At 62.2% G+C, this 57671-nt stretch carries 45 protein-coding genes (2 of these 45 cut by a window edge); 22 read left to right on the top strand and 23 right to left on the bottom strand.

Features of this window, described 5'->3' with window-relative positions; genetic code table 11:
- From pstA to J2Y83_RS28490, 4 genes are all read right to left on the bottom strand, one after another.
- On the bottom strand, positions 1-1424 hold the 5' portion of the coding sequence (pstA, locus tag J2Y83_RS28475) for a phosphate ABC transporter permease PstA (protein ID WP_253400165.1). Its footprint begins 247 nt before the window's first position; 1424 of the gene's 1671 nt are visible here — the first part of the coding sequence; its start codon is at positions 1422-1424; its stop codon lies off the left edge, out of view.
- A gap of 15 nt (positions 1425-1439) precedes the next feature.
- Positions 1440-3473: an ABC transporter permease subunit gene (locus tag J2Y83_RS28480; RefSeq protein ID WP_253400459.1), complete on the bottom strand. Its 2034-nt coding sequence runs from the start codon at positions 3471-3473 to the stop codon at positions 1440-1442.
- A 485-nt stretch (positions 3474-3958) separates the two neighbouring features.
- Positions 3959-4945 carry a phosphate ABC transporter substrate-binding protein PstS gene (locus J2Y83_RS28485; protein ID WP_247404674.1) on the bottom strand — a complete coding sequence of 329 codons (987 nt, stop codon included), beginning with the start codon at positions 4943-4945 and terminating at the stop codon, positions 3959-3961.
- 241 nt (positions 4946-5186) lie between these two features.
- Positions 5187-6476, bottom strand: a complete 1290-nt coding sequence (locus J2Y83_RS28490) for an MFS transporter (protein ID WP_253400166.1) — start codon at positions 6474-6476, stop codon at positions 5187-5189.
- Positions 6477-6944: 468 nt separating this feature from the next.
- Between J2Y83_RS28490 and J2Y83_RS28495 the strand changes: the two genes are divergently transcribed.
- Both J2Y83_RS28495 and J2Y83_RS28500 read left to right on the top strand, forming a co-directional pair.
- Positions 6945-7349 (top strand): acyl-CoA thioesterase, encoded by a 405-nt coding sequence (locus J2Y83_RS28495; protein ID WP_010566936.1) that lies wholly within the window; start codon positions 6945-6947, stop codon positions 7347-7349.
- Between the two features lie 57 nt (positions 7350-7406).
- Positions 7407-8306, top strand: a complete 900-nt coding sequence (locus J2Y83_RS28500; RefSeq protein WP_253400167.1) for a D-hexose-6-phosphate mutarotase — start codon at positions 7407-7409, stop codon at positions 8304-8306.
- Positions 8307-8335: 29 nt separating this feature from the next.
- On the opposite strand, the gene J2Y83_RS28505 is transcribed toward J2Y83_RS28500, so the two are convergent.
- From J2Y83_RS28505 to J2Y83_RS28525, 5 genes are all read right to left on the bottom strand, one after another.
- Entirely contained in the window at positions 8336-8872 is a 537-nt protein-coding gene (locus J2Y83_RS28505) for a DUF3299 domain-containing protein (protein WP_253400168.1), read from the bottom strand.
- 78 nt (positions 8873-8950) lie between these two features.
- A complete protein-coding gene (locus J2Y83_RS28510; RefSeq protein ID WP_253400169.1) occupies positions 8951-9196 on the bottom strand; it encodes a GlsB/YeaQ/YmgE family stress response membrane protein in 246 nt (81 codons plus the stop codon).
- A 106-nt stretch (positions 9197-9302) separates the two neighbouring features.
- A complete protein-coding gene (locus tag J2Y83_RS28515) occupies positions 9303-10388 on the bottom strand; it encodes a 5-(carboxyamino)imidazole ribonucleotide synthase (RefSeq protein WP_247403542.1) in 1086 nt (361 codons plus the stop codon).
- Between the two features lie 11 nt (positions 10389-10399).
- On the bottom strand, positions 10400-10891 hold the full coding sequence (gene purE / locus J2Y83_RS28520; protein ID WP_003195648.1) for a 5-(carboxyamino)imidazole ribonucleotide mutase: 492 nt from the start codon (positions 10889-10891) through the stop codon (positions 10400-10402).
- Between the two features lie 297 nt (positions 10892-11188).
- Complete coding sequence (locus J2Y83_RS28525; RefSeq protein WP_247403539.1) at positions 11189-12097, bottom strand: LysR substrate-binding domain-containing protein; 909 nt, start codon at positions 12095-12097, stop codon at positions 11189-11191.
- A gap of 182 nt (positions 12098-12279) precedes the next feature.
- On the opposite strand from J2Y83_RS28525, the gene aspA reads away from it, so the two are divergent.
- From aspA to J2Y83_RS28565, 8 genes are all read left to right on the top strand, one after another.
- Entirely contained in the window at positions 12280-13704 is a 1425-nt protein-coding gene (gene aspA, locus J2Y83_RS28530) for an aspartate ammonia-lyase (protein ID WP_017850012.1), read from the top strand.
- Between the two features lie 380 nt (positions 13705-14084).
- Positions 14085-15536 (top strand): alanine/glycine:cation symporter family protein, encoded by a 1452-nt coding sequence (locus tag J2Y83_RS28535; protein WP_253400170.1) that lies wholly within the window; start codon positions 14085-14087, stop codon positions 15534-15536.
- A gap of 73 nt (positions 15537-15609) precedes the next feature.
- Entirely contained in the window at positions 15610-16587 is a 978-nt protein-coding gene (locus tag J2Y83_RS28540; RefSeq protein WP_253400171.1) for an asparaginase, read from the top strand.
- A 132-nt stretch (positions 16588-16719) separates the two neighbouring features.
- Positions 16720-21315, top strand: a complete 4596-nt coding sequence (locus tag J2Y83_RS28545; protein WP_253400172.1) for a dermonecrotic toxin domain-containing protein — start codon at positions 16720-16722, stop codon at positions 21313-21315.
- A 59-nt stretch (positions 21316-21374) separates the two neighbouring features.
- Entirely contained in the window at positions 21375-22367 is a 993-nt protein-coding gene (locus J2Y83_RS28550) for an AraC family transcriptional regulator (protein ID WP_253400173.1), read from the top strand.
- Positions 22368-22500: 133 nt separating this feature from the next.
- The gene (locus tag J2Y83_RS28555; RefSeq protein ID WP_253400174.1) at positions 22501-23535 is read left to right on the top strand and encodes a histone deacetylase family protein; all 1035 of its coding nucleotides are present in this window, start codon (positions 22501-22503) and stop codon (positions 23533-23535) included.
- Positions 23532-24623, top strand: coding sequence for a polyamine ABC transporter substrate-binding protein (locus J2Y83_RS28560; protein ID WP_253400175.1), 1092 nt, complete (start codon positions 23532-23534; stop codon positions 24621-24623). Before J2Y83_RS28555 ends, J2Y83_RS28560 begins: the two co-directional genes overlap by 4 nt.
- A gap of 106 nt (positions 24624-24729) precedes the next feature.
- Positions 24730-29301 carry a dermonecrotic toxin domain-containing protein gene (locus J2Y83_RS28565; protein ID WP_253400176.1) on the top strand — a complete coding sequence of 1524 codons (4572 nt, stop codon included), beginning with the start codon at positions 24730-24732 and terminating at the stop codon, positions 29299-29301.
- Here J2Y83_RS28565 and J2Y83_RS28570 read toward each other — a convergent pair.
- On the bottom strand, positions 29286-30836 hold the full coding sequence (locus J2Y83_RS28570) for a PLP-dependent aminotransferase family protein (RefSeq protein ID WP_253400177.1): 1551 nt from the start codon (positions 30834-30836) through the stop codon (positions 29286-29288). The two genes, J2Y83_RS28565 and J2Y83_RS28570, sit on opposite strands and share 16 nt — an antisense overlap.
- 101 nt (positions 30837-30937) lie before the next feature.
- Between J2Y83_RS28570 and J2Y83_RS28575 the strand changes: the two genes are divergently transcribed.
- Genes J2Y83_RS28575 through J2Y83_RS28585 form a run of 3 tightly spaced genes read left to right on the top strand, consistent with a single transcriptional unit; the run spans position 30938 to position 32701 of the window.
- Entirely contained in the window at positions 30938-31576 is a 639-nt protein-coding gene (locus J2Y83_RS28575; RefSeq protein ID WP_253400178.1) for an FMN-binding negative transcriptional regulator, read from the top strand.
- The gene (locus J2Y83_RS28580) at positions 31573-32019 is read left to right on the top strand and encodes a GNAT family N-acetyltransferase (protein ID WP_253400179.1); all 447 of its coding nucleotides are present in this window, start codon (positions 31573-31575) and stop codon (positions 32017-32019) included. Before J2Y83_RS28575 ends, J2Y83_RS28580 begins: the two co-directional genes overlap by 4 nt.
- A gap of 10 nt (positions 32020-32029) precedes the next feature.
- A complete protein-coding gene (locus J2Y83_RS28585) occupies positions 32030-32701 on the top strand; it encodes a GNAT family N-acetyltransferase (RefSeq protein ID WP_253400180.1) in 672 nt (223 codons plus the stop codon).
- Positions 32702-32775: 74 nt separating this feature from the next.
- Here J2Y83_RS28585 and J2Y83_RS28590 read toward each other — a convergent pair whose 3' ends face one another.
- A complete protein-coding gene (locus J2Y83_RS28590) occupies positions 32776-33678 on the bottom strand; it encodes a homocysteine S-methyltransferase family protein (protein ID WP_253400181.1) in 903 nt (300 codons plus the stop codon).
- 113 nt (positions 33679-33791) lie between these two features.
- Here J2Y83_RS28590 and J2Y83_RS28595 point away from each other — a divergent pair, with 113 nt between their 5' ends.
- Together J2Y83_RS28595 and J2Y83_RS28600 are read left to right on the top strand one after the other, a co-directional pair.
- Positions 33792-34613 (top strand): ABC transporter substrate-binding protein, encoded by an 822-nt coding sequence (locus J2Y83_RS28595; protein WP_017850025.1) that lies wholly within the window; start codon positions 33792-33794, stop codon positions 34611-34613.
- Complete coding sequence (locus tag J2Y83_RS28600) at positions 34610-35440, top strand: amino acid ABC transporter permease (protein ID WP_253400182.1); 831 nt, start codon at positions 34610-34612, stop codon at positions 35438-35440. Before J2Y83_RS28595 ends, J2Y83_RS28600 begins: the two co-directional genes overlap by 4 nt.
- Positions 35441-35444: 4 nt before the next feature.
- Here J2Y83_RS28600 and J2Y83_RS28605 read toward each other — a convergent pair whose 3' ends face one another.
- Together J2Y83_RS28605 and J2Y83_RS28610 are read right to left on the bottom strand one after the other, a co-directional pair.
- Positions 35445-35726 carry a helix-turn-helix domain-containing protein gene (locus J2Y83_RS28605; RefSeq protein WP_017850027.1) on the bottom strand — a complete coding sequence of 94 codons (282 nt, stop codon included), beginning with the start codon at positions 35724-35726 and terminating at the stop codon, positions 35445-35447.
- Positions 35723-37063, bottom strand: a complete 1341-nt coding sequence (locus J2Y83_RS28610; RefSeq protein WP_253400183.1) for a type II toxin-antitoxin system HipA family toxin — start codon at positions 37061-37063, stop codon at positions 35723-35725. The genes J2Y83_RS28605 and J2Y83_RS28610 overlap by 4 nt, the downstream gene beginning before the upstream one ends.
- A gap of 293 nt (positions 37064-37356) precedes the next feature.
- Between J2Y83_RS28610 and J2Y83_RS28615 the strand changes: the two genes are divergently transcribed.
- A complete protein-coding gene (locus tag J2Y83_RS28615; protein WP_253400184.1) occupies positions 37357-38649 on the top strand; it encodes an autotransporter outer membrane beta-barrel domain-containing protein in 1293 nt (430 codons plus the stop codon).
- Positions 38650-38737: 88 nt separating this feature from the next.
- Here the strand turns inward: J2Y83_RS28615 and oadA are convergent, their stop codons facing one another.
- Together oadA and J2Y83_RS28625 are read right to left on the bottom strand one after the other, a co-directional pair.
- A complete protein-coding gene (gene oadA, locus J2Y83_RS28620; RefSeq protein ID WP_253400185.1) occupies positions 38738-40546 on the bottom strand; it encodes a sodium-extruding oxaloacetate decarboxylase subunit alpha in 1809 nt (602 codons plus the stop codon).
- An 11-nt stretch (positions 40547-40557) separates the two neighbouring features.
- Positions 40558-41973 (bottom strand): acetyl-CoA carboxylase biotin carboxylase subunit, encoded by a 1416-nt coding sequence (locus J2Y83_RS28625; protein WP_247405728.1) that lies wholly within the window; start codon positions 41971-41973, stop codon positions 40558-40560.
- A 195-nt stretch (positions 41974-42168) separates the two neighbouring features.
- On the opposite strand from J2Y83_RS28625, the gene J2Y83_RS28630 reads away from it, so the two are divergent.
- Positions 42169-43143: a LysR family transcriptional regulator gene (locus J2Y83_RS28630; RefSeq protein ID WP_253400186.1), complete on the top strand. Its 975-nt coding sequence runs from the start codon at positions 42169-42171 to the stop codon at positions 43141-43143.
- Here J2Y83_RS28630 and J2Y83_RS28635 read toward each other — a convergent pair.
- From J2Y83_RS28635 to J2Y83_RS28645, 3 genes are all read right to left on the bottom strand, one after another.
- A complete protein-coding gene (locus tag J2Y83_RS28635) occupies positions 43073-43270 on the bottom strand; it encodes a PA3496 family putative envelope integrity protein (RefSeq protein WP_253400187.1) in 198 nt (65 codons plus the stop codon). The two genes, J2Y83_RS28630 and J2Y83_RS28635, sit on opposite strands and share 71 nt — an antisense overlap.
- Positions 43271-43489: 219 nt before the next feature.
- Complete coding sequence (gene hexR, locus J2Y83_RS28640) at positions 43490-44356, bottom strand: transcriptional regulator HexR (protein ID WP_003213447.1); 867 nt, start codon at positions 44354-44356, stop codon at positions 43490-43492.
- A 162-nt stretch (positions 44357-44518) separates the two neighbouring features.
- The gene (locus J2Y83_RS28645; protein ID WP_253400188.1) at positions 44519-47392 is read right to left on the bottom strand and encodes an EAL domain-containing protein; all 2874 of its coding nucleotides are present in this window, start codon (positions 47390-47392) and stop codon (positions 44519-44521) included.
- Between the two features lie 279 nt (positions 47393-47671).
- Between J2Y83_RS28645 and uvrD the strand changes: the two genes are divergently transcribed.
- The 3 genes from uvrD to J2Y83_RS28660 all read left to right on the top strand — a co-directional run bounded on the left by uvrD (position 47672) and on the right by J2Y83_RS28660 (position 51578).
- Complete coding sequence (gene uvrD, locus J2Y83_RS28650) at positions 47672-49855, top strand: DNA helicase II (protein WP_253400189.1); 2184 nt, start codon at positions 47672-47674, stop codon at positions 49853-49855.
- A gap of 311 nt (positions 49856-50166) precedes the next feature.
- Entirely contained in the window at positions 50167-51036 is an 870-nt protein-coding gene (locus J2Y83_RS28655) for a Tim44 domain-containing protein (RefSeq protein WP_253400190.1), read from the top strand.
- A gap of 134 nt (positions 51037-51170) precedes the next feature.
- Positions 51171-51578 carry an SMI1/KNR4 family protein gene (locus J2Y83_RS28660; RefSeq protein ID WP_253400191.1) on the top strand — a complete coding sequence of 136 codons (408 nt, stop codon included), beginning with the start codon at positions 51171-51173 and terminating at the stop codon, positions 51576-51578.
- Positions 51579-51613: 35 nt separating this feature from the next.
- Here J2Y83_RS28660 and J2Y83_RS28665 read toward each other — a convergent pair whose 3' ends face one another.
- A complete protein-coding gene (locus J2Y83_RS28665) occupies positions 51614-53377 on the bottom strand; it encodes a cation:proton antiporter (RefSeq protein WP_253400192.1) in 1764 nt (587 codons plus the stop codon).
- A 289-nt stretch (positions 53378-53666) separates the two neighbouring features.
- On the opposite strand from J2Y83_RS28665, the gene J2Y83_RS28670 reads away from it, so the two are divergent.
- Positions 53667-54152 (top strand): acyl-CoA thioesterase, encoded by a 486-nt coding sequence (locus J2Y83_RS28670; RefSeq protein WP_017850038.1) that lies wholly within the window; start codon positions 53667-53669, stop codon positions 54150-54152.
- 69 nt (positions 54153-54221) lie between these two features.
- Here J2Y83_RS28670 and pdxY read toward each other — a convergent pair whose 3' ends face one another.
- A complete protein-coding gene (gene pdxY, locus J2Y83_RS28675) occupies positions 54222-55094 on the bottom strand; it encodes a pyridoxal kinase PdxY (RefSeq protein WP_247402955.1) in 873 nt (290 codons plus the stop codon).
- A 117-nt stretch (positions 55095-55211) separates the two neighbouring features.
- On the opposite strand from pdxY, the gene J2Y83_RS28680 reads away from it, so the two are divergent.
- On the top strand, positions 55212-55604 hold the full coding sequence (locus J2Y83_RS28680; protein ID WP_017850040.1) for a DUF3301 domain-containing protein: 393 nt from the start codon (positions 55212-55214) through the stop codon (positions 55602-55604).
- Here the strand turns inward: J2Y83_RS28680 and J2Y83_RS28685 are convergent.
- The 3 genes in view from J2Y83_RS28685 to zigA are tightly spaced (at most 44 nt apart) and all read right to left on the bottom strand, a layout consistent with a single transcriptional unit that may run on beyond the window.
- The gene (locus tag J2Y83_RS28685; protein ID WP_253400193.1) at positions 55598-56560 is read right to left on the bottom strand and encodes a CobW family GTP-binding protein; all 963 of its coding nucleotides are present in this window, start codon (positions 56558-56560) and stop codon (positions 55598-55600) included. The two genes, J2Y83_RS28680 and J2Y83_RS28685, sit on opposite strands and share 7 nt — an antisense overlap.
- 44 nt (positions 56561-56604) lie before the next feature.
- A complete protein-coding gene (locus tag J2Y83_RS28690) occupies positions 56605-57249 on the bottom strand; it encodes a DUF1826 domain-containing protein (RefSeq protein WP_253400194.1) in 645 nt (214 codons plus the stop codon).
- A protein-coding gene (gene zigA / locus J2Y83_RS28695; protein ID WP_253400195.1) for a zinc metallochaperone GTPase ZigA crosses the window boundary here: on the bottom strand, positions 57249-57671 show its final stretch. The gene runs 786 nt beyond the window's last position; the window shows 423 of its 1209 coding nt (coding positions 787-1209); its start codon lies off the right edge, out of view; the stop codon is at positions 57249-57251. The genes J2Y83_RS28690 and zigA overlap by 1 nt, the downstream gene beginning before the upstream one ends.

Consider the following 57671-nt stretch of genomic DNA (forward strand, 5'->3'; position numbering starts at 1 on the left):
CCCACCAGCATCAGCGGCGCCACTTCACCGGCGGCACGGGCCACGGCGAGAATCATGCCGGTCATCATCGCCGGGCTGGCCATCGGCAGCACGATCTTCCACAGCGTTTCCGCCTTGGTCGCGCCGAGTGCCAGGGAGCCTTCGCGCACGGTGCGAGGAATCCGCGCCAGGCCTTCTTCGGTGGCCACGATCACCACGGGCACCGCCAGCAGCGCCAGGGTCAGCGACGCCCACAACAGGCCCGGCGTGCCGAACGTCGGAGCCGGCAGGGCTTCGGCGAAGAACAGGCGGTCAACCGAACCACCCAGTACATACACGAAGAAGCCCAGGCCGAACACGCCGTAAACGATGGCCGGTACACCCGCCAGGTTGTTCACGGCGATGCGGATGATCCGCGTCAGGGTGTTCTGCTTGGCGTATTCACGCAGGTAGACCGCCGCCAGCACGCCGAACGGGGTCACGATCATCGCCATGATCAGGGTCATCATCACGGTGCCGAAGATAGCCGGGAAGATCCCGCCTTCGGTGTTGGCTTCCCGCGGGTCGTCACTAAGGAATTCCCAGACCTTGCTGAAGTAAAAGCCGATCTTGGTCATCGTGCCCATGGCGTTCGGCTGATAGGCGTGGACCACTTTGCCGATGCCGATTTCCACTTCCTTGCCGTTCGCGTCGCGGGCGGTCAGAGCGTCGCGGTTGAACTGGGCGTGCAGGTCGGACAGGCGCGCTTCGATGTCCTGGTAACGGGCATTCAGTTCGGCACGGTCGGCATCCATGTCGGCCTGGGCGGCGGCGTCGAGTTTGCCTTCCAGCTCCAGTTTGCGACCGTGCAGGCGGATACGTTCGAGACCGGCGTTGATCGCGCCGATATCGGACTTCTCAAGGGTCTTGAGCTGGGCCGCCAGCTTGTTCACGCGGTCGACACGCGCCTGCAGCTCCGGCCACGCGGCCTCGCCTTCAGCGATGACCTTGCCATCCTGCTTGACGTTGACCAGGGTGCCGTAGAAGTTGCCCCACTCACGACGCTCGATGGTCATCAATTCCACCGGCCTGGTCTGGTTCTTCAGCCATTCGCCGACGATCCATGTGAAGTCGTTGCCGTTCAGATCGCGGTTGCCGACTTTGATCAGCTCGCGGGTCATGAATTCCGGGCCTGCGTCGGGCACGGGCAGGCCAGCGCTTTTCAGGCGCTCGCGCGGCACTTCTTCTTTCTGCACCACTTCGCCGATGACGATATGGTTTTCCTGGCCCGGTACGTTGTAGTTGGCCTGGATCAGGTCAGCCGGCCAGAAGTGGCCCAAACCACGCACCGCAATCACAGCCAGCAAACCAAGGGTCATGATGACCGCGATGGACACCGCGCCACCGCTGATCCAGACGCCGGGGGCGCCGCTCTTGAACCATCCATTCAGGGAGTTCTGTTTCACAGACTTCTACCTTTCTTAAAGCGACGAGTATTTCTTGCGCAGACGCTGACGAATCAGCTCGGCGAGGGTGTTCATGATGAAGGTGAACAACAGCAGCACCAGCGCCGAGAGGAACAGCACGCGGTAGTGACTGCCGCCCACTTCCGACTCGGGCATTTCCACCGCGACGTTGGCCGCCAGGGTGCGCAGGCCTTCGAACAGGTTCATCTCCATCACCGGGGTGTTACCGGTGGCCATCAGCACGATCATGGTCTCGCCCACGGCGCGGCCCATGCCGATCATCAGCGCCGAGAAAATCCCCGGGCTGGCAGTCAGGATGACCACGCGGGTCATGGTCTGCCATGGCGTGGCGCCCAGGGCCAAAGAGCCCAGGGTCAGACCGCGCGGCACACTGAACACGGCGTCTTCGGCGATGGAGTAGATGTTCGGGATCACCGCGAACCCCATCGCCAGGCCGACGACCAGAGCGTTGCGCTGGTCATAGGTGATGCCCAGGTCGTGGGAGATCCACATGCGCATGTCGCCGCCGAAGAACCAGGTTTCCAGGTACGGGCTCATGTACAGCGAGAGCCAGCCCACAAACAGGATCACCGGGATCAGGATCGCGCTTTCCCAGCCATCCGGAACCCGCAGGCGGATGGACTCAGGCAGGCGGCTGAAGACAAAGCCGGCCACCAGGATACCAATCGGTACCAGCATCAGCAGGCTGAAAATCCCTGGCAGATGGCCTTCGACATACGGCGCGAGGAACAGGCCGGCGAAGAAGCCGAGGATCACCGTCGGCATCGCTTCCATCAACTCGATCACCGGTTTGACCTTGCGGCGCAGGCTCGGGGCCATGAAGTACGCGGTGTAGATCGCCGCAGCAACGGCCAGCGGCGCAGCCAGCAACATGGCGTAGAACGCGGCCTTCAGCGTACCGAAGGTCAACGGCGCCAGGCTCATCTTGGGTTCGAAATCGGTGTTGGCGGCGGTCGATTGCCAGACGTATTTAGGCTCGTCGTAGTTTTCGTACCAGACCTTGCTCCACAGCGCGCTCCACGACACTTCCGGGTGCGGGTTATCCAGCAGCAACGGTTGCAGCTTGCCGCCGGCTTCGACGATCACGCGGTTGGCCCGTGGCGACAGGCCGAACACGCCCTGGCCGTCGACCACCGGGTCCACCAGCAGGGTGCGGTGGGCGGTGCTGTGGAACACGCCGAATTTGCCGGAAGCGTCGAGGGCGGTGAAGCCTTTGCGACGTTCTTCGGCGGTGATTTCAACGATGGGCGCAGTGCCCATCTCGAAGGTGCGGATCTGCTTCAGGCGCTGTTCGCCATCCGGGTCACGGGCCATGAACCACTGGGCCAGGCCGCCCTTGGAGTTACCGACGATCAGCGAGATACCGCCCACCAGTTGGGTGCTGGCGGTGATTTCCGCGCCGCCATCTTCCAGCAGTTTGTAGCGACCGTTGAGGCTCTTGTCGCGCAGGCTGAACACATCGGCCAGGGCACGGCCGTTGATCACGTACAGCCACTGCTGGCGTGGGTCGATGAAGATCGCCTTCACCGGCTCGGTCATCTGCGGCAGCTCGATACGCTTCTGCTCGCTGGTGACTTCGCCGGTCATCATGTTTTCTTCACGGCTCAGGGACAGCACGTTCAAGTGCGAACCGGCCGAACCGGCCACCACCAGCGATGTGTCGGTGGCGTTCAGCGCGACGTGTTCCAGCGGGCGACCGGCGTCATCCAGCACGATCGGGGTTTCGCCGTAAGGGTATTCGATGGCTGGGCTGATGGTCTTCTTGCCGTCCGGGTAGGACACCTTGTAGGTGTGGCGGAACACCAGGGACTGGCCATTGGACAAACCGAGGATCACCAGCGGGCTGCCCGGCTGGTCTTTACCAATCGACACGACGCTGACGCCGGCCGCCAGCGGCAGGTCGATGCGCTTGAGTTCGGTACCGGTGTCCACCTCAAAGAACAGCGCCTGGCCCTTGTCGGAAACCCGCATGGCGACCTGATTCTGCTCTTCCAGAGAGATCATCAACGGCTTGCCCGCATCTTGTATCCACGCCGGTGTCAGCGCGGCTTCCTTGGTCAGCGAGGCGCCTTGGAACAAAGGCGCGACCACGTAGCCCAGAAAGAAAAAGATCAGGGTGATAGCGCCGAGAACGGCGAGACCGCCGATCAGCACGTACCAACGGGTCAGGCGATCCTTGAGCGCGCGAATGCGGCGCTTGCGTTGCAGCTCAGGCGTATTGAAATCAATGCGCTTGGGGGGAGAAGTCGTCGTCATGGTGGAATTGGCCAGATCATTCATGCGCACACCCTAGCGATCCTGTATGACAGAAAGATGACAGTGCAGTGACGCAAAAAATCCGCCGCGTAGCAGAGCTGGCAGCGGACCAAAAAATTCGGAGTTTCTGTAGGAGCGAGCTTGCTCGCGAAGAGCGTTAACGATAACGCGCCGCTTCTGAATAAACGCAGTGCTCTATCATCTTTCGCGAGCAAGCCCGCGCCTACAGAACGGCCGGCTTTACCCGGCCCAGCAACTTAGTTGCCTTCTTTCAGACCCAGGTCAGCCAGGGCCTTGGCGGCTACTTTGGCTGGCAGTGGGATGTAACCGTCTTTCACTACGACTTCCTGGCCCTGCTTGGACAGCACCAGTTTCACGAACTCAGCTTCCAGCGGAGCCAGCGGCTTGTTCGGGGCTTTGTTGACGTAAACGTAGAGGAAACGCGACAGCGGGTATTTGCCGTTCAGGGCGTTTTCTTCGCTGTCTTCGATGAAGTCGGTGCTGCCTTTCTTGGCCAGGGCCACAGTCTTCACGCTGGCGGTCTTGTAGCCGATGCCCGAGTAACCGATGCCGTTCAGCGAGGAGCTGATCGACTGCACGACCGAAGCCGAGCCAGGTTGTTCGTTCACGTTAGGCTTGTAGTCGCCTTTGCACAGAGCTTCTTCCTTGAAGTAGCCGTAGGTGCCGGATACCGAGTTACGACCGAACAACTGCACTGGCTTGTTGGCCAGGTCGCCGGTCACACCCAGGTCGCCCCAGGTTTTCACGTCGGCTTTGCTACCGCACAGACGAGTCGAGGAGAAGATCGCGTCGACTTGTTCCATGGTCAGGTGCTTGATCGGGTTGTCTTTGTGCACGAACACCGCCAGGGCATCCACGGCAACCGGGATAGCGGTTGGCTTGTAGCCGTACTTCTGCTCGAAGGCAGCCAGTTCGGTGTCCTTCATCTTGCGGCTCATCGGGCCCAGGTTGGAGGTGCCTTCAGTCAGCGCAGGTGGCGCAGTGGCAGAACCAGCAGCTTGAATCTGGATGTTGACGTTCGGGTATTCCTTTTTGTAACCCTCAGCCCACAGGGTCATCAAGTTAGCCAGGGTATCGGAACCGACGCTGGACAAGTTGCCCGACACACCAGTGGTCTTCACGTAAGCCGGAATTGCCGGGTCAACACCAGCGGCCACCGCGTGGGCAGTCGCAACGCCAGCAGCGACAAAAGTCATTGCCGCCATCAAACGCTTCAGTTTCATGCCTTACTCCTAGCAGATAGGGATAGTTGGATCGGGGCCAAGTATCGGTAGGCCGTGTGAACACTCTATGTCCGGAATGTGACAGTTAGATGAAAGGCCAGTATTGGGAGAAAAAGCGGCTGCAGGCAGCAAGTGCCGAAAAGACGGGGATGGCGAGGCGGTTGAAGCGATGATTCGGAAACACTCTGTAACCTATGATCGCTCCTACGCTACTGCGTAGGAACAATCTTCAGATGCTTGATTACCTGCCACGCGTCCACAGATACCCACCCACCCCCATTCCCATCACACACAGGACGGCAACGTAGTAGGCCGGGCCCATCGGGCTTTCCTTCATCAGCAGCGACACCGCCAACGGCGTCAGCCCGCCGAATACGGCGTAGGCCACGTTGTAGGAGAACGACAACCCGCTGAAGCGCACCACCGGCGGGAAGGCTTTGACCATCACGTAAGGCACCACGCCGATGGTGCCGACAAACAGGCCGGTCAGGGCGTACAGCGGGAACAGCCAGTCCGGGTGGTCCAGCAGGCTGTGATACAGCGTCCAGGAGGTCGCCAGCAACAGTGCGCAACCGACCACCAGTATGCGGCCGGCACCGAAGCGGTCGGCCAGGGCGCCGGCAGCAATGCAGCCCAGGCTCAGGGTCACGATGGCCAGGCTGTTGGCCTGCAGCGCAACGGTCGGGCTGAAGTGGTAGAGGGTTTGCAGCACGGTCGGGGTCATCAGGATGACGACTACGACGCCGGCCGACAGCAGCCAGGTCAGCAGCATCGACAGCACGATGGCGCCACGGTGGTCGCGCAATACCGCGCGCAGCGGCAGTTCGGCGGCGAGTGTCTTGCGTTGCTGCATCTCGGCGAAGATCGGCGTTTCATGCAGCCAGCGGCGCAGGTACACCGACAGCAGGCCGAACACACCGCCGAGCAGGAACGGGATGCGCCAGGCGTAATCCGAGACCTGTTCCGGGCTGTAGAGCGTGTTGATGGCGGTGGCCACCAGCGAACCCAACAGGATGCCGGCGGTGAGGCCGCTGGTCAGGGTGCCGCAAGCGTAGCCAATGTGCCGCGGTGGGACGTGCTCGGAGACGAACACCCAGGCGCCCGGCACTTCGCCGCCGATCGCCGCGCCCTGGATCACGCGCATCAGCAGCAACAGGATCGGCGCCCACAGGCCGATCTGCGCGTAGGTCGGCAGCAGGCCCATGATCAGGGTCGGCACGGCCATCATGAAGATGCTCAGGGTGAACATTTTCTTGCGGCCCAGCAGGTCGCCGAAGTGCGCCATGATGATGCCGCCCAGGGGGCGCGCCAGGTAGCCGGCGGCGAAGATGCCGAAGGTCTGCATCATGCGCAGCCACTCGGGCATGTCAGCCGGGAAGAACAGTTTTCCGACCACGGTGGCGAAAAACACGAAGATGATGAAGTCGTAGAATTCCAGCGCCCCGCCCAAGGCAGACAGCGACAGGGTTTTGTAGTCGTTGCGGGTCAGCGGGCGCGACGGTTGCGCACTGCTTGCAGGCACGGAGGACATGGCAAGGCTTCTCTTATAGTAATCAGCGTAATAAGGACGGCACGCCCTGGACTTGCGGCGGTCCGGCAAGATAACAAATCGCTGGAAAAAGCACAGCGCCGAACGCTCAACCGTCCAGACAGGCGAAATCCCCACGGCGCAGAGAGTCCGTCAACTTGGGCAGAAGAACAGTTGCCGGAAAAAGCTCCGTTACAGCGTCTATTTACCGACCAAATGAGCGCCCAGAGGTCGTCGCGACGCCAGCGTCTCGATATACTCGGCCCTTGCAAGCGCCAGACCCGCAGTCTTGAGGGGCTGCTGTGCCAAAACGCCGTTGGGTGCCATCCAGCCGGTTTGGCAGAGTTTCCCTTTAGTACGCCTTACGAGAAACACAGCTCGCGTCGTGCGTTGGTGCTGAAATGTTTTTCTACAAGACGGCTATCCACTTGAAACACCCATGAAGCGTCACGGCTCAGAGGCACCCTCGGCATGATCGAACTCGAACAAGAAGATCCCATCCCGCAAGGCGATCTCGCCCTGCAAATCACCGCGCTTCCGCGTGAAACCAACGGTTTCGGCGATATCTTCGGCGGCTGGCTGGTCTCGCAGATGGACCTGGCCGGTACGGCCATGGCCAGCAAGGTCGCAGGCGGGCGTGTTGCCACCGTGGCCATTGATCGCATGGCGTTCCTGGTGCCGGTGGCCGTGGGCGCGCAATTGTCCTTCTATACCCAGGCCCTGGAAATCGGCCGCAGCTCGATCCAGATGATGGTCGAAGTGTGGAGCGACGACCCGCTGTCCAGCGAATGGCGCAAGGTCACCGAGGCGGTGTTCGTGTTCGTCGCCATCGATGGCAGCGGCCGTACCCGTTCGGTGCCGTCGCGGGCGCGTTAAACCTCGCCGGGTTTTGACGGTCAATTGCCCATTGCCTGCCATTGAGAGTGCTTTGTTATGCCGACGCCCCACGTTGAAACCGTCAAAATCGACGAGCTGGACTGCTGGCGCATCCGCCACAACGGTGCCGAACTGATGGTGGCCCAACAGGGCGCGCACATCTTCAGTTACCAACGCACAGGCGAACAGCCGCTGATCTGGCCGAACAGGGCAGCCGTCTTCAAGGCCGGCAAAGGCATCCGCACCGGCGTACCGGTGTGCTGGCCGTGGTTCGGCGTGTTCGACCGCAACCCGCGCAGCGTGCAGGCCATGCGCCAGAGCGATCAACCTGCGGGTGCCCACGGTTTCGTGCGTACTGCGATCTGGGAATTGGCCACAACCGAACTCGACGGCGACGCGCTGCGCGTCGACCTGGTGCTCCCCGTGCCTGCGGGCGGCTTTCCCGGCTGGCCCCATCAGGTCGACCTGACGCTGAGCCTGCGCCTGGACGATCAACTGCACATTCGCCTGACCAGCCATAACCATGGCCACGAAACGGTGACCCTCAGCCAGGCGCTGCACACCTACTTCGCCGTAAGCGACGTGCGCAACGTGCAGGTCGAAGGCCTGGACGGGTGTTCGTATATCGATACCGCCGACGGTTGGGCCACCCGGCAACAGGCGGGGCTGCTGCACTTCAGCGCCGAGACCGACCGCATCTACCTCGACACCCCCGAGCAGTTGAACATCGTCGATAAAGACTGGCAGCGCCGCGTCCAGCTCACCAGCGAGGGTTCCCGGTCGACCGTGATCTGGAACCCCTGGACCGAACGGGCCAAGGCCTTCGACGACATGGCCGACGACGGCTGGCAGGGCATGTTGTGCATCGAGACGGCGAATGTGCTGGATGATGTGGTGGTGTTGGCGCCGGGCGAAAGCCACACGCTGGGCGTGAGCATCACCAGTAGCACTTTGTAAATCCTCCCAGATTGGGTTTTGTGTGTGGTTTAGAGATCCGACTCCTTCACCACCCGCACCTTCTGCGCATCCAACGCATACGCCGCATCGGCCAGGTCATTGTTGACCGTCTCCACCTTCACCGTGCCCGTGACCCACAGCGGCGTGTAGATATCATCCAGCTTCAACCCCTTGGGGTAACGCACCAATACCAACTGGTTCGGCGGCGGTGGCGGCACGTGGATGCATGCGCCGGGGTACGGCACCAGGAAGAACAGCGTACTGCGGCCCTTGGCGTCGGTTTCCAAGGGCACCGGGTAACCGCCGATGCGGATGTTTTTGCCGTTCATGGCGGCCACGGTCTTGGTGGAATACATCACCGCCGGCAACCCCTTGCTCTGCTTCAAGCCACCTTTGTCGGTAAAGGTGCCCTGGGCTTCGGGGGAGTTGTGGTCGATTTCCGGCATCTGTTCGAGAGCTTTCTGGTCCGACAGCGGCATCAGGTCCAGCCAGTCGGTTTCCGGCAATTCGCCAGCATGAGCCAGGCCTGGGCCGAGCAGGAGAAACATCAAGAGGAGACGGCGCATGGAGGAGCTCGACAAGGTAAACAGTGCCGGCATTCTAGCCCTCTGCGCCTGCGCAGCGCAGAGGACTTTGTCGCTCGATTACTTCTTTTTGATCAGGCCGTAGATCACCAACAACACAATGGCGCCGACCAATGCGCCGATAAAGCCCGCGCCCTGGCCTGCCTGGTAGATACCCAGTGCCTGACCGCCATAGGTGGCGGCAAGGGAGCCGGCGATACCCAGCAGGATGGTCATGATCCAGCCCATGTTGTCGTCACCGGGCTTGAGGAAGCGCGCCAGCAGGCCGACGATCAGGCCGATAAAGATGGTTCCGATGATACCCATGGCATTTCCCTCTGATTGAAAGTGAGTCATGACAAAGCCTAGCGAGGCTTTGTCATCCTGCAATCAGAGAGACGGCGGCCACCATTGGTTCCCGCCGGCCCCAGGGTTATTGCTCGGCGATCAACGCCTCTACTTTAAGGATCTGCGCTTGCAGCGTCGCACGGTCCTGGCAGCGCAGGTTGGCGTGGCCGACCTTGCGCCCGGCCTTGAAGGCCTTGCCGTAGTGATGCAGGTGGCAATCGTCGATGGCGACGACTTTTTCAACCGGCGGGACCACACCGATGAAGTTGAGCATGGCGCTCTCGCCCACCTTGGCCGTAGAGCCCAGCGGCAAGCCCGCCACCGCGCGCAGGTGGTTCTCGAACTGGCTGCACTCGGCGCCTTCGGTGGTCCAGTGCCCGGAGTTATGCACGCGCGGGGCGATTTCGTTGGCCTTGAGGCCACCGTCGACTTCAAAGAACTCGAACGCCATCACGCCGACATAATCCAGTTGCTTGAGCACACGGCTGGAATAGTCTTCGGCCAGGGCCTGCAACGGGTGATCGGTGCTGGCCACGGACAGCTTGAGGATGCCGTTGTCGTGGGTGTTGTGGACCAGCGGATAGAAGCGGGTCTCGCCATCGCGGGCACGCACGGCGATCAGCGAGACTTCGCCGGTGAACGGCACGAAGCCTTCCAGCAGGCAGGCCACGCCGCCCAGCTCGGCGAAAGTGCCGACCACATCGGCGGCGGTGCGCAGGACTTTCTGGCCCTTGCCGTCGTAACCCAGGGTGCGGGTTTTCAGCACGGCCGGCAGGCCGATGCTGGCGACGGCGGCGTCCAGGTCCGCCTGGGACTGGATATCGGCGAAGGCCGGGGTCGGAATGCCCAGGTCCTTGAACATGCTCTTCTCGAACCAGCGGTCACGGGCGATGCGCAAGGCTTCGGCGCTCGGGTACACCGGCACGAACTGCGAGAGGAAGGCCACGGTTTCGGCCGGGACACTTTCGAACTCGAAGGTCACCAGGTCGACTTCGTCGGCCAGTTGGCGCAGGTGGTCCGGGTCGCTGTAGTCAGCGCGCAGGTGTTCACCCAACGCGGCCGCACAGGCATCCGGCGCCGGGTCCAGGAAAGCGAAGTTCATCCCCAGCGGCGTTCCCGCCAGGGCCAGCATGCGACCCAGTTGGCCGCCACCGATTACACCGATTTTCATCGTCAACAACCTCAGGCGATACGTGGGTCTGGATTGTCCAGCACGCTGTCTGTCTGCTCAGCACGGAATTTTTTCAGCACCGCGTGGAACTGCGGGTGCTTAGCGCCCAGGATGCTGGCGGACAGCAACGCGGCGTTGATCGCGCCGGCCTTGCCGATCGCCAGGGTCGCCACCGGAATACCGGCTGGCATCTGCACGATGGACAACAGCGAATCCACGCCCGAGAGCATCGACGACTGCACCGGTACGCCAAGCACCGGCAGGTGGGTCTTGGCCGCACACATGCCCGGCAGGTGCGCTGCACCGCCGGCACCGGCGATGATCACCTCGATGCCACGGGATTCTGCTTCATCGGCATACTGGAACAGCAAATCCGGGGTGCGGTGGGCAGAGACCACTTTCACTTCATACGGAATGCCGAGTTTTTCCAGCATATCGGCGGTGTGGCTAAGGGTGGACCAATCGGACTTGGAGCCCATGATCACGCCAACCAATGCACTCATCGTCGTGCCTCTTCTCTCTGGGCGCCCACAGGCGCGTCAAAAAACAACAAGCCACGCGGGAAATCCGGCGTGGCTTGGTGTACGAATTAAGGCCGGTTGGACCGGCCGAAGGCCGCGCAGTATACCGTAATAACGCAGATAAACAGCCCCTCGGATGACCATCTGTCTAGCGGCACAAACCGGCGGTTTTATTGACTTAAAAGTCAGCGAAAACACCCCCAAACCCTGTGGGAGGGAGCTTGCTCCCGATAGCGGTGCATCAGTGACATATTAGTGCCTGACACACGGCTATCGGGCTCAAGTATTCTGCGCCGCGCCACCTTCCAGCTTGCGCCACAACAACCGCACATTCGCCTTGCGCACCAACGCACAGCGATACAGGCGAATCTCCAGCGGCACATGCCATTGCGACCCGCCGCACACCACCAGCTCACCGCGGGCCAGTTCCGCCCGCACACTCAGTTGCGGCACCCAGGCAATGCCCAGGCCTTCCAGGGCCATGCTTTTAAGGCTGTCGGCCATCGCGGTTTCGTAAACCGTGGTAAAGCGCAGGGCACGTTGGCGCAACAGCAGGTTCACCGAACGCCCCAGAAATGCCCCGGCGCTGTAGGCCAGCAGCGGCACACTGCCCTCGCCTTCCAGGTCGAACAATGGCTTGCCCTCGGCATCGGCGGCGCACACCGGGAGCATTTCGGTATTGCCCAGGTGCAGTGACGGGAAGATCTCCGGGTCCATCTGCATCGCCGCATCCGGGTCGTAGAACGCCAGCATCAAATCGCAGCCGCCTTCGCGCAGGGCATGCACGGCATCGCCGACGTTGGTGGCGACCAGCCGGGTCGCAATGTTCAAACCCTCGTTGCGCAGTTGCGCGATCCAGCGCGGGAAGAAGCCCAGCGCCAGGGAGTGCGCCGCCGCCACTTGCATGACTTCGCCCTGCCCGCCTTCCAAGTGATGCAAATGACGCAGCACTTCACCGAGTTGCTCGACCACCGTGCGCGCAGTCACCAGGAACAACTGCCCCGCCGCCGTCAATTCCACCGGCGTGCGCGAGCGGTTGACCAGGGTCAGGCCCAGTGCGGCCTCCAGGCTGCGGATACGGCGGCTGAACGCCGGCTGGGTGACAAAGCGTCGCTCCGCCGCCTGGGAAAAACTGCGCGTCGCCGCCAGGGCGCTGAAGTCTTCCAGCCATTTGCTCTCAAGGTTCATCAGTTCCTCCCACGGGTGCGCACCATTTTGGCCCACACGCCCGCCATGATAGCCGGGTCACACGACTATTATGCCGTTTGTGCATAGGCCAGTGCTTAACAGCATTGGCCCAAAAACTTCCACAAGCCTAGCATTCACAGCGTTCCGGCTAGTTCCGGGTCCATATCGAGATGATTTCCATCATGTCCTCCGCTGCATCATTCCGCACAGAAAAAGACCTGCTTGGCGTACTCGAAGTACCTGCCCAAGCGTATTACGGCATCCAGACCCTGCGAGCGGTGAATAACTTCCGCCTCTCGGGCGTTCCGATTTCGCATTACCCGAAATTGGTGGTCGGCCTGGCAATGGTCAAGCAAGCAGCCGCTGACGCCAACCGCGAGTTGGGTCAGCTCAGCGAAGCCAAGCACGCAGCCATCAGCGAAGCCTGTGCCCGCCTGATCCGCGGCGACTTCCACGAAGAGTTCGTGGTGGACATGATTCAAGGCGGCGCTGGCACTTCAACCAACATGAATGCCAACGAAGTCATCGCCAACATCGCGTTGGAGGCCATGGGCCACAACAAGGGCGAATACCAGTACCTGCACCCGAACAACGACGTGAACATGGCGCAGTCGACCAACGACGCCTACCCAACCGCGATCCGCCTGGGTCTGCTGCTGGGCCATGACGCGCTGCTGGCCAGCCTCGACAGCCTGATCCAGGCGTTCGCCGCCAAGGGCGTCGAGTTCAACCATGTGCTGAAAATGGGCCGTACCCAATTGCAAGACGCCGTGCCGATGACCCTCGGCCAGGAATTCCGCGCCTTTGCCACCACCCTCAACGAAGACCTGGCCCGCCTGAAAACCCTGGCGCCGGAGCTGTTGACCGAAGTGAACCTGGGCGGCACCGCCATCGGCACCGGCATCAACGCCGACCCGCGCTACCAGGCCCTGGCCGTACAACGCCTGGCCACCATCAGCGGCCAGCCGCTGGTGCCGGCGGCGGACTTGATCGAAGCCACCTCCGACATGGGCGCCTTCGTGCTGTTCTCCGGCATGCTCAAGCGTACTGCGGTGAAGCTGTCGAAGATCTGCAACGACTTGCGCCTGCTGTCCAGCGGCCCACGTACCGGCATCAACGAGATCAACCTGCCGGCACGCCAGCCAGGCAGCTCGATCATGCCCGGCAAGGTCAACCCGGTGATCCCGGAAGCTGTCAACCAAGTGGCCTTCCAGGTCATCGGCAACGACCTGGCCCTGACCATGGCAGCCGAAGGCGGCCAACTGCAGTTGAACGTGATGGAGCCGCTGATCGCCTTCAAGATCTTCGACTCGATCCGCCTGCTGCAACGCGCCATGGACATGCTGCGCGAGCACTGCATCGTCGGCATCACCGCCAACGAAGCGCGCTGCCGCGAACTGGTGGAGCACTCCATCGGCCTGGTCACCGCGCTGAACCCGTACATCGGCTATGAAAACGCCACCCGCATCGCGCGTATCGCCCTCGAAAGCGGCCGCGGCGTGCTGGAACTGGTGCGCGAAGAAGGCTTGCTCGACGACGCCATGCTCGACGACATCCTGCGCCCCGAAAACATGATTGCCCCACGCTTGGTCCCACTGAAGGCCTAAGCGTTTGTTGCACCGCTCACCAGGTTGAGGGACTAGACACCTCTCACCTTTTGAGGGCCCGAAGGCTCGTTCTTCAGGCCCTTTTTTTTGCCTCAAGGTTGTGAAATGACGCCCATAAAAATTCCAACATCGCCCCTGCCCGCCACCCCTTGGCTGAAACCTTTAATCAGCCCAGGCAGACGGATCACGTTCGCCTAGGTATAGTGCCGCCCCTCTTCGCGCCAACGGCCGTCGGTAACGAGGCCCGGACACACGCGAAACCGCATGAATAACAACACCCGCAAAAGGATGGGGTCGAACCGTCGCGCACTGCCTGGTGCCAAGCGACAGCGTCGAACCGTCCTGCGTTTGCCATTAGAAAAATCAGCGAGGAACACTCCATGCTCGAAGTCATCAACGACTTCCTCTCCGGGAAAGTACTGATCGTGCTCATTGTCGGGCTCGGCGGCTACTTCACGATCCGCTCGCGTTTCGTTCAGTTGCGTCACTTTTTCCACATGTTTTCGGTGTTTCGCGACAGCCTGAAAAACAGCTCCGACCAGCTCAGCTCGTTCCAGGCGCTGATGCTCAGCCTGGCCGGCCGCGTCGGTGCCGGTAACATCGCAGGCGTCGGCATTGCCGTGACCCTGGGCGGCCCGGGTGCCGTGTTCTGGATGTGGGTCACCGCGTTGGTGGGCATGTCCTCGAGCTTTATCGAGTGCTCCCTCGGCCAACTGTACAAGCGCACCGACGCCGAAGGCACCTTCCGTGGCGGCCCGGCCTATTACATCCAGCACGGCCTGCACAAACGCTGGCTGGGCATGGTGATGGCGTTCCTGCTGCTGGTAACCTTCGGTTTTGCCTTCAACGGCCTGCAAGCGCATGCCGTGACGCACTCGCTGAACAACGCCTTCGGCCTCGACACCACCTACACCGGCCTGGCCCTGGCGGCATTGCTGGGCCTGGTGTTCATCGGCGGGATCAAGCGGATCGCCTCGATTGCCGACCTGCTGGTGCCGGTCAAGACCCTGGTCTACATCGCCGTGACCCTGTACGTGATCGTGCTGCAATTCGACCACGTGCCGGCCATGCTCGCGACCATCGTCAAGAGCGCGTTCGGCCTCGACCAGGCCTTCGGCGGCCTGGTGGGCAGCGCGATCATCATGGGTGTGAAGCGCGGCGTGTTCGCCAACGAAGCCGGTTTGGGCAGTGCGCCTAACGTGGCGGCAGTCGCGTCGGTGGAACACCCGATCGCTCAAGGTGTGGTGCAAGCGTTCAGCGTGTTCCTCGACACCTTCGTGATCTGCACCTGCACCGCGTTGCTGATCCTGCTCTCCGGTTTCTACACCCCGGGCTTCGAAGGCGACGGCATTGCCCTGACCCAGAACTCCCTGGCGGCCGTGGTCGGCGAGTGGGGCCGGATGTTCATCTCGGTGGCCCTGGCGTTGTTCGTGTTCACCTCGATCATGTACAACTACTACCTCGGCGAGAGCAACCTGCGCTTTTTGGTCGGCAACAACCGCAAGGTGCTGATGGGCTACCGCGCACTGGTGCTGGTGCTGATTTTCTGGGGTTCGATCGAGAACCTGAGCACCGTGTTCGCCTTCGCCGACATCACCATGACCATGCTTGCATTCGTCAACCTGTTCGCCCTGGCGTTCCTGTTCAAGATCGCCATGCGCATCCTGAACGACTACGACAACCAGCGCGCAGCGGGCATCAGGACCCCGGTCTTCGACTCCAGCCAGTTCCCCGACCTGGACCTGGACCGCAACGCCTGGCCGGCCAACCCGGTGAAACCGGAGCCTGCCGCTAAAGCGCCTGCTGAATCGATCGCGCTGGCGCAACGCTAAGCGTAGATGACACGCCGCCTGGCCTTGGGCATGCTCTGGGCTTGGCGGCGTTTTTCGTTCAGGAGATTTTTCGATGCAAGCAGCTAACAACGTCATGGTGCTCTACACCGGCGGCACCATCGGCATGCAAGCCAGCGCCAACGGCCTGACCCCCGCCTCCGGTTTCGAAGCCCGTATGCGCGAACAACTCGCCAACCAGCCAGTGCCCGCATGGCGCTTCCGGGAAATGGCGCCGCTGATCGACAGCGCCAACATGACCCCGGCCTACTGGCAGCGCCTGCGCACTGCCGTGGTCGAAGCCGTGGACGCCGGTTGCGACGCGGTGCTGATCCTGCACGGCACCGACACCTTGGCCTACAGCGCGGCCGCCATGAGCTTCCAACTGCTGGGCCTGCCGGCGCCGGTGCTGTTCACCGGCTCCATGCTCCCGGCTGGCGTGCCGGACAGCGATGCCTGGGAAAACGTCAGCGGTGCGCTGCTGGCCCTGGGCCAAGGCCTGGCGCCGGGTGTGCAGTTGTACTTCCACGGTACGCTGATGGCGCCGACACGCTGCGCAAAGGTGCGCAGTTTCGGGCGCCATCCGTTTGCCGCGCTGCAACGCAACGGCGGTGTGGCCAAGGCCGAGGCACTGCCCGCCGCACTGGATTACCGTCAACCCAAGGCCCTGGCCAATGTCGGCGTGCTGCCGCTGGTGCCCGGTATCGGCGCGCCCCAGTTGGACGGCCTGATTGGAAGCGGCCTGCAGGCGCTGATCCTGGAATGCTTCGGTAGCGGCACCGGGCCCAGCGATGACCCCGAGTTCCTCGCCAGCCTCCAGCGCGCGCAGGCGCAAGGCGTGGTCGTGGTCGCGATCACCCAATGCCACGAAGGCGGCGTGGAGCTGGATGTGTACGAAGCCGGCAGCCGTTTGCGTGGCGTGGGCGTGTTGTCCGGTGGCGGCATGACCCGCGAAGCGGCGTTCGGCAAATTGCAGGCCCTGCTCGGCGCCGGCCTCGCGACCAGCGAAGTGCGCCGCCTGGTGGAACTGGACCTGTGCGGTGAGCTGGCCTGAGTCGCGCCACAAAAACCCCGTAAAAAATACCGGCCAACTACATAGTTAGCCTCCTTCCTGCCTTGCCCCTTTCTAGCATGCCGATGCTGTTCTTCCGGCAGCGTCCATGAAATGGCAAGGCAGGAACCCCCCATGAGCCAACAAACGTCTACCCTTCATCTCAACCCCACCGACACGCTGGTCACCCAACTCTGCGTGGGCCCCGCCTTCCGGGAAGCCGCCAGCGCGCTGTTACGCCGCTCATTGCAAGAACTCTACCCGGACCTGGGCCTCGACCCGGACATCGCCCTGGTCGGCACGCCGGCATGGGACGTGGTCGACGATGAAATCGTCGCTGGCCCCACCACGTACCAAACCCTCACCGATATCCTCACCAATCAGGCCATCTCGGGCGAACCCACGCTCTATGTCGAAGGCGTGCATTACCTTATCCAGCCAAAAAACCAACCCCCCAGCGCTCACCTGCCGGTACGCATCACGCAGATCGCCACCTTGATCAACCTGCTGGCGCCGATAATGCTCACCGCCTACCAGGAACAACAAGTGGCGTTCTGGAACTCCAGCAACGGCACCTCCGGCCCCCATTGGCAAGCCCTGTCCAGCACGCTGCGCTCGGTCTGGAATGTGACCCGCGTCGACGGCTGGGACGAGCAGGACTGCGCCATGGCCCGCACGCTGTACGCCGCGCCGGAACTGACGCGCCGCCAGACCGGCGACACATTCGCCAGCCGGGCCTACCTGGTGGATGTCGATCAGGTCGACGGCGCGACCGTCACCCACCTGGGCCTGCTGTCGATTGCCGTGCTGATCGGCAACCACGAAGGGGAGACGCATATCCTCACGTACTCCCTGTTCAACGGCTACGAGAAATTCGCCACGCTGGAGCAACTGGGCCAGAGCTTGCCCAGCTACGTAGACCGCCATGCGCCCAGCGGCATCCAATGGCGACTGTTCGAGCCCGCCGGGCATTTTTTCGATCACCAGGCTTGCACGCTGATCGCCCAACAGCTCGCGTTCATCGGGCAGCTCGACGCTCAGCAACTGCGGCGCATCGACCCCAGCGAATCCTCAATCAACCTGCCGCCGGCCACCCAGGAACTGGTCGGTAAAAAGCAACCGGACCTCAAACGCTATCTCGACGCGCTGCCTGCTTGGCTGACGTCCGCCTCCACGACCGACCTGAGCCTCTACGCACGCTACCTCAAAGACCTCAGCGCCCTGCACAGCCTCAACGCCGGCAAGTCCTACGACGATGACATCCCGCACATCCAGACCTACGCACTCGACAGACTGCGCGCCGAAATGCTCAAGGAGCACACCGACGCGGCGAACCTGCACCTGGATAGCATCGAGATTCAGGTGCGCAGCCCGATTGTCTGGGGCAGCTTCACCCTGCCGGGCAAGGTCGACACCACCACCTTCAGCCTCGCCGACCTGGCCCTGCAAAACCTGATCGGCCTGCCCCTCGGCGACAAAAGCATCCGCCAGCGCAACGCCGATGACCTGCCGGAATGGCTGACCGTGGCCTACATTGAAAGCCTGATCCGCAAGGTGGACGTCGGTCAAAACTACCCGGCCCTGGCCAAAAACAAATTACTCGACAACCCCCTCGAATCAACCCGCAGGCGCGCCCTGTACAGCAGCCATTTGCGTATCCAACTGCCGCTGCTGGCATTGCAATACAAAATGAGCCAACACGCCGGGGTCGACGAGCTGGGCTATCGCTACGTCGCGGCCGTGCTGGCGGCAGAGGCGACGGACCGCCAGGTCGACGGGCAAGCCATTGTCCTTCGCCCCCTGGCCTTCGTACCGAAAAACCGCAGCGCCGCCACGCAAGACGTGGTGGCCAACATGTTTGTGATTGGCCCCCAGGACCCGAACGCCGGGCCCTGCCTGTTGTATCGCCCGATGGCGGAACTGCAATTGCTGCAATTCCCGTCACCGGCCGACCTGTTGTATGCGATCCGCCAATCGCGCAACCTGCGCGACTCGGTCCTCGCCTGGCTGCCGGACAACGTGCGCGACGACTACGCGCGCTACGCATTCCCCGGCGAGTTGCCTTCCCCCTGGGCGGTCGTGACGTTGCTGGCCGACCCGTTCAAACTCTTGACGATGAGCGGGCCCATGGACCTGGGCACGCAAACACTCAGCGGCGATCTGCCCGCCGAACTGTTCAACGCCAACGCCAACGCGTTGATCACGCTGGCCGACCGGCAGTCGGCGTCGAACGCCGAAAGCCGTTGGGCCTCGTTCAAGCAGGCGGGCTGGCTGATATTCAATGCGGCACTGCCGTTCCTGGGTCACACCGTGAACACTGCCGCCTGGATCTGGCAGATCCTCGACCAGGTGCAGGCGGTGATCGACGCGCGGCAGCAGAAGGACAAACCGGCCGAATGGTCGACCCTGGCGGCACTTTTGCTCAACATCGGGATGGTGTTGACCCTGCACATCGCCAGCCGCAACGCGCCGTCAACCCCGCGTTTGGCCAAGGAGGAGCCGGTCGCGAAACCTCCGGCCAAGCCCGAGGTGATCGCCAAACCCGTAACGGTCAACCAGTTGGCCAACCTCTCGGCAGTTGAACTGCCCAACAATCACCCGCACGCGCTGCACACCCTGGCCGCGATCAATCGCAATACCAGCGATCTGGGCAGCCTGCTGGACAGTTTCAAGGTCGCAAAACCGGCGGTGCGCGGCAAAGCCTCAGGGCGCATCGGCCCTCATCGTCACCTCTACCCGCTGCTCAATAAATGGTACGCACAGGTCGGTGAACGTTGGTTCGAAGTGACGGTGGACGAAAACGACGAAGTGCAGATCGCCGACCCCAAGCAACCCATGCGCAACGGCCCCTTTCTGATCGGCAATCTCAAGGGCGAATGGTTCATCGACACCCGGCTGCGCCTGCGTGGTGGCGGCTCACGAAGCCTGGAGCGCAAAGCCCGGGCGGCAGCCGAACGCAAGGCAAACCAACTGCGCGCCCCGATCACCGCCTTCGAGCAACAGAAAAAGACCGCCCAGCAAACCCTGCAAAACGCTCATCAAGCACTGCTCGACGCCCCCTCCACCTCGGCCCAGGCCGCGCAAAGGACCTACCTCAATCAACTGGAGACCCAACGTACAGACTACGAAACAGCCCTGCAAAACCTGAAAGAGTTGAACGTGGTTGCGCCAACGCCTGACTACCTGCACCGCAGCGTAGGGTATATCAAAGCTCAATTGAGCCTCAGCTGGGCCGGCCTCAACGAGGTACTGAAAACCTTTACCCCCAAATTGCGCACCACCCTGGACCACATCGCCAAACAGGCCGCCGACCCACGCGTGCGCAACATCCCCGATGCGCGCGACATGAATGAAACGCTGCACGGCATGATTGGGCGCCTGGAGTACTTCGAAACGCGCTTCAACCAACTGCGTGACCTGCCCGGCGAAGGCCTGCGCCTGATAAAGGACACCAAAAGCCTGCTGCCCGCCTACAGCAGCAGCGACCTCAAGGCGTTGCAAGTCACCTTGGCCCGCAACCTGTGCCTGCGCGAAGACACCACCCTCAGCGCACCGCTGGCATGGGCGGCCATCGACCAGATTGTCGACGCCTGCGACATCGCCATCCAGGCCCTGCGCGACACCTTGCACGAGCGCAGTGACAGGCGCATCGACGAACAGATCGAGACCCTGAGCAGCCTGATCGAACAGTTCAGCGTGCTGGGCGAGCGCCTGCAGGACTTCCCCACCGAATTCTCCAGCGCCTCCCTGGCGGAACCGCTGACCCGCCTGCGCGACCGGCTCGGCGAGTACACAGAACGCGCCAATACCAACCTTGCGCAATTGGCCGACCGACGCAGCACACTGAGAACCACCCCCAGCCGGCCGCCCACCCCGCCACGCCCGCAGAAAAAATTCATCCGCACCCGTTACCACGGCATGGTGGTGGGCGAGCCGCAATTGTCCGCCACGGGCCTGGACACCGGGCTGGTGGATGTTCGCTCGCCCCTCTCCAACACCGTGGTCGCCACGTTTCACGAGAAGCCGGACGGCTTCTGGGTGCAACGGGCCAAGAGTCCACAGACGGCGAACACGCCCATCGACCTGCCAACCAGCGTGGACGCAGGCCAGGACCTGCTCGACGGTTTACCGGACTTCAAACAACGGATCACCGGCCTGGCCAGTCAGGCCCAGCGCACGCCCATCGGCATCGAATACTTGTACCATCAACACGCCCAGCGCCTGGAACAAGCCACGCGCAGTATCGAGCAAGCCCTGACCCAGAAGAATCTCGCGCACGGCGACGTGACCCTGGCCAGTACCGTCAAAAAGGCCCTCAGCGACGCCACTGCCACCCTCTATCAACTCTCCATAGACAATGTGCAGAGGATGACCCAGCAGCATCCGCCCACCCCCTCCGGCGTGCAATGGCTCAAGGCCCGCGACGCAATCACCATCAAAAAAACCGTCAGCCGACGGCGCATCAAGTCCGCCACACCGGATTACCTGGACGAATACACCATCACCGACCGCAGCACGCATAAGGTGCTGTGGTACGCGCATTTCCACTATTCAGCCGACTGGACCACGCCCAGGGCGTTTATCCGCGCGCGTCTGAAGACCCCACAGGAACACAGCCTGGGCGCGGCAGCCGATACCACCAACGGCCTGAACAGCGCACAACGCATCGCGTTCCACCGCAGCGAGATCAACGAGAGCCAGGCCCAAACCTTATTTTTCAACCGGACCTGATACGTGGCCGACGGCACACAATTTGCTCCTTCAGCGCACCAGACCCGTTGGAGCCGTCGATGCTGCACGCTCATCTCACCACCCTCAACGCGGTGTCGCTGGTGCTCGACACCTTCAAGGCCCAAGGGCTGCCCAGCGAGGCCTTGCTCGCGGGCAGCGGCATCTGCGCGGCGGACTTGAGCCGCGCCGACACGCGCATCACCACCAATCAGGAAATGCGCGTGTGCGCCAATGCCGTGGCCCTGCGCCGCGATGTCGGCCTGGCGCTGGGCCGCCAGATGCATGTGTCGGCCTACGGCATGCTCGGTTACGCGCTGCTGACGAGTGCCACCTTCGGTGACGCTTTGCGCCTGGCGCTGCGCTATCCGGCGCTGCTGGGAACACTGTTCACGCTGAGCCTGGAGGCGGACGGCGAACGCATCTGGTTCACTGCCGCTGACTATCGCGAAAGCCCGGCCATGCAAATGTTCAACGTCGAACTGTGCCTGGCCTCGCTGAAGGTGATCTGCGACGACCTGCTCGGCCAGCCCCTGGCGCTGCTTGGCGCACGCTTCGAATACAGCGCGCCGGATTATCAGGCGCGCTACAGCGAGTGCTTCGCCTGCCCGCTGCAGTTCGATGTCGGCACCAACGCCTTCGCCTTCGACAAGCGCTGGCTGGACCAACCCCTGCCCCTGGCCGACGCCGTGACCCACCAGGCCATGGCCGAGCGCTGCCGCAAACAGAACCTGGAGTTCACCGGCCGCCAGGCGTGGCTGGGCAGAATCCGCCAGTTGCTCGCCAGCCAACTCGGCGCCGCACCGGGGATTGAAGGCCTGGCCGCACAGATGAACTGCTCGCCGCGCACCCTGCGCCGACACTTGCACGAGCTGGGGTGCAGTTATCAGGAACTGCTCGACGAACTGCGCTTCGAGCGCGCCAAGCAATGGCTGGCGGCGGATGAACTGCCGATCTACCGCATCGCCGAGCAACTGGGTTTCAGCGAAACCGCGAGTTTCCGGCATGCCTTTGTGCGCTGGAGCGGCGTGGCGCCGAGCCAATTTCGCGCATGACGCCCCATTGATGGGCGAATTGCGGACACACACTTTGGCCCGATTTATCCCCTTTTGGCCGCTCCTGCCGTTCTCATAAAGCGCCCCACCCGCAAGACTGCAGGCACCGATACCGCCTGCGGAGAACAACAACATGCTGACGATCTACTCGGACGATCACCACCTGCACCACGGCCGTTGTGAACTGATGGACGGGCAGCTGATGCCCTGCTTCGAAATGCCCTCGCGCGCCGACCACGTACTGCAACGGGTCAAAGCCCGTGGGCTGGGCCAGGTCCTTGCGCCGCAGGACTTTGGCCTGGCGCCGCTTGAACGTGTGCACAGCCGCGACTACCTGGACTTCTTCAAAGGTGCCTGGCAACGCTGGAGCGCATTCGGCGAAGACGGCGACCTGTTGCCCTACACCTGGCCCGCCCGCACCTTGCGCCGCGTGTTGCCCACCAGCCTGCACGGCCAGCTCGGTTACTACAGCTTCGATGGCGGCGCACCGATTACCGCCGGTACCTGGCAAGCCGCCTACAGCGCAGCCCAGGTCGCGCTGACCGCGCAACAAGCGATCCAGCGCGGCGCCCACAGTGCGTTCGCCTTGTGCCGCCCGCCGGGGCACCACGCCGCCGGCGACTTGATGGGCGGTTATTGCTACCTCAACAACGCCGCCATCGCCGCCCAGGCGTTTCTCGACCAGGGCCAGCGGAAGGTGGCGATCCTCGACGTGGACTACCACCACGGCAACGGCACTCAATCGATCTTTTACGCGCGCAACGACGTGCTCTTTACCTCGATCCACGGACATCCGGAGGCGGAGTTCCCGTTTTTCCTCGGCTACGCCGACGAACGCGGAGAAGGCGCCGGGGAAGGCTTCAACTTCAACTATCCGTTGCCGGCCGGTGCCGACTGGGCGCGCTGGAGCGCGGCGCTTGACGAGGCTTGCACAGAAATCGAGCGCTACGCCGCCGACATCGTCGTCGTGTCCCTGGGCGTGGACACGTTCAAGGACGACCCCATCTCGCAGTTCAAGCTCGACAGCCCGGACTACCTGGCCATGGGCGCACGCATCGCGCGCCTGGGCAAACCCACGCTGTTTGTGATGGAAGGCGGCTACGCCGTGGCAGAAATCGGCATCAACGCCGTCAACGTTCTCGAAGGTTTTGAGGGGTCCATCCAATGAACATGCTCAAATCGCTCGTCCTCTGCGCCGCCGTTCTCGGCGGCGCGGCCCATGCCGAAGAGAAAACCCTGCGGGTCTACAACTGGTTCGACTACATCACGCCCAAGGCGCTGGAAGACTTCAAGGCGCAGAACCCCAACGTCAAGCTGGTGTACGACATCTTCGACACCAACGAAGCCCTGGAAGCCAAACTGCTCACCGGCAATTCCGGGTACGACGTGGTGGTGCCGTCCAACGTGTTCCTCGCCAAGCAGATCGAAGCCGGGGTATTCCAGCCCCTGGACCGCAGCCGACTGCCGAACTGGAACCACCTCGACCCCAAGCTGATGAAGCTGCTCGAGGCCAACGACCCCGGCAACACGTTCGCCGTGCCCTACATGTACGGCACCATCCTGATCGGCTTCAACCCCGACAAGATCAAGGCCGCGCTCGGCGCCGATGCGCCGGTGGACAGCTGGGACCTGATCTTCAAGGAAGAGAACATCAGCAAGCTCAAGCAGTGCGGCGTCGCGCTGCTCGATTCGCCGTCCGAGATCCTGCCGCTGGCCCTGCAACACCTGGGCCTGGACCCCAACAGCAACAACCCCAAGGACTACGAAAAAGCCGAAGCGCTGCTGATGAAAATCCGCCCGTACATCACCTACTTCCACTCCTCCAAATACATGGCCGATATCGCCAACGGAGACATCTGCGTGGCCGTCGGTTACTCCGGCAGCTTCTCCCAGGCCGCCAACCGCGCCAAGGAAGCCAAGAACGGCGTGACGGTGGACATGCGCCTGCCCAAGGAAGGCGCACCGATCTGGTTCGACATGCTCGCCCTGCCCAAAGGCGCGAAAAACCCGCAGGACGCCTACACCTTCATCAACTACCTGCTGCAACCGCAGGTGATCGCGCCGATCAGCGACTTCGTCGGTTACCCCAACCCGAACAAAGACGCGACGGAACGGGTCGACCCTGCGATCCGCAACAACCCCAACCTGTACCCCACCGAGGCGGCGATGGCCACGCTGTATACCCTCAAACCCCTGGGCCGCGACGCCGAGCGCGCCAGGACACGGGCCTGGACCAAGATCAAATCGGGGACATAGCGCCGCCCCGCTATCTAACTACCACCGCCTGACGGGCCTGCGCCCTAACGTGGTCGAGGTGCTGGGCTGCATTCGGCAGCCCGCCTCGCCCGTCAGGAGCCCTCCCTTGCCCTCATTTCCCCCCAGCGCCAATGACCTGTTGACTCAACTGACCACCGGCCCGTCCTTGCGCGAAGTCGCGGCCGCCACCCTGCGCTCGAGCGTGCGCGAGCTGTACCCGGATCTCGCCATCGACCCCGACCTGACCACGCTGGTGACGCCAGGCTGGCGGATCACGGCCGGGGCGATCCTGCCCGGTGCCCCGACACTCCAGTCGCTGACCGGCGCCTTGTGCCGCAGTGCAACATCCGGCGTGCCAGTGACGTGGCTCGACGGCGAGCACTACCTGATCTATCAATCCGCCGCCGGGCCGAACGTGCATCTGCCGGTCAAAGTGGACGCCATCGGCCGTCTGATCAATGAGCTGGCACCGCTGCTGCGCGTCGCCTATCAAGAGCAACAACTCGCGTATTGGAACGAGAACGACCACCACAAAGGCCCGCGCTGGCGCACCTTTGCCAATGCCTTGCGGGCGATCTGGAATGTCGACAGCGTGGAAGGCTGGGACGAGGATGAATGCAATATGGCCAGGGCGGTGTTCCACACGCCGGATTCCGCCCGGCGTTTGCCCCAGGACAAATACGCGACCAAGGCCTATCTGATCGACGTCGACCTGGAGCACGCCACACAGGTCAAACACCTCAACCTGTCGGCGCTGGCGGTGCTGGTCGGGCGCCTTGGCGAGCGTGACATCATCCTCAGCTATTCGATCGCCGACGGGTACGCCTCCTTCAAAAGCCTGAAGGCGTTTGGCGATTCCCTGCGCATTCGCGTCACCACTGCACAGGCGGCCAAGCTCCACTGGCGATTGTTCCAGCCTGCCGGGGACTTTTTCGAACAGCAGGCCTGTGCGTTTATTTCCTTGCAGATTCAGGCGATCGGCGCAATCGCGTTCGATAGCGATGAGCTGATCCCGGCCATGGCGCACGACAAGCCGACCAGCGAAATCGCCCCGCGCGCGCCGCTCGATCAAGACAGAATCGACTGGGTGCATGGCGCCTTGCCCGACTGGATACTCACCGCATCCCCGTCGGATCAGGCCACCTACGGGCGCTACATGATGGACCTCGCGGCCCTGCACCTGCAGCATGCGGGTAAAGCCTTCGATGACGGGATCAAGCACATCGGCGATTTTGCCCTGGATGCGATCCACACCCTGATGATCAAGGACCACCCCGGCGTGGCCCGCACCACGCTGGACAACGTGCGGATCAGCGTCACCAGCGTGCAGGTGTGGGGCACCCTGATCGTGCCGGGAAACATCCAGACCCAAACCTTTAGCCTGGCCGAGCTGGCCCTGGAAAACCTGATCGCCTTGCCCTTGGGCAACAAAACCGTCCGTTATGAAAACGCCAGCGCCGTACCCGCCTGGATGACGGCGGCCTACCTGGAGCAGTTGATTACCCAGGCGAACATTGGTGAGCACTACCCGGCGCTGGTCAAACGCATGTTGCTCGACGACCCTGCCGAGTCCTTGCGCCGGCAACGTCTCTACACCGCTCAATTACGCCTGCAACTACCCTTACTGGCGTTACAGTACAAAGTCCGAGGGGTCTACGGCCTCAGCGAACAGGGCTATCGCTATGTCTGCGCGGTGATGAATCCAGACAGCGCAGCGCGTGTGGTCGACGGCGCGGCGGTGGTCATCCGCCGCTTGTCCCTGCTCCCCAAACGCCGCCCGGGCTCGGCGGTCGACGTCGTCGGCAACATGTTCGTCATTGGCCCGCAAGACCCGAAACAAGGCCCCTGCCTGCTCTACCGTCCACTGTCCAACCAAGCGTTGATGCAGTTCCCGTCACCGACCAACCTGCTGTACGCGATCAAACAAGACACGCCGTTGCGCCAATCGGTCCTGGCCTGGCTGCCCGACAAGGTGCGAACGGCGTATGCGCAGTTTGTGTTTCCCGGCAGCCTGCCCTCGCCGTGGGTATTTACCAGCCTGCTGAACGACCCGCTCAACGCACTGGTGATGACCGGGCCCATCGACCTGGGCCGCGAAGTGCTGCGCAACGACGACTTCGCCACGCTGTTCCGGGCCAACGCCGACGCGCTGGTCACCCTGGCCGATCGCCAGTCGGTGTCGAACGCCGAGGCGCGCTGGGAGAGTTTCAAGCATGCCGGGTGGCTGATGCTCAATACCGCGCTGCCGTTCATGGGCCGCGCTGCGGGCGCCGCGACCTGGATCTGGCAACTGATGGATGACCTGCAACAGATGGTCGACGCCAACGAGATCGGTGACCGTTCAGCCGGGCTCTCGGCGCTGGTGGATATCTTGCTGACGCTCGGCATGGTGTTGGCGACGCACGTCGCCACGGCGCACCAGCCTGCATCGCCGCTCGAAAAACCTGGCGAACCGCCCGCATTGCCGACCCCGGAGGCCACGGTAGAAGCCGTGCAAAAGCCGGATATCGCCACAGAAGAACTGCCCGTCGACCACGAACACACCCTGCACATCAGTGGCGCCCTGAACCGCAGCGCACAGAACCTGGGGACATTCCTCGACAGTTTCGCGCTGCCCAAACCCGATCAATTGGGCGCGCAACAGACGGTGGAAGGCCCCCATCAGCATCTCTACGCCAAAACCGCACACTGGTATGCGCCGGTGGGTACACGCTGGTTTGAAGTGATGGTCGACGAAAACGACACCGTGTTGATCATCGATCCGCGCCAACCCGGCCGGCGCGGCCCGCCGCTGATCACCAATCGCCTGGGTCAATGGTTCGTCGACACGCGCTTGCGCCTGCGCGCAGGCGGCCTGCGCAGCCGCCGCAAAAAAGGCGAAGCCCTCAGGCCGCCGAAAATCACCGATTTACGCCGGCAACTGGCAACCTTCGACAGCGAGCAGGCCCAGCGCCAGCACGACATTGAAGCCCTGCAAGGCGCCATCGACAGCGCAACGGACGACACCAGAGCCGCGGCCAGAACCACCTTTCTCGAACAGGTGGATACACGCCTCAAAGAAATCGACGTACCGATTTCCCAGCTCAAATCCCTGAATATTCTCGACACGGTGCCCAACTATCAGAACGCCATGGCCGGCTACCTGGAACATCAGCTGTTTCTGGCGCGCTCGGCCATCAGCGAACAACAGGTTCCGTTTCGCGAACAACTGGAAGCCATACAGGGCCACCTCGATATCGAGGGCGTTGAAGAAGACGCCTTGCCCGCCGTTCACTATCGCACCATGTATGACGCGACACAGGCGATGGTGGAACGTTTGGGCTACCTTCAGGCACGCTTCAAGGAGGCTCGCGCCCTAGGCGCGCTCGGGGTCCGGCTGATCCAGTTGCATGAGCCGCACCTGCCCGCTTATGCCCTTGATGATCTCAAGGCGTTCAAGATCACCCTGGGCCACTTCCTGTGCGTGGCCGACGGCGAATCGGCCACGCGCGCCGACGCCAGGGAAGCCCTGCACCGTATCGTCGATGTGGCGGAGCTGGCGGTCCAAAGTTTCAGAGAGGCCCTGCAACCGCGCAACGCGGTGCCGCCGGAGCAGTTGATCGAAACCCTGGACAGCCTGATGGACCAATTCTCCAGGGTGGACCAGAACCTGGTGGATCTACCGGCCGAGTTTCCCAATGACCTCAACAAGCCCGACCTGGAAAACCTGCGCAAACAGGTGGACGAGTTCGCGCGACACGCAGAGAAACAACTGACGACCCAGCTTCGCGAACGCAGAGCCATGGAGCCTACTGCTGGCCCGTCGCGCGCCGCCCCCAGGACGAAGAAAAAATACATCAAGACGCGCTTCAAGGGGATGGTGGTCGGCGAAGAGCGTGAAAGCCCCGGCGAAGACGGCAAGACACTGGTCGACGTGAAGGAACCCCTGACCGGCAAAGTGATTGCGACCTTCCATGAGAAGGAGCCGGGGGTGTGGGTCGAACGCGAACTGACGCCCAAGCCCGCTTCCCGCAGCCAGGCGCGTAACCTGGCAAACAGCATCAGCGCCGGTCAGGCGCTGGTCGATGGGGTGAACGCCTTTATCACCAACAAGGAAGCCTGGGCGAAGGAAACCCGGCAACTGCCGGTGGAAATCGAAGAGCGCTTCCACCAGCACGCCAAAAAACTCGAACGGGCCAGCCAGGATATCGAAGAGGCGCTGACCTCCAGCAACCAGACCGAAAGCGCCTCGCCGTCAGCCGCGTTGACTAACCGCCGCCTCGATGAGGCGATCACCCAGCTTTACCGGGAAGGCAAACGGATCAAAATCGAAGTGCTCAAACGCCGACCACCGGAGGCGGCGCACGTCGAATTGCTGTTGCGCGAGGGCGCCGTGACGGTCAACCCGCCTGTCGGCCCCCGCACCCGACTGAGGGGGCGCGACAAGGGTTTCCTGCAGGAATATGCGGTGGTGGACGCCAACACCAAGCGCCCGTTGTGGTACGCGCACTTTCACTACCCCACCCTCACCGGGCCGGAAGAAGCCTACACCGCAGCCCACCTGAAGAACCGCCAGCAACGACTGATGGGCGGCCGGTTCGAACCCTTGAGCGACATCGCCGTGTACCGCAGTGAAATCGGCCTGCACCTGGCCCGCTCGCTGTTCCTGAAAGCCAAGCCGCCTCAGCCCTCAGCCTGACCTGTCCAGGCCTCGCGCAACCGCCCGAGCGCCTGGCGGATCGCCACCTCGGGCACTGCGGCAAAGCCCAGCACCAGGCCGGCGCGCTGATCGTCCGGCGGCCCGGCCTGCGCCAGCCAATAGCTGCTCAGGCCATTGACCTCCACGCCCACCGCGCGGGCCTGCGCCACCAGTTGTTGTTCGCGGGCGAGGCTGTCCACCCGCACGGTGAGGTGCAGGCCTGCGGCACTATTGGGCAGGCTGCCCACCCCCGGCAGCGCGCCCGGCCAGCCCTCCAACAGTGCGTTGCGCCGGCTGAGCGCGGCGCGGCGCATGCGCCGGATGTGTCGCTGAAAATGCCCCGCCGCCATGAATTCCGCCATCACCGCCTGGGTGCTGACCTCCGAGTGCCGCACATCCACGGCGCGGCGCTGGGCGAACGCGTCGACCAGCGTCGGCGGCAACACCAGGTAACCCAGACGCAGCGCCGGGAACGCGACTTTGCCGAACGTCCCCACATACAGCACCCGCCCGCTGCGATCCAGGGCCGCCAGCGGGGCCAGCGGCGCGCCGCTGTAACGGTACTCGCCGTCGTAGTCATCCTCGACGATCCAGCCCCCGCTGCGTTCGGCCCAGGCCAGCAACTCCAGGCGCCGGGCCAGGCTCATGACCACGCCCAAGGGGTACTGATGGGACGGGGTGACATACGCCAGGCGGCAGTTGTCGAGGCGGTTCAATACGCTGCAGTCGATCCCCTCACTGTCCACCGCCACACCCTGCAGGTGCGCACCGGCCAGGGCGAACGCATGACCGGCGGCGCGGTAGCCGGGATTTTCAATCGCCACGCTATCGCCGGGGCTCACCAGCAACTGTGCACAAAGGCTAATTGCTTGCTGTGCGCCACTGGTGATCACAATTTGCTCAGCCGTGCATTGCATGCCCCGCGAACTGCGCAGGTAAGCGGCGATCAGCCCGCGCAATCGCTCGTCCCCGGCCGGGTTGCCATAACACAGGAGTTCGAGGTCCGGCTTGCGCCAAAAAGCCGCATTCAGCTTGGCCCAGACGTCAAAGGGGAACAGATCGAAGGCCGGCACCCCCACCCGGAACGCCCGTGGTGGACCGGTGGGCGGCAGGGGCAAATGGTTGTTTTCGAGGCGATCCAGGGCCGCGCTGTGGATAACTTTTTCACGCGGAATATCGGCCTTTTTAAGGTCGATTGTGGATAAGGCTGGGGATAAGCCTGTTGATAACCCTGTGGACAGTTTTGTGGATAGTTTTTTTGAGCTGGGCAGTTGGGCGACATAAGTCCCGTCGCCCACCCGGCTTTGCGTGAAGCCCTCGGCATACAGCTGATCGTAGGCGCGTACCACGCTGTTGCGCGAAATCGACAACGCCGCGGCCAGGTCGCGTGTGGCGGGCAAGCGCGTGCCGCTGACCAATCGCCCGTCCAGCACCCGTTGGCGCAAGGCTTCGTACAGCTGGCGGGTCAGCCCCTGACGACGATCCAGCTCGATTCCCGCAGGGTTGAACGACAGCGGCGGCGCAGGGGGCGACATAGGCAGGCTCCGGAATTGGACCTATAAAATGGGTCCTAGATGGCTCTTACAACGAACCATTAGCCTGCCTAGGATGCAGGCATTCGCCAAGGAATACTTTCATGTACACACCGCGCGCCTTCGCCCTCGACGATTTACCCGAACTGCAGCAACTGATCCAGCACACACGCCTGGCGCAGGTGGTGACCATGGGTGAGCACGGCCTGCAAGCCAGCCACCTGCCACTGCTGCTCAACCCGGACGAAGGCCCGAACGGTACGCTCTACGGCCACCTGGCCAAGGCCAACCCGCAGTGGCACGACCTGCAGAACGGCGGCGAAGCGCTGGTGATTTTTGCCGGGGCCGACGCCTATGTCAGCCCGGCGTTTTACCCGGCCAAGGCCGAGCACGGCAAAGTGGTGCCCACCTGGAATTACCTGGCGGTGCACGCCTACGGCACGGCCGACGTGTTTACCGACGCCGAGCGCCTGCTCGGCGTGGTCAGCGCCCTCACCGACCGCCACGAAGGCCGCCGCGCCCAGCCCTGGAAAGTCAGCGACGCGCCGGCCGACTACATTGAAGGCATGCTCAAGGCCATCGTCGGTTTCGCCTTGCCCATCGAACGCCTGATCGGCAAACGCAAACTCAGCCAGAACCGCAGTGCCGCCGACATCCAGGGCGTGCGCGCAGGGCTGGCCGCCAGCCTCGACGTGCGCGACCAGACCCTCGCCCGTTTCATTCCTCAAGGAGCCCCAGAATGAGCCCGATCGACATCCGCCCGGTCACTGCCGCCGACCACGCCGCCTGGCTGCCGCTATGGCAAGCGTATTTGCAGTTCTACAACACCGAGCTGCCGGACGCCGTCAGCCAGAGCACCTGGCAACGCCTGATCGACGCACGCGAGCCGACCCATTCCGCGCTCGCCTGGCAAGACGGCAAAGCCGTGGGCATGGTCAACTTCATCTACCACCGTTCCAACTGGAGCATTGAAAACTCCTGCTACCTGCAAGACCTGCTGGTGGACCCGGCCCAGCGCGGCAGCGGGGTTGGCCGCAAATTGATCGAATTCGTCTACGCCACGGCCAAAGCCGACGGCTGCTGCAAGGTCCATTGGCTGACCCACGAAACCAATGCCACCGCGATCCAACTGTACGAACGCATTGCCGAACGCCCTGGTTTCATCCAATTTCGCAAAGGTCTTTAAGGAGCGCAGCATGTCCACTTCTCTCGCCGACTGGCAAGGCGTCCCGGCGCCCACGGTGCAACTGCTCGAAGGGCGTTTCATTCGCCTGGAAAAACTCGACCCGCGACGCCACGCCGACGGTCTGTGGCAAGCCCTCGAAGGCCCCGGCGCCGACCCCAAGCTGTGGGACTATTTGCCGTATGGCCCGTTCAGCGACCGCGCCGCGTTCGATGCCTGGCTCGACAACCATGCCCAGCACAACGAGCCGTATTTCTTCAGCGTGATCGACCGCGCCAACGGCGACGTGCAGGGCATCCTCAGCCTGATGTCCATCGTCCCGGCCCACGGGCGCATCGAAATCGGCCACGTCACCTTCGGCGCGCCGATGCAGCGCTCGCCGAAAAGCACCGAAGCCGTTTATCTATTGGCCAAGCATGCGTTCGAGCTGGGCTACCGCCGGCTGGAGTGGAAGTGCAACAACGGCAATGCCCGCTCCAAATATGCCGCCGAGCGCCTGGGGTTCAGTTTTGAAGGGGTGTTCCGCCAGCACATGGTGGTCAAGGGGCAGAACCGGGACACGGCGTGGTATTCGATCCTGGACTCGGAATGGCCGCCGATCGGGGCAGGGTTTGAGCACTGGCTGTCGGAAGCCAACCAGGCAGGTTCGGGGCAATTGAAAAGCCTGGCGGAGTGCCGCGCCTAAATCCCACAGACAGCGCAGGAGCAGAGTGTGGGGCTTGCCCCACACTCGGTCGTCAGTGCCATCCGTACCGGGTGTCAGTCGGCAAGCTGCTCGGCCAACACCGCAATATGCTCCGGGCCGATCCCGCAGCAACCGCCCAAATGGCTGGCGCCGCGCTTCTGCCAATCGGCCGCCCATTGCAGGTAGCCCGGCGGGTCGAGGTCGTCGCGCAACGGGTCGAGGCCGTCGTTGGCCGTGGCCTCCTTGGGCTGCGGCGGGAAGGCGTTGGCGTAGGCACCGATCTGGATCGCCACCCCCAGGCGCTCGAAGGTCTGGCGTGCCGCGTCAATCGCCGCGCCAATCACTTCCGGCTGGCTGCAATTGAACAACAGCACCTGCACCCCCAACTGCGCAGCCGCTTCGGCCGCCTCGGCCACCGGCTCGCCGGAACGCAGGCGCGGCACCTCGTCGGTGTCTTCGTCCTTCAGGGTAAACGACAGCCAGAACGGCTTGCCGTCCGCCGGCAGACCCGCACGGATGGCCCGCGCCTCGACGATCGAACTCTGAGTTTCCGCCAGCCACAGGTCAACATAGGGCGCCAGGCCGGTCACCAAGGGCGTCAGCAGCTCGCTGACCCGATCGGCTTCAAACAGGTCGGGCCGATAAGAACCAAACAGCGGCGGCAGGGAACCTGCCACACGTACCGCTTGGCCGGATGCCACCACCGCACGCCGCGCCAGTTCACCGGCCAACGCCGCCAGGGCCTGGCCCTCGGCGGCAAACCGCGCTTCGCCGATATGAAACGGTACGACGGCGTAGCTGTTGCTGGTGATCACGTCGGCACCGGCCTGGATGTAAGCCGCGTGTACCGCTTCCACCGCCTGCGGCGCTTCACTCAACGCCAGCGCCGACCACTCAGGCTGCCGGAACGGCGCACCGCGGCGTTGCAGTTCGCGGCCCATGCCACCATCGAGAATTACTGTGCGTACTGCGGCCATATGCTTTTTACTCATAAGCTTATGAAAATAACTCACTATGAGAGTCGCTCTTATAACTATTTAATACGGTAAATTCGCTTCATAACAACTTCTTTTTTATTCGGGTGCCTCTCTTGAAACTCAAACCGCTACTGGCCCTGGGCCTGACCATGCTGGCTGCCTCCACCCAAGCCTTCGGCGGTGCAACCCTGGACCGGGTTGAGCAAAACCACGAATTGGTCGGCGTGCTGATGGAAAGCTACCCACCCTTCTCGTTCCTCAACGAGCAGAACCAGCTCGACGGTTTCGACGTTGACGTGGCCAAGGCCGTCGCGCAAAAACTCGGCGTGAAACTGCGCCTGGAGACCCCTTCCTGGGACGTGATCGCCGCCGGTCGCTGGAGCGGGCGTTACGACATTTGCATCTGCTCGATGACCCCAAGCAAGGCCCGCGCTGAAGTGTTCGACTTCCCGGTGGAGTACTACGCCTCGCCTGCGGTGATCGTGGTCAATGCCAAGGATGAGCGCATCCACGGCGCCAAGGACCTGAGCGGCAAGAAAGTCGGCCTCACCAGCGCCTCCAGCTACGAGAGCTACCTGAACAAAAACCTGGTGATCGAAGGCGCCGAAGACACCCAACTGCAGTACCCGTTCGAGAACGTGCAGATTGCCCCCTACGACACCGACAACGTGGCCTTCCAGGACCTGGGCCTGGGCGCCGGTGTGCGCCTGGATGCGATCCTCACCAACCTGGTCACCGCCCAACCGCGCCTGAGCCAGGACAAGCGCTTCAAGCTGGCCGGCGAAGCGCTGTACGCCGAGCCCAACTCGGTGGCCATCGAAAAAGGCGACCCGCAGTGGGACAGCAAAGTGCGTGAAGTCTTCGCACAGCTGAAACAGGACGGCACCTTGAGCAAGTTGTCGCAAAAATGGATCGGTGCCGACATCAGCCAATGACCGCACTCCCCACTCCGCCCAAGCCGCCGACAAGCGCGTCGCGACTACAGCGACTCTTCGGTTTTCGCACGCGCCTGTACCTGACCTGGGCCGCGCTGTTTTGCCTGTTCGCCAGTTTCTTCCTGAGCTTTGACCTGAAGTTCTCGATCATCCTCGACAAGCTGCCCAATCTGGTCGGCGTGCACCTGGCGCCCAACGGGTTTCTGCAAGGCGCGGCGCTGACCTTGTTCCTGTGCCTGTGCTCGATCGCGGCTTCGTCGGTACTGGGCTTTATCACCGCCCTGGGGCGCCTGTCGAAAAGCGCGGTGGCCTTTGGCGTCGCGAGTTTCTATGCCTCGTTCTTTCGCGGTACGCCGCTGCTGATCCAGATCCTGCTGATCTATCTGGGCCTGCCGCAACTGGGCCTGGTGCCGGGCGCCATCGTCGCCGGGATCATCGCGCTGTCGCTGAACTACGGCGCCTACCTGAGCGAGATCTTCCGCGCCGGCATCCTCGGCGTACCCCACGGCCAACGGGAAGCCGCCCTGGCCCTGGGCATGCGCGACAGTGCGATCTTCTGGCACGTCACCCTGCCCCAGGCCATGCGCACCATCGTCCCGCCCGCCACCAACCAGTTCATCTCAATGCTCAAGGACTCGTCCCTGATCTCGGTGATGGGCGTGTGGGAAGTGATGTTCCTCGCGCAATCCTACGGCCGCTCCAGCTATCGCTATATCGAAATGCTTACCACGGCGGCGATCATTTACTGGGTGATGTCCCTCGGCCTGGAACTGATCCAGGCGCGCATGGAGCGGCATTACGGCAAGGGGTATGTGCGACGGGGGTGAGGACTTAGTCATCCCACTCGCGACGCACCTTGACCACGCCCATCTGTAAACCAAAGGGGCGGAACACGGCGTTCAGCGATTTCAGGGTTTGATTGCCCTCGCCGTGTTCGATATGCACCAGGGTACGCACGGAAATCTTGCACATCTTGGCGAACTGGCTTTGGTGCAGGCCAGTGACTTCGGTGCGCAGGCGGCGCACGGCTTCGCCAATTGCAAGGGAACCGTCAGCCAGCCCCTGTTCGACACGTTCGATTAACAGGGCGCGGGCATCCAGGGTAATGGTCATTTCAGCCCCCATTGCTTCAGACGCATGTCCAGTTTCCCCAACGGGACGCTGGGGTGGTTCAAGGTGACCGCTGGCAAACCGCCTGCAGCCAAGATGTCCGGCAGAGCTCGCAAGTGTTCGGCGTCTTGTCGCAGCCGCTCAAAACTTTGCTCAGGGTCAATAATCTCGGCCAGTGCATCGCAGACCCCTCGCCAATTGATATCACCTGCCACTTCCAGCGCTTTGGGCCACTTGGTCGTTCGGGTAACGCCCTCGGCATCCATCACCATGGGGGCCAAGTCATAAATCGGCGCCAGACGCAGAGAGTCGGTACCTCGGATGATCGACATATTTCGCCCGTGGTTATCCGAGTTACCCAACACCTTGTTCAACAGGTCTCGGCGTAGGTACTCCGCAACCAGATCGGCAACCTGCTCTTCTTGCCCAACCGCGCGCCATTGATTCACCAGCAGTCTGATCACCTCAAGATGATCCATGTAACTGCCAGGCGTCGTCACTCCCGCCAAGGAATAAATCGACTCAACGGCCAATCGTTCGACACCGGCGTTACTGATCTTGCGATCGAAGCGGTGCATCCAAAGGCTCGGCTTGGTGGCCTCTTCCAATGCCAGCCCTTCTGCACCCACCGTCTCGATTCCCAGGACCTGAAGTGCTCTGTAATAGTGGTATTCACTTCTCAGGATGTCTTGATCATTCTGGGTCGCCTGGTTACGTGCGAACTTGATAAACCAATGTTGGGTAACCTCGGCATCGTTCAGGGTAGCGTCCGGGTACAGCAAGCCATCAGCATTCTGCGTCATCAACAGTTTCGGAGCCTCACCGCCCGCGCCCGTTGCCCCGCCGATTGCCGCGCCTTGTTCATAGGCATATTCCAGAAAGCTGTTATCGCGGTTGATCACTTCCCGACGAGGAAAACCAATCGGTGCGGTACCGTCCAGTGCCTGCACGGATTCCTTGACCCGCATATGGCCAATGGGGGCCGGCGTACTGCGACCCAGTAAAAACAAATCGGTACTGACGCCCTCCGGCCTCTCGTGGCCGATACGGCTCATCAAAGAACGCTTAGCCGCCCCTGCCGGTGCAATATCGTGCAAAAAAGCAGGCGCTTTCTTGAGAACCGCAACATCCCACTCCAGTGGAAACCGCGCACTGACAGATTTGGAAAAAGGCAATCGGACAGCGTCCAGGTTATCGACTAGATAATCCTGTCGATAATGAAACCTGCAAGGTCCATCAAAACCCTTTTCAGGCTCCGAGAACTCCAACCGCATAGCGTCACGCCAATGACCAGCGGTGAAAATCTGCAGTATCAAAGAGTAGGTCGTTTCCATCTGCATTTAAGTGCACCTGGCAAGCAATGTTCGGGACGCGTACTGCAATATAGTGCATTTCCCGCTCAGCAGATGACCAGATTTACGCATTAAAATGCATTTGTACCGCCAGAATTAATCTAAAAATGCATTTTAATGCAAATGAGATAGCCATTTATCCTGTCGCGGACAAAGCCCGATGCGTTTTTAATCGCACCGCACTAGAGACAACTCCCGCAAACCAGGGGTCGAGAGCCTGACAGTTATCGCCCCGCTATCTCGCTAAATTTCCGGCCTCATTCATCAGAGGTTGGGATCACATGTCCTTTACACACCAACGACTTGCACTTGTCATGGCGCTTGCGATCAGCGCCGCCAGCCTTCAACACGCTCAGGCGCGGGGCGATATCGAATACCGGCCGTATCATTTCCAACCCTATGACGCGCTTGATGCTGAGTGGGCCGACGTGTCGCCTGAAAAAGCCGAACCCATCGACGGTTACCTCACTGGGCAAGCCACCACGCACAATGGCCTGCAGCTCGCCAAGGCCCTGGAGCCCGCGCTGGTTCAATTGCTGGAGTCCGGCGAACTGACCTCCGAACAAATCAAAGAACTGGAGAAGTTCGCCGACGCGCTGACCAAGCAGCCCGGCGGCATCGGCGCGGCCCTTGAGCAATTGGCCGCCAGCCAGAACGCCAACCTCGCGGCCGCGACCCAGAACACCACACAGCAACTGAGCACCCAACTGCTGTCGGTCCTGCGCAGCCTGCCCGCCGACGACGCTGGCCACTTCTGGGTGCAAAGCCTGGGCAACGACGGCACGCTCGACAAAAAAGCCGGCAGCGCCGGTCTGAAACATGGCACTCAAGGCTTGTTGCTGGGTGCCGACTGGGCGCTGGACCACGCCTGGCGTGTCGGTGTGATGGGGGCCAAATCCAGCAGCAAACTGGATGCCCAGCGCTTTTCCGCCGACCTCGACAGCTGGCACCTGGGCGGCTATGCCGTGCGTCAGGACGGCCCGTTGGCCCTGCGCCTGGGAGCGATCTACAGCAGCCATGACGGGCAGAACAAGCGCAGCGTCAAGCTGCTCGATTACACCGAGCAGCTCAGGGCCAATTACAACGCCAACAGCCAAACCGTCTTCTCCGAAATGGGCTACCAATTGGGCACTGCGGATTTGAGCGTGGAACCCTTCGCCGGCCTCGGCTACCAGCGCTATCACCGCGATGGTTTCAAGGAGCGGGGTGGCCTGACCGCGCTGAACGTCGGCTCGCAAAACCAGCAGAATCTGAGCAGCACTTTCGGCCTGCGCCTGGCGTCGCTGTATCGGTTCGATAATCAGATGACCCTGACACCCCACCTCAGCACCCACTGGAAACACCTGTACGGCGACGTCGACAGCCAGGTCCGCCAATCCTTTCGCGTTACGCCGGGGCTGATGGACGACTTCACCATCCAGGGCACGTCGCTGGACCGCGACAGCCTGAACGTCCGAGCCGGCCTGGACCTCGCACTCTCGCCGCAACACACCGTGGGCCTGACCTACGCCAGCGAAACAGGCAACCATAGCCGCAACCAGGGCCTGATGGGCCAATGGCAAATGCGGTTCTGACCCCACGCTGCGCGCCGGCCAAATTGCACGCGAAAAAAAGGGGAGCACCTGCTCCCCCGAGGATTAAGCGGTAGTGTCGAAGGCTGGATCAGCCTTCGATTTCAATCAGGATTTCGCCAGGGTTGACCCGGTCGCCCTTGGCCACGTGAACGGCGGTCACCTTGCCGGCAATCGCTGCCTGCACTTCGGTTTCCATCTTCATCGCTTCAGTAATCAGCACCGCCTGGCCGGCCTTGACCACGTCGCCTGGCTTGACCAGCACGTCGACGATATTGCCCGGCATCGTGGTGCTCACATGGCCTGGCTCGGTGGCTTGCTTGCGCTTGCTGCCGCCACCGCTGACGAACTCGTTGAGCGGTTCGAACACCACTTCTTCGGGCATGCCGTCGATGGACAGGTAGAAGTGACGCTTGCCTTCAGCCTTCACGCCAACACCGGTGATGTCGACGCGGTAGCTTTCGCCGTGGACGTCGATGACGAACTCGGTCGGTACGCCTTCGCCACCGACACGGGCCACGCCGCCGGCTTCCGGGATCGGCAGCAGCACTTCAGGGGTGAGGGTGCCGGCGTCGCGTTCTTCGAGGAACTTGCGGCCAATGTCCGGGAACATGGCGTAGGTCAGCACGTCCTCTTCAGATTTGGCCAACGCACCGATTTCACCGCGCAGCCTGGTCATTTCCGGCTTGAGCAGGTCGGCCGGGCGCACGTCGATCACGTCTTCGCTGCCGATGGCCTGGCGACGCAGTTGCTCGTTCACCGTGCCCGGCGCTTTGCCGTAGCCGCCTTGCAGGTAGAGTTTCACTTCGTTGGTGATGGTCTTGTAGCGCGTGCCAGCCAGCACGTTGAAGAACGCCTGGGTGCCGACGATTTGCGAGGTCGGGGTGACCAGCGGCGGGAAGCCCAAGTCTTCACGCACCCGTGGGATTTCAGCCAGCACTTCGCCCATGCGGTTGAGTGCGCCCTGCTCTTTGAGCTGGTTGGCCAGGTTGGAAATCATCCCGCCCGGCACCTGGTTGACTTGCACACGGGTGTCGACCGAGGTGAATTCGCTTTCAAACTGGTGATACTTCTTACGCACGGCATAGAAGTACAGGCCGATTTCCTGCAACAGTTCCAGGTCGAGGCCGGTGTCGAATTCGCTGCCTTTCAGGGCGGCGACCATCGACTCGGTACCTGGGTGGCTGGTGCCCCAGGCGAAGCTGGAGATAGCGGTGTCGATGTGGTCGGCACCGTTTTCGATGGCCTTGAGTTGGCACATCGCGGCCAAACCCGCCGTGTCGTGCGAGTGGATGAACACCGGCAGGCTCTGCTCGGCTTTCAGCGCCTTGACCAACTCGCCAGTGGCATACGGCGTCAGCAGGCCAGCCATGTCCTTGATCGCCACCGAGTCGCAACCCATGGACTCCATTTGCTTGGCCTGGGCCACAAACGCGTCGATGGTGTGTACCGGGCTGGTGGTGTAAGCAATGGTGCCCTGGGCATGTTTGCCAGCGGCTTTGACCGCTTCGATGGCCACACGCAGGTTACGCACGTCGTTCATCGCGTCGAAGATGCGGAACACGTCGATACCGTTGACGGCGGCCTTGGCGACGAAGGCTTTGACCACGTCGTCGCTGTAGTGGCGGTAGCCCAGCAGGTTCTGGCCGCGCAGCAGCATTTGCAGGCGCGTGTTAGGCAACGCGGCGCGCAGTTTGCGCAGGCGCTCCCACGGGTCTTCTTTCAGAAAGCGCACGCAGGCGTCGAAGGTCGCGCCGCCCCAGACTTCCAGGGACCAGTAGCCGACTTGGTCGAGCTTGTCGCAGATCGGCAGCATGTCTTCGGTGCGCATGCGGGTGGCCAGCAACGATTGGTGAGCGTCGCGCAGGATGGTGTCGGTGACAAAGATCTTCTTGCTCATTGTTATATTCCTCACAGGCCTGCGTGGGCGGCGATGGCGGCGGCGATGGCCAGGGCCAGCTCTTCGGGTTTGCGCTTGATCGAGTAGTTGGTCAGCTCAGGGTGGCTTTCCACAAAACTGGTGTTGAACTGGCCGCTGCGGAATTCCGGGTTGCGCAGGATTTCCTGGTAGTAGGCGGCGGTGGTTTTCACGCCTTGCAGGCGCATGTCATCCAGGGCACGCAAGCCACGGTCCATGGCTTCTTCCCAGGTCAACGCCCACACCACCAGTTTCAGGCACATGGAGTCGTAGAACGGCGGGATGGTGTAGCCGGTATAGATCGCCGTGTCGGTGCGCACGCCGGGGCCGCCGGGCGCGTAATAGCGGGTGATCTTACCGAAGCTCGGCAGGAAGTTGTTCTTCGGGTCTTCGGCGTTGATCCGGAACTGCAACGCAAAACCACGGTGCTGGATGTCTTCCTGCTTCACCGACAGCGGCAGGCCCGAGGCGATGCGGATCTGCTCGCGAACGATGTCGATCCCGGTGATTTCTTCGGTGATGGTGTGTTCCACCTGCACCCGGGTGTTCATCTCCATGAAGTACACCTCGCCCTCGGCGAGCAGGAACTCCACGGTACCGGCGTTCTCGTAGCCCACGGCCTTGGCCGCGCGCACCGACAGGTCGCCGATGTAGGCGCGCTGTTCAGGGGTCAGTTGCGGGCTCGGGGCGATTTCGATGAGCTTCTGGTTGCGGCGCTGGATCGAGCAATCGCGCTCGAACAGATGCACCACGTTGCCAAAGCTGTCACCGAGGATCTGCGCTTCGATGTGCTTGGGGTTGACGATGCATTTTTCCAGGAACACTTCCGCCGAACCGAAGGCCTTGGTGGCTTCGGAAATCACACGCGGGAAGGCTTGCTCCAATTCTTCGCGGCTGTTGCAACGACGAATGCCGCGACCGCCGCCACCGGAGGTGGCCTTGAGCATCACCGGGTAACCGATGCGGTCGCCTTCGACGAGGGCTTCGGCGATGTCGGCGACGTTGCCTTCCGTACCGGGAGTGACCGGTACGCCGGCCTTGATCATGCTGCGGCGCGCTTCGGTCTTGTCACCCATGCGGCGAATCACTTCCGCCGATGGACCGATGAATTTAATCCCACGTTCGGCGCAAATGTCCGCCAATTCGGCGTTTTCCGACAGGAAGCCGTAACCAGGGTGCAATGCATCGCAACCGGTTTCCACGGCCAGGTTCACCAGCTTGCGCGGGTTCAGGTAACCGGCCAGGGGCTCGGTCCCGATGCTGTGGGCCTCGTCGGCACGCTTGACGTGCAACGCGTGGCGGTCGGCGTCGGAATAGACCGCGACCGAGCGAATGCCCATCTCGGCGCACGCACGCACGATTCGGACGGCAATTTCACCACGGTTGGCGATCAGGATCTTTTTTATCACTTGGAAATTCCCTTGAGCCGATTGCTGCGTTCTTCGACCCGCTAGACTCAGGTCGGCGCGTGACTAAATGTTTCAAGCCAGTCGCGAGACACACACTAAGCCCGTTGAGGGATTAACAAAAATCAATAATTATTGGGTTGTGCATAAGTAAAGACTTATAGTTGGTCGATTGGACGCGACCGGGGGCTTTAAAAAATGCGTAAGTCATTGATGAGGCTGACATTACGTCAACTGCAGATTTTCAATGAAGTGTGCGATTTGCGCTCCTACAGCCGTGCGGCTGAGGAAATGTCCCTCACCCAGCCGGCCGTTAGCCTACAGATTCGCCAGTTGGAAGAGCTGATCGGCCAGCCACTGTTCGATTACGTCGGCAAGAAGCTCTACATGACCGAGGCGGCAGAAGCCCTGCAACGGGCCAGCCGCGATATTTTCGGGCGCCTGGAAAACCTCGATATGCAGTTGTCGGACATGCAAGGCTCGCTGCAGGGTCAGTTGAAACTGGCGGTGGAATCCAGCGCCAAGTACTTCGTGCCGCACCTGTTCGCCGCGTTCAAGCGCCTGCATCCGGAGGTGCAATTGCATCTGACGGTGGTCAACCGCGCCCAAGTGATCCGCCGACTGTCGGACAACCGTGACGACCTGGTGATCATGTCCATGGTGCCTCAGGACATGGGCCTCGAATTCCTGCCATTCCTCAACAATCCGATTGTCGCCGTGGCGCCGCCCGACCACCCCTTGAGCCTGCAAGGACCGCTGCGCCTGAAAGACCTGGAGCCTTACACGCTGCTGCTGCGCGAACCGGGCTCCGGCACGCGGCTGGCGTGCGAGGAATACTTCAAGGAAAAACGCGTGCACTTCACCCAGACGGTGGACGTTGCCTCCGCCGAGGCACAGCGTGAGTGTGTGGTGGCAGGGCTAGGCGTGGCCTTGTTGACGCGCCACGCCCTGAACCTGGAACTGGCCACCGGCGGGCTCAAGGAGCTGCCGGTGGAAGAACTGCCGCTGTACCGCAGTTGGTGCCTGGTGCAGGCCAAGGCCAAGCGCCTGTCACCGGTGGCCCATGCGTTCCTGGGCTTTATCCGCAGCGAGCGGGTGCAGATCAGCGCGCTGGCTGAGCGCTTCGCTGGGCAGCCGCGGGTGCCTGCCAGTGCAGTTCCGGGTAGTCCGTGAGGCTTTGCAGCAATTGGCGTTGATCACAACGGTCTTCGATTGCGCGACGGAACGCCATGCGGCGCTGGTCTTCCTGCTGACGACGGGTCTTGACGGAGCTGTTGCTATCTTCGTAGGGCCGGGCCATTTGGAGTCTCCCAATGCGAGTGCGGGGAGTTCAGGATGGGCGTGGGGGATGACGGTTTGGCGGCGCAAGGATGACAGGACGATGAATCTTCTGGACAGGTAAGCAATGCAAATGTGGGAGGGAGCTTGCTCCCGATAGCGGTGGATCAGTCGATTGGATGTCGACTTCACTCCGTCATCGGGAGCAAGCCCCTCCCACATTTGGATCGCCGTGTGGCGCTTAGTCGTCGAGGGCTTTGACGGACTTGGGCGAGAGACGCAGGCTGCGCAAGCTGCGCTTGACGCTCTTGAGGTGGTTGACCAGGCTCGGCCCGCGCGCCATGGCCACGCCCATCGCCAGCACGTCAATCACCACCAGGTGGGCGATGCGCGAGGTCAACGGCGTATAGATTTCGGTGTCTTCGTGCACATCGATCGCCAGGTTGACCGTGGACAGTTCCGCCAACGGCGTCTGGCTCGGGCACAGGGTGATCAGCGTGGCGCCGCTTTCACGCACCAGGTTGGCGGTGATCAGCAAGTCTTTGGAGCGGCCGGACTGGGAGATACAGATGGCCACGTCGCTCGGCTTCAACGTCACGGCCGACATCGCCTGCATGTGCGGGTCGCTGTAGGCCGCCGCCGTCAGCAGCAGTCGGAAGAACTTGTGCTGGGCATCGGCCGCAACCGCACCCGACGCACCAAACCCGTAGAACTCGACACGCTGGGCCTGGGACATCGCCGTCACGGCCTTTTGCAGCTCCACCGGGTCGAGCTTCTCGCGCACTTCCATCAGGGTGTGCAGCGTGGTGTCGAAGATCTTGAGGCTGTAGTCAGCGACGGAATCGTCTTCGTGAATCGCAAACTGGCCGAAGCTCGCGCCGGCGGCCAGGCTTTGGGCCAGTTTGAGTTTCAGGTCCTGGAAGCCGGAACAACCGATAGCGCGGCAGAAGCGCACGATGGTCGGCTCACTGATGCCCACGCTGTGGGCCAGGTCAGCCATGGAACTGTGCATTACGGCCGCAGGGTCAAGCAGCACGTGGTCGGCAACCTTGAGTTCCGATTTGCGTAACAGGTGGCGCGACTGGGCGATATGTTGCAACAGGTTCAAAGGACAGGACTCTTGTTGTTGGCCAATGCCAGGGATGTAGCAAGTTTGTAGTTATACTACAAGAATTGCCGTTTTGCCCGTCCGATGCATCACTAAATCGCCCTGCTGCCCTTTGAATCTAAGGGCAGCCAAGTTGTAGCCACAAAGGCTGAAGGCACGTCTCTAGGAAAAATCTGCATTTTTTCGTAACAAATCTGCCAGCCCTTCGGCCTCCATCGGCCGACTGATCAAGTAGCCCTGCACCTCGTCGCAATGCTCCCCCCGCAGGAAATCCAACTGCTGCTGATCTTCCACCCCTTCAGCCACCACCTTGAGCGCCAAACCGTGGGCCATGGCGATGATCGCGCGGGTAATGGCCGCGTCTTCCCGCCCCTGGCCGAGGCCGCGGATAAAGGTCTGGTCGATCTTCACGTAGTCCACGGGGATGCGCTTGAGGTAACTGAGAGACGAGTAGCCGGTACCGAAATCGTCGATGGCCAACTTCACCCCCAGGTCGCGCAGTTGCTGGAAGGTGGCGATGATGTGCTCGACACTGTCGAGCAACTGGCTTTCGGTCAGCTCAAGCTCAAGGTATTGCGGGTCCAGGCCGGTTTCTTCCAGCACCTGGCGGACCAGACTGACCAGCTTGCCTTGACGCAGTTGATGCACCGACAGGTTCACCGACACGCGTATCGGCGCCAGCCCCTGACGCTGCCACTCACAGGCCTGCCAGCAGGCCTGGCGCAGGACAAATTCGCCCAACGGCACGATCAGCCCGGTTTCTTCGGCCAGACCGATGAAGTCGCCCGGCGGCACCATGCCCCACTGCGGATGCTCCCAACGAATCAACGCCTCGGCGGCGTTCAGCTTGCCGGTGGCCAAACACAATTTCGGTTGGTAGAACACCGACAACTGATGCTCGTCGAGGGCCTTGCGCAACTGGTTTTCCAGCTGCAAACGCTCCAGGGTGCTGGCTTGCAGGCTGTCGGTGTAGAACTGGAAATTATTCCCGCCCAGGTGCTTGGCGTGTTGCATGGCCATGTTCGCCTGGCTGACCAACGCCGAAATTTCCCGCGCATTATCCGGGAGCAGGCTGACGCCCATCGAGGCGCTGACCACCAACTCATGCCCTTCCACCGTCACCGGCACGCGCAACTTGGCGAGCAGGCGCGTGGCCACCCGCGCCAGGCTTGAGAGGTTGCCGTAGGCATCGAAGAGCACAGCGAACTCATCCCCGGACAAACGCGCGATGGTGTCGGCTTCGGGCAAGGCGTTGATCAGTCGACGCGCCATTTTTTGCAACAATTGGTCGGCGACATCATGACCCAGGCTGTCGTTGAGCAACTTGAAACGGTCGAGGTTGATATGCAGCAACGCCAGGCTACGCCCACCTTGCCGCACCCGCTGATGCGCTTCGCGCAGCCGTTCACGAAACAGCGAGCGGTTGGCCAGGCCGGTCAACTCGTCATAGTGCGTGAGGTAGCGCATGCGCTCCTCGGATTCACGCCGCGCCGATAGATCGGCGAAGAAGCCCACGATATGACTGACGTTTCCTCGAATATCGCGCACCACGTTCAGTTGCAGCCACTGCGGGTACAGCTCGCCGTTCTTGCGCGTTTCCACCAGCTCGCCCTGCCAGGTGCCGTGACTGAGCAGCGCCTGGCGGATGACCGGGAAGTGCCGCCGGGCATCGCGGCTGCACGGCAGCTCCACCACATTGCGTCCGAGCATGTCGTCGATATCAAAGCCGGTGACCCGACTGAAGGCCTGGTTGACGGCGAGCAGCGCGTAGTCCGGGTCCAGGATCACAATACCTTCGCTGGCCGCTTCGAACACGGTCGAGGCCAGCCGCTGCTGTTCTTCCAACACTTTGCTCGCGCTGATGTCGCGGCGCGTGCCGAGCATGCGGGTCACGCGACCGCTACGCGAACGCTCCACGGCGCGGCCACGGTCTTCGATCCACACCCAATGACCATCGCCATGGCGCACCCGGTATTCCACCAGATAATCCTCGCTGCGGCCCTTGAGATGCTCCACCAGGGCACGCTTGAGCAGCGGCAAGTCGTCGGGGTGCAGGCGCGGCTTGAGGTGGCTGAGCATCGCCGTGACGTACTCGGGCTCCAGGCCGAACAGTTCCTTGAGCTGGGTATGGTGGACTTCGTCGGTTTGCAGGTTCCAGTCCCACAGGCCCAGTTCGCTGGCTTGCAGCGCCATCGCCAGGCGCGCTTCGCTTTTGTTCAGGGCCAGGCTGGCGGCGTCCAGCTCCTGGCTGCGTTGTGCCACGCGGTCCTGCAGGCCGATTTGCGCTTCACGCAGTTCCTGCTCGACCTGGCGGCGCTGCTCGACTTCGCGCACCAGGTCCTGATTCAACTGTTCACTGCGCTGCTGCGCCTGTTGCAAATGCTCGATCAGCGCCTGGTTTTGAAAGCGCCGCAACAGCCCGTGCTGGATCAGGCGGTTGACCTGCCACGCCACCACACTCAAGGAGCCCAGCAGGATCAGGCCGAGCACACCCCAGCCCTGTTGCTGCGCGGCGCCGTTCCAGAAGAGATAGACAATGGCCGGCACCAGGCACGGCAGCGCAAATGACAGGAACGCCGACAGGCTCACCGCGTAGGCGACGCTGGCGGACAACGTCGCCGCGCCGATCAGGCCGAACACCCAGGCCTGCTGCGTAAAGCTGTCCGCCGGCACCAGGGCGATGGCGGCGATGGCCAGGGTCAGGCCGCTGGCAGCCGAGCCGAGCATGAACATGCGCCGCCAGATCGGCTGGGCCTGGCGACTGGGCATGGCCGAATCGAAGGCGGCCACCTGGATCACGCGCAGCGCGACCAGCGCCAGCAGCCAGACCAGCCAGATGCTGTCGAGCAGGTAGTGTTTAGGGTTCCAGATCAGCCAGGCGCAGACCAGGCCGTTGACCAGCATCAACAAGGTCGGCAGCAGCGAACCCTGGTAGAGCAGGCGCGTGCGTTCCACCGCCATCTCGGTGGCGTAATGGTTACGGATAACCTGCGCGGGCGCCGCCGTGAGGCCAAACAGGTCGGTGCTAAGGGTCATAGGCAGTGTTCTTATAATGGTGAGCCCGAAACGTCGACGGAGCATACACAAGCAAGCGCTCGGGCCAAACTGCTCCGCGTCATAAAAACCACCGGGGCGTGCCGCGCAAACCTTTGGGCCAGACAGCTTGAGCGAGACACTGCGTGGCCTGTGGCCTATGACCGACCGGTCATCAGCGCCGCCAGAATGCTCGCCCACCCCGGAACACGCCGCAGGTTTTCCGTCGGCCACCCGGCAATGGGATTTGCCCCACTCCCCCGCGGGCCATAGAATGCGCCGATGCGCGATGATCTCTCCCTTTTGCTGAACTCCCTCAACGATGCCCAACGCCAGGCCGTAGCAGCCCCCGTTGGCCGTCAGTTGGTCCTGGCCGGTGCTGGCTCCGGTAAAACCCGCGTGCTGGTGCACCGTATCGCCTGGTTGATCCAGGTCGAGAACGCGTCCCCGCATTCGATCCTGTCGGTGACCTTCACCAACAAGGCCGCTGCCGAGATGCGCCACCGCATCGAGCAGTTGATGGGCATCAGCCCGGCCGGCATGTGGGTGGGCACTTTCCACGGCCTGGCGCACCGCCTGTTGCGGGCGCATTGGCAGGAAGCGGGCCTGGCCCAGACCTTCCAGATCCTCGACAGCGATGACCAGCAACGCCTGGTCAAGCGCGTGATCCGCGAGCTGGGCCTCGACGAACAGCGTTGGCCGGCGCGCCAGGCCCAGTGGTTCATCAACGGCCAGAAAGACGAAGGCCTGCGCCCACAACATATCCAGGCCAGCGGCGATTTGTTCCTGGCCACCATGCGCAGCATTTATGAAGCCTACGAGGCCGCCTGCGCGCGCGCCGGCGTGATCGACTTCTCCGAGCTGCTGCTGCGCGCCCTCGACCTGTGGCGCGATAACCCCGGCTTGCTGGCCCATTACCAGAAACGCTTCCGGCATATCCTGGTGGACGAGTTCCAGGACACCAACGCCGTGCAGTACGCTTGGTTGCGCCTGTTGGCCAAGGGCGGCGACAGCCTGATGGTGGTGGGCGACGACGACCAGTCGATCTACGGCTGGCGCGGCGCGAAAATCGAGAACATCTACCAGTATTCCGAAGACTTCCCGGACGCGATCACCATCCGCCTGGAGCAGAACTACCGCTCCACCGCCGGTATCCTCAAGGCCGCCAACGCCTTGATCGCCAACAACACCGGGCGCCTGGGCAAAGAGCTGTGGACCGACGGCGGCGAAGGCGAAGCGATCAACCTGTACGCGGCGTTCAACGAGCACGACGAAGCGCGCTACGTGGTGGAAACCATCGAAAGCGCGTTGAAAACCGGCCTGGCGCGCAGCGACATCGCGATTCTGTACCGTTCCAACGCCCAATCGCGGGTGCTGGAAGAAGCCTTGCTGCGCGAGCGCATCCCGTACCGCATTTACGGCGGCCAGCGCTTCTTCGAGCGCGCCGAAATCAAGAACGCCATGGCCTACCTGCGTTTGCTGGAAGGCCGTGGCAACGATGCGGCGTTGGAGCGGGTGATCAATATCCCGGCCCGTGGCATCGGCGAAAAAACCGTTGAAGCGATTCGCGACCATGCGCGCCATGCCGATGTGTCGATGTGGGAAGCCATGCGCTTGCTGATCGCCAATAAAGGCCTGACCGGCCGTGCCGCCGGGGCGTTGGGGGTGTTTGTCGAGCTGATCGAGAACCTGACGGCCAAGTGCGCGGACATGCCCCTGCATTTGATGACCCAGACCGTGATCGAGCAGTCCGGGCTGATTGCCTATCACGAAGCGGAAAAAGGCGAAAAAGGCCAGGCCCGGGTGGAAAACCTTGAGGAACTGGTCAGCGCCGCCCGCGCGTTTGAAAACACCGAGGCCGATGAAGAGCTGACCCCGCTCGCCGCGTTCCTCGGCCATGCGTCGCTGGAAGCCGGCGATACCCAGGCCGATGAGCATGAAGACAGCATCCAACTGATGACCTTGCACAGCGCCAAGGGCCTGGAGTTTCCTTACGTGTTCCTGGTGGGCATGGAAGAAGGCCTGTTCCCCCACAAGATGAGCCTGGAAGAACCCGGTCGCCTTGAGGAAGAACGCCGCCTGGCCTATGTGGGCATTACCCGGGCGATGCAGAACCTGGTGATGACCTACGCCGAGACCCGCCGCCTGTACGGGAGTGAGACCTACAACAAGGTGTCGCGATTCGTGCGTGAAGTGCCGAAGGGTCTGATCCAGGAAGTGCGCCTGTCCAACAGCGTCAGCCGCCCGTTCGGCGGCGGCCAGCAGCAGAATTCCAGCAGCCTGTTTGCCGGTTCCGAGATCCCGGAAACCCCGTTCAGCCTTGGCCAGTTGGTCAAACACGCGATCTTCGGCGAAGGGGTGATCCTCAACTTCGAAGGCGCCGGCGCCCAGGCACGGGTGCAGGTGAACTTCGCCGAGGGCAGCAAGTGGCTGATGATGGGTTACGCGAAACTCGAAGCGGTCTGACACGCTGACCCCTTCCCCCTGTAGGAGCGAGCTTGCTCGCGAAAAACCCTCAGACAACGCGTCTCATCCAGGATGCCCGCGTTATCGTTGGCGATCTTCGCGAGCAAGCTCGCTCCTACAAAAGGACGGTTCAGCATGAAGGTTTCGCGTCCACCCTTGTTTTTGATGCGTGCGGGCCAATATCTGTAACTAGTCCTACAGACCCTTCGGATTCTGTCTTACGCAAAAGCCCGAAACATTATGTCGCTAGCCACTGTCACGACACCTGTGCAACATGGCGCGCGTGCAATCCACAAATGGGAATTCCCTTTATGAAACGTTTTCTTAGCATCGCCATGGCGTTGTGCATCGGCCTGACGATGAGCCTCGACGCCAACGCCAAGCGCTTCGGTGGCGGCAAAAGCATGGGCTCGGCACCGACTCACCAGACCAGCCAAATGGCCCCATCCGCCGGTGTCGGCGGTGCTGCCGCCACTGCAGGCGCAGCCGGTGCTGCTGGCGCTGCTGCCAAGGCCGGCGGTGCTTCGCGCTGGTTAGGCCCGCTGGCCGGTATCGCCGCCGGTGGCTTGCTCGCGTCCATGTTCATGGGCGGCGGCTTCCAGGGCATGCAGATCTTCGACATCCTGATCATGGCGGTCATCGCCTTCCTGATCTTCCGTTTTATCGCTGCCCGTCGTCGCAAGCAGCAGGAGCACATGGCTCCAGCCGGCGCGCCGATGCAGCGTGAAGTGTTCGAGCAGAAGCCAGCCGCAGGTTCGATCTTCGGTGGTTCGGCAGCACCTGCCGCCGCACGTCCGGTGATCAATGCACCGGCCTGGTTCAACGAAGAACGTTTCGTCGAAGCGGCCCGCAGCCACTTCCAGTCCCTGCAGCAGCACTGGGACGCCAACGAAATGGACAAGATCGCCGAGTTCGTGACCCCGCAACTGCTGGAGTTCCTCAAGCGCGAACGTGCCGACCTGGGCGATGCGTTCCAGTCGACCTACATCGACGACCTGCGCGTACAGCTGGAAGGTGTGGATGATCGCGCCGACAAGACCATCGCCACCCTGACGTTCAGCGGCGTGTCGAAAACCTCGCGTTTCGACCAGGGCGAAGCGTTCAGCGAAAGCTGGAACATGGAACGTCCGCAAGGCGAGAACCAGCCTTGGCTGGTCGCCGGTATCCGCCAGAACAGCTGATACCCGCGCTTGAGCAAGCCGTAAGCAAAACCCCGGACATGTTCCGGGGTTTTCTATTTCACGGTTGCACTTATAGCGAGCTACTGTATAAAACGCCCCTATAAACCGCGCCATCTAGCAAGAGGATCCCGGCCGTGGAAGAAGTTATCGAACAATTGCGTGAAGCCAACGAACCGGTTCCGGTTCCTCTGGAACTGCCTGATGAAGACCAGTTGGTGGAAATTGAAGAAGAGCTGTTCATCAATATTCCGTTCGTCTTCAAGGAGTTCCTGCTGACCGTCAGCGATGTGGTCTATGGCAGCCTGGAACCGGTGACCATCACCGATCCCGGCTCCCACACCTACTTGCCGGAAGTTGCCGCCATGGCCTGGGACATTGGCGTGCCACGCGAACTGATCCCGATCTGCCAGGACGGCGACGACTACTACTGCGTGGAAGAAGATGGCACCGTGGTGCTGTGGTGCTGCGAAGAAGAACTCGTCACCGAAGAAACCTGGGAGTCGGTGTGGCACTGGGCGCGGGACGTCTGGCTGGAAAGCTGACACCTGCGGCTCGCGCGCGGGGCGGCCCAGCCTCCTCAGTGTTCCGGCGTATCCTTGTGGTTATCCAGAGTCTCCAGCAAAGCGACCTGCATCCGCGTATGCACGCGGATGAACCACCGCCAGAGCACCGCCGCCACCGCCGCCGCGACCACGGCGATCAGCACCAGCAACTTGTTGGTCGGCAGAATGCTGGCCGACAAGGCGGCCAATAGCAGGAAAATCACCAGCAGCGACAAAATCGGAATCACCTCGGCGATCACCCGACGCACGCGCTGGGTATGCCGCCCGGCCATTTCCGGCTTGACGCTCATCTCCGCCAGCAGCATCGACAGCGCCTTGAGCTTGCGGTACGCCGCAATCAGGAACGGCAGCGACAGCAGCAACGCCGCGCCCCAGATCAACGCCTTCTGCCAGCTCGGATCGCTGATCCAGCCCTCCAGATACCCACCGATACGCAACGCGAAGTAACTGCCGGTAAAGAAGATCGCCACCACCAACGCCAGGTTCACCCCCACTTGCAGCACGATTTTGCGGATCATCGACGCCAGCAGCGCCCCTTCGCCTTGGGGCTGAATACTGCGCAGCCATTCGCCATACATGCCGAACACCCGGCTCATGCGCTTAGGCATCACGGCGGCAATCTTCAACGACAACGGGTCGGCGCCGCGAATCAGGTACGGGGTGAGCAACGTGGTGATCACCGACACCGCCACTGCGACCGGATAGAGGAAGTCACTGGTCACCTGTAAGGTCATCCCCAGCGCGGCGATGATGAAGGAAAACTCACCAATCTGTGACAGTCCCATCCCAACGCGCAATGACGTGCGGCCGTCATTGCCGGCGATAAATGCGCCCAGGCCGCAGGACAACATCTTGCCCAGCACCACCGCCACGCTGATCACCGCAATCGGCCAGGCATATTGCAACAGGATCTGCGGGTCGATCATCAAGCCAATGGCGACAAAGAAGATTGCGCTGAACATGTCGCGAACCGGCTCGATCAGGCGCTCGATCTTCATCAACTGGCGCGATTCGGCCATGATCGCGCCGATCAGGAACGCCCCCAGCACCATGCTGTATTCCAGCTTGACCACCAGCAGGCAAAAGCCGAAACACAGGCCCAGCACGGTGATCAGCAGCATTTCATTACTGTCGAACTTGGCCACGTAGGCCAGCAAGCGCGGCACCAGCAAAATCCCGATGACCAGCGCGACGATCATGAACAGCGAGAGCTTGCCGACCGTGGAGAACACCTCGCCGGAGCTGACCGTGCCACTGACGGCGATGCTCGACAACAAGGCAATGATGCCGATGCCGAGGATGTCCTCGACGATCAGCACGCCGAAAATCAGTTGGGCGAAGCGCTGGTCTTTCATCTTCAGGTCGTTGAGCGCCTTGACGATGATGGTGGTCGAGGAGATCGCCAGGATCGCGCCGAGGAACAGCGCGTCCATGGTGTTCCAGTCGAACCAGCGGCCGATCTCGTAGCCGATCCAGATCATCAGGACGATTTCCAGGAAGGCCGCGATAAACGCCGTGGCGCCCACCTTGAACAGCTTGCGCAGGCTGAACTCCAGGCCCAGGCAGAACATCAGGAAGATCACCCCCAGCTCGGCGAGGGTCTTGATCGTGTCTTCATCGTGGATCAGGCCGAACGGCGGGGTGTGGGGGCCGATGATGAAGCCGGCGACGATGTAACCGAGCACCACCGGCTGCTTGAGGCGATGAAACAGGATAGTCACGACCCCGGCCACCAGCATGATCACGGCCAGATCCTGAATAAAGCTGATGGCGTGCATGGCGAGGGGCTCCTTGAGGGTACTGGCGCTTTTCCCACGTTCCCTGCGCCTTTGAAACTTCGCAAAGAGCGGAAGGAAAAGTCTGCCTTTATCGTAAGAAATGCCCCGAGAAGGACTTTTGAAGGTTAACACCACCACTTCCGCCGCAAAGCCGGTGCAATATATGGAAACAGATCGCTGCAGGCGTGACGGCAAGCCGCCCACCGGCGTCCCGTAAGGGATGGCGCTGCAAAGACCCCAGCACCCGCAGAGGTGCCACCCCAACCAATGCCTAACCCGTGAGTGAGCTATGGAACCCGGAAACGCCCAACTGTCGATGACGGTATTGATGACCCCTGATATGGCCAACTTCTCCGGCAATGTCCACGGCGGCACCCTGCTCAAGTACCTCGACGAAGTGGCCTACGCCTGCGCGAGCCGTTATGCCGGGCGTTATGTGGTGACCTTGTCGGTGGACCAGGTGATTTTTCGCGAACCGATCCACGTCGGCGAGCTGGTGACCTTCCTCGCATCGGTCAACTACACCGGCCACACCTCGATGGAGGTGGGCATCAAGGTGGTGACCGAGAACATCCGCGAGCGCTCCGTGCGCCATACCAACAGCTGCTTCTTCACCATGGTGGCCGTGGACGACCAGCGCAAACCCGCCGCCGTGCCGCAACTGCAACCGCACAACAGCGAAGACCGCCGCCGGTTTGCGCAGGCGCAGCAACGCCGGCAGATTCGCCAGGAGCTGGAAAAGCGCTACCAGGAAATCAAAGCCGACGCGCTGTAAGTCCCGGACTGTAAACCCAAGCAAAATGTGGGAGGGGGCTTGCTCCCTCCCACATTGGGTTTTGTGTAATTACAGGTCGATCGGCGTGGCTTCGAAGCGCACACGGGGATGGGCAATACGATCCTGGGCACGTACCAGCTCCAGTTCATAGCTGGCGCAGGCCTGGGTTTCCAACAGCACTTCATGCACCGCCGCTGCGGTGAACTCGAAAGCCGCCAGCAGGCTGTCGCCCAACAACACCCGCGCCAGGAACAACCCCGACGTCAGGTCGCCCACACCCACCGGCTGCCGGGGAAACGCCAGCAGCGGCCGACGCAGGTGCCAGCAGCCGTCGGCCGTCACCAGCAGCATTTCAAAGCCATCCGGCAACTTACCCGGGTAATCCAGGTGCTTGACCAGCACGGCCTTTGGCCCGCGTGCCAGCAAGGCTTTGGCCATGCCCAGGCAGTCGAACAGCGATTGCGGCTTGCGTCCGGCGAAGCTGTCCAGCTCCAACTGGTTGGGGCACAGGAAGTCGGCCATGGCGGCGGCTTCGTCGAGCAGAAAATCACTGACTTCCTGCGGCACGATGCAGCCTTTTTCCGGATGGCCCATCACCGGGTCGCACAGGTACAGGGCCTTGGGATTGATCGCCTTGATCCGCGCCACGCCGGTGAGGATCGCCCGACCTTGGGCCGCGCTGCCCAGGTAGCCGGAGAGTATGGCGTCGCAATTGCCCAATTCACCGATGGCTGCAATACCTTCCACCAGCGCTGGAATCTGCTGCGGCGCTAACACTTCACCCGCCCACTGGCCATACTGGGTGTGGTTGGAAAATTGCACCGTGTTGAGCGGCCACACGTTCACCCCGACCCGCTGCATGGGGAACACGGCGGCGCTGTTTCCGGCGTGGCCAAAGACCACATGAGACTGGATCGCAAGCAGATGAGGTGTGCGTTTCATGCGGGAGATTTCCGTAAAACCATTGAAATTCTGGTCGCGCAGTATGCGACCAAACGCAGCCTGTACGACAGACCGACGACACAGTTAAGCTGCTCTCACTTTGTTGGAGTTTTATGCATGCTGACCCTGGGAAACATCTTCGTGTTGATGCTGCTGGCGACCGGCGCCGCCTGGGTATGGCACAACCACGGCCTGCGCGAGCGTGCGCTGGAGCGGGTCAAGCAGCATTGCGCCAAGCTCGATATCGAGTTGCTCGACGGTGCCGTGGCCCTGAAACGCATCGGTTTTGTGAAGGATGCCAAAGGCCGGCGACGCCTGGCGCGCATCTACAATTTCGAATTCACCGTGACCGGCGAAACCCGCCACCCCGGGACCATCACCCAGTTCGGCGCCCACAGCGCACAGATCGAACTGGCGCCCTACCCGTTCGAGATCAAGACGCCGCTGCCCAGCGCCGACGTGATCGAACTCAGCCAGTGGCGCCAGGACCACGCCAAGCACCGTCAATGACGGCAGGCTGCCAGCGCTTGCTGTAGCGCGGCCACGTCCTGTGGCGCGCTGAAAATCAATTCGATACGCGAATCACGCCGCCATTCGCTGGGTTGCCAGACGAGTGGGCGGTTATCCACAGCGTTGCCGGAGATCCAGCCATCGCTGCTGTGGATAACCAGTTTGGCGCGGCGCCAATCAAGGCTCGTCAGCCATTGTGCCAGGCGCCGGCGATCGAATGACTGGCTCGGATGCCAGCGCCAACCAATGCTCCAGCCGCCCTCCTGGGCCTGACTCAAGCAGATCGGTAGCGTGGGGTCGCTCCATACAGCGGGCATTTGCGCCAAGCCCTTGGGCTCGACGAAGTTATCCACAGTCGCTACAGCCCGCGCATTCAGGCCTGGCAAGCGTTGCAACGGCAATTGCGCCTGACGCGTCCAGTAAAACGGAACCTCGGGTAACTGCCGTTCAATCGCCTTGCGCTGTGCGGCGTCCAGCGCCTCATCCTTGTTCAGGACCAACAGGCCGGCGCTGGTAAGTGCTTCGCGCTGTGCGTCAGGCAAGGGTTTGCCCGCCGCCAGGGCTTGCGCATCCAGCACCAGCACGCAAGGCTGAACCGCCAGCACCTCCTGCCATGGCGCCTCGCGCAATTGCTTGAGCACTTGCGCCGGGTGCCCGAGCCCCGAGGGTTCGATAAACAGACGGTCCGGCTTGGCCTTACGCAGCAAGCGGCCAAGTCCGACCTGGAACGGCGCACCATTCACACAACACAAGCAGCCACCCGCCACTTCGCCCAGGGCAATGCCGTCGTCGGCCTGGGTCAGCAAGGCCGCATCCAGGCCGATCTGCCCGAATTCGTTGATCAACACCGCCCAGCGCTCGTTGGCCGGGCGTTGGGCAAGCAGGTGTTTGATCAGGCTGGTCTTGCCGGCGCCCAAGGGGCCAGCAATCACATGGGTGGGAATGTTCTGCAGCATAGAGGGCATCATTCAGGCCGTGTAGAGCGTTTGATCCTACGCGGTTATGCCAGCCAATCCAGCGTCAGAATTAACCGTCGTTCATCGGTTTTAAGCGACGGCGAACGGTGAATCAGCCCGTGAGCTTCGTTGCCATGCCACTTCGTGCCCTTGAGCAACGCCACTTCGCCGCAGTGAATCTGCTCGATACGCTCGCTGGGCTCGGCATCCGCCTGGCCCAACTGACGGCGGTCCATCACGCCTTCGCGCAACCATTGGCTGCCGATGCCGGCATACGTGGTGATCAGCCGCACCGGCACATGATCGACGTGAAAGCGCGGGCACATGGCTTTGTCCAGCAAGCGCAAACGCACGCCGATACGCCGGGCGCCGAGCAGACAGGCAAACGCGCTGACCAGCCACGACACATCGGCGATAAACCCTTCATAACCTTCAAGATCACAGCAACTTGCCGCTAAACCCTGCACGTTCGGCACCGCATCATCGCCGTCCAACTCGATGACCAGCGACTCGGCCAACGGCGCGTTGAGCGCCACCAGCAAGGCGCCGAACTCGGCGATGTGCAACGGCAATTGGCGCTGCCACAGCGCCAGGTTGACGCCGTCTTCAAGGATCTCGGACAGCGCCAGCGGGGTGTCGCCGCAAGTCTGGCGGATCAGCGGGCGCAGGGGGATGAGCGGTGCCAGCATCAGGCGACAGCCTCTTCATACCAAGGGCCAAAAGGATCGGCCAGCAAGCGCCAGGCGTCGACGCCCTGGGCCATTTCTGCATCGGTGAGCAGGCAGGCGTCCAACTCGGCACGCATCTGCGCGAAGTCGATGTTCTGCCCGATGAACACCAGTTCCTGGCGGCAGTCGCCAGTGCTCGGTTGCCAATGGCCCATGATCGCCGCGACGCTTTCTTCGTCCTGCGGCCACTGACTTTTCGGCACAAAGCGCCACCAACGTCCGGCAAAGCCATGGCGCATCAAGCCCCCGGCCTGGGACCAACTGCCGGCGTCCTGATGCTTACTGGCCAGCCAGAAAAAACCCTTGGAACGCAGGAGTTTGCCGTTCACCCAAGGGCGGTCGATAAACTCGAAAAAACGCTGCGGATGGAACGGTCGGCGCAC

The organism is Pseudomonas marginalis (genome assembly GCF_024169655.1).
Taxonomy (GTDB): Bacteria; Pseudomonadota; Gammaproteobacteria; order Pseudomonadales; family Pseudomonadaceae; genus Aquipseudomonas; species Aquipseudomonas paraveronii.

Excerpts from the sequence above, each read along its gene's own strand:
- J2Y83_RS28585 (WP_253400180.1), top strand. The coding sequence starts at position 32,030 with ATGTCCACTTCTCTCGCCGACTGGCAAGGCGTCCCGGCGCCCACGGTG.
- J2Y83_RS28600 (WP_253400182.1), top strand. The coding sequence starts at position 34,610 with ATGACCGCACTCCCCACTCCGCCCAAGCCGCCGACAAGCGCGTCGCGA.
- aspA (WP_017850012.1), top strand. The coding sequence starts at position 12,280 with ATGTCCTCCGCTGCATCATTCCGCACAGAAAAAGACCTGCTTGGCGTA.
- J2Y83_RS28605 (WP_017850027.1), bottom strand. The coding sequence starts at position 35,726 with ATGACCATTACCCTGGATGCCCGCGCCCTGTTAATCGAACGTGTCGAA.
- J2Y83_RS28495 (WP_010566936.1), top strand. The coding sequence starts at position 6,945 with ATGATCGAACTCGAACAAGAAGATCCCATCCCGCAAGGCGATCTCGCC.
- J2Y83_RS28635 (WP_253400187.1), bottom strand. The coding sequence starts at position 43,270 with ATGGCCCGGCCCTACGAAGATAGCAACAGCTCCGTCAAGACCCGTCGT.
- J2Y83_RS28590 (WP_253400181.1), bottom strand. The coding sequence starts at position 33,678 with ATGGCCGCAGTACGCACAGTAATTCTCGATGGTGGCATGGGCCGCGAA.
- J2Y83_RS28680 (WP_017850040.1), top strand. The coding sequence starts at position 55,212 with ATGCTGACCCTGGGAAACATCTTCGTGTTGATGCTGCTGGCGACCGGC.
- J2Y83_RS28670 (WP_017850038.1), top strand. The coding sequence starts at position 53,667 with ATGGAACCCGGAAACGCCCAACTGTCGATGACGGTATTGATGACCCCT.
- purE (WP_003195648.1), bottom strand. The coding sequence starts at position 10,891 with ATGAGTGCATTGGTTGGCGTGATCATGGGCTCCAAGTCCGATTGGTCC.
- J2Y83_RS28575 (WP_253400178.1), top strand. The coding sequence starts at position 30,938 with ATGTACACACCGCGCGCCTTCGCCCTCGACGATTTACCCGAACTGCAG.
- J2Y83_RS28685 (WP_253400193.1), bottom strand. The coding sequence starts at position 56,560 with ATGCTGCAGAACATTCCCACCCATGTGATTGCTGGCCCCTTGGGCGCC.
- J2Y83_RS28525 (WP_247403539.1), bottom strand. The coding sequence starts at position 12,097 with ATGAACCTTGAGAGCAAATGGCTGGAAGACTTCAGCGCCCTGGCGGCG.
- J2Y83_RS28550 (WP_253400173.1), top strand. The coding sequence starts at position 21,375 with ATGCTGCACGCTCATCTCACCACCCTCAACGCGGTGTCGCTGGTGCTC.
- J2Y83_RS28655 (WP_253400190.1), top strand. The coding sequence starts at position 50,167 with ATGAAACGTTTTCTTAGCATCGCCATGGCGTTGTGCATCGGCCTGACG.
- J2Y83_RS28500 (WP_253400167.1), top strand. The coding sequence starts at position 7,407 with ATGCCGACGCCCCACGTTGAAACCGTCAAAATCGACGAGCTGGACTGC.
- uvrD (WP_253400189.1), top strand. The coding sequence starts at position 47,672 with ATGCGCGATGATCTCTCCCTTTTGCTGAACTCCCTCAACGATGCCCAA.
- J2Y83_RS28645 (WP_253400188.1), bottom strand. The coding sequence starts at position 47,392 with ATGACCCTTAGCACCGACCTGTTTGGCCTCACGGCGGCGCCCGCGCAG.
- J2Y83_RS28580 (WP_253400179.1), top strand. The coding sequence starts at position 31,573 with ATGAGCCCGATCGACATCCGCCCGGTCACTGCCGCCGACCACGCCGCC.
- J2Y83_RS28505 (WP_253400168.1), bottom strand. The coding sequence starts at position 8,872 with ATGCGCCGTCTCCTCTTGATGTTTCTCCTGCTCGGCCCAGGCCTGGCT.
- J2Y83_RS28485 (WP_247404674.1), bottom strand. The coding sequence starts at position 4,945 with ATGAAACTGAAGCGTTTGATGGCGGCAATGACTTTTGTCGCTGCTGGC.
- J2Y83_RS28555 (WP_253400174.1), top strand. The coding sequence starts at position 22,501 with ATGCTGACGATCTACTCGGACGATCACCACCTGCACCACGGCCGTTGT.
- J2Y83_RS28540 (WP_253400171.1), top strand. The coding sequence starts at position 15,610 with ATGCAAGCAGCTAACAACGTCATGGTGCTCTACACCGGCGGCACCATC.
- J2Y83_RS28490 (WP_253400166.1), bottom strand. The coding sequence starts at position 6,476 with ATGTCCTCCGTGCCTGCAAGCAGTGCGCAACCGTCGCGCCCGCTGACC.
- pdxY (WP_247402955.1), bottom strand. The coding sequence starts at position 55,094 with ATGAAACGCACACCTCATCTGCTTGCGATCCAGTCTCATGTGGTCTTT.
- oadA (WP_253400185.1), bottom strand. The coding sequence starts at position 40,546 with ATGAGCAAGAAGATCTTTGTCACCGACACCATCCTGCGCGACGCTCAC.
- J2Y83_RS28665 (WP_253400192.1), bottom strand. The coding sequence starts at position 53,377 with ATGCACGCCATCAGCTTTATTCAGGATCTGGCCGTGATCATGCTGGTG.
- J2Y83_RS28610 (WP_253400183.1), bottom strand. The coding sequence starts at position 37,063 with ATGCAGATGGAAACGACCTACTCTTTGATACTGCAGATTTTCACCGCT.
- J2Y83_RS28535 (WP_253400170.1), top strand. The coding sequence starts at position 14,085 with ATGCTCGAAGTCATCAACGACTTCCTCTCCGGGAAAGTACTGATCGTG.
- J2Y83_RS28515 (WP_247403542.1), bottom strand. The coding sequence starts at position 10,388 with ATGAAAATCGGTGTAATCGGTGGCGGCCAACTGGGTCGCATGCTGGCC.
- J2Y83_RS28615 (WP_253400184.1), top strand. The coding sequence starts at position 37,357 with ATGTCCTTTACACACCAACGACTTGCACTTGTCATGGCGCTTGCGATC.
- J2Y83_RS28560 (WP_253400175.1), top strand. The coding sequence starts at position 23,532 with ATGAACATGCTCAAATCGCTCGTCCTCTGCGCCGCCGTTCTCGGCGGC.
- J2Y83_RS28510 (WP_253400169.1), bottom strand. The coding sequence starts at position 9,196 with ATGGGTATCATCGGAACCATCTTTATCGGCCTGATCGTCGGCCTGCTG.
- J2Y83_RS28570 (WP_253400177.1), bottom strand. The coding sequence starts at position 30,836 with ATGTCGCCCCCTGCGCCGCCGCTGTCGTTCAACCCTGCGGGAATCGAG.
- J2Y83_RS28545 (WP_253400172.1), top strand. The coding sequence starts at position 16,720 with ATGAGCCAACAAACGTCTACCCTTCATCTCAACCCCACCGACACGCTG.
- J2Y83_RS28630 (WP_253400186.1), top strand. The coding sequence starts at position 42,169 with ATGCGTAAGTCATTGATGAGGCTGACATTACGTCAACTGCAGATTTTC.
- J2Y83_RS28690 (WP_253400194.1), bottom strand. The coding sequence starts at position 57,249 with ATGCTGGCACCGCTCATCCCCCTGCGCCCGCTGATCCGCCAGACTTGC.